Genomic DNA, 42,545 nt, shown 5'->3' on the forward strand with positions numbered 1-42,545 from the left:
CACCCTTTCCCCCCCCCCCCCCCCCCCCCCCCTCCCCCCCCCCCCCCCCCCCCCCCCCCCCCCCCCCCGCCCCCCCGGCACAAGTCCGCAATCCAGAAGATGCCCCACCGGGCGACCGGGACCACGATGAGGCGGGGGCGGCGAACCGCCTGCGTTCCGGAGACCATGTCCGTCGGAGGTCCCGGCACGGGACCCGAGAAAGGAAGACACGTCCAGACCATGAGTGACATCCAGAAGCTCGTTCAGGAGGCCATCGACCAGCTCGTCGAGTCCGGAGCCGAGACGGGTCTTCAGGCCGCCGTCTACCGCGACGGCGTCCTCGTGGCCGACGCCGTCGCCGGCGTCGCCGACCCGGCCACCGGCCGCAGGCTCGACTCCGGCACCCCGATCTTCAGCACCTCCATGGGCAAGGGGGTCGCCGCCACCGTCGTGCACGTGCTCGTCGAGCGCGGGGTGTTCGGGTACGACACCCGCGTCGCCGAGCTGTGGCCCGAGTTCGCCGCCCACGGCAAGGACTCCGTGACGGTGCGCCACGTGCTGACCCACTCGGCCGGCGTGCCCGGCGTGCCGGAGGACCTCAAGCCCGCGGACCTGTCCGACTGGCAGAAGATGGTCTCCTTCATCGAGAACGCCGAGCCGTGGTGGGAGCCGGGCACCAAGACCGGCTACCACACCCTGACGTTCGGCTACATCGTCGGGGAGATCATCCGCCGCGCCACCGGCAAGCCCATCTCGCAGGTGCTGCGCGAGGAGGTCGCCGCCCCGCTCGGCGTCGCCGAGGAGCTGTACTTCGCCGTTCCCGAGTCCCGCCTCGACGCCGTGGCCAGGCTGGAGGACATGCCGGGCGCCGCGGAGATGGCGGCCTCGATGCCCGCGGACCTGCCCATGTTCAAGACGGCGCCGCTGTCCGTGGCGCCCTCGGCCGAGCTGTACAACGACCCCGCCTTCCTCACCGCCGACGTCCCGGCGGGCGGCACCATGACCGCGCGGGCGGTGGCGCGCATGTACGCCGCCCTGCTGGGCGAGGTGGACGGCGTCCGCCTGATCTCGCCCGAGCGGCTCCGGGAGGTCACCGCCCCCGCGGAGACCGGCCAGGACCAGATCTTCGGCTTCCCGGCCTCGCGGACGCTGGGCTACGACTTCGGCCAGCCGATCAAGCAGGCGGGCGAGACCCCGACCGCGTTCGGCTTCGCCGGCACCAACGGCGCCGCGGTGTCCGCGGACACCGCCACCGGCACCGTGGTCGCCGTGACGAAGACCCGGATCGCGATGGGCCAGTTCGCCGCCTACGAGAAGGTCGCGGAGATCGTCGCCTCGTCGACGCGCTGACGGCCGGGGGCCGCGCCGCCCGTCGGCCGTGAGGGACGGGCGGCGCGGCCTTCGCCGCGTGAAGGATCAAGGAGGACGCGGTGTCGGACAAGGCCGACATGAGCGCCAGGCTGTGGTCGCTCGCGCACCTGGGAACCCCGATGGCGATCCGGGTGGCCGCCACGCTGCGCATCGCCGACCGGGTGGCCGCCGAGCCCCGGAGCGCGCGGGAACTCGCCGAGCAGACCGGCGCGCACGCCGACGCGCTGGAGCGCGTGCTGCGGCACCTGGCCGCCAAGGGCGTGCTGTCCCGGGACGACGCCGGGCGGTACGCGCTGACCCCGCTGGGCGAGCCGCTGCGCACCGGCCACCCCGCCCACCTGCGGGACATGCTGGACATCGACGGCGCGGTCGGCCGCGCCGAGCTCAGCCTCGTCCGGCTCCTGCACAGCGTGCGCACGGGCGAGGCCGCCTACCCCGTGCAGTTCGGCCGCCCCTTCTGGGACGACCTGGCCGCGGACCCGGCGCTGGCCGCCTCCTTCGACGCGCGGATGGGGGCCGACGCCGTCGAGCGGGCCGGTGAGATCGTGTCGGCCTGCGACTGGGGGGCGCTGGGCCACGTCGTCGACGTCGGCGGCGGCGACGGCACGCTCATGATCGCGCTGCTGACCCGTTTCCCCGCCCTGCGGGGGACCGTCGTGGACCTGCCCGGCACCGCGGAGACCGCGCGCAAGGCGCTGGCCGAGGCCGGGCTCGCCGACCGGGGCGACGTCGTCCCCGGAAGCTTCTTCGAGCCGCTGCCGCGCGGACGCGGGGGATACCTGCTCTCGTCGGTCGTCCACGACTGGGACGACGAGGCGGCACGGACGATCCTGCGCCGCTGCGCGGAGGCGGCCGGCGACGACGGCTCGGTCTTCGTCATCGAGCGGATCGGCCCGGACGGCGAGTCGCCGCACACCGCCATGGACCTGCGGATGCTCGCCTACTACGGCGGGAAGGAACGCCGCGCCGCCGAACTGGCCGCGCTGGCGGCGGACGCCGGGCTCGAGGCGGTGGCGGTGCACCCGGCCGGGCGGCTGTCGGTGATCGAGTTCACCGCCGCGCGGCGTCCCGCGCCCCGGCGGGAGGAGGACGCCGGCCGTACCGGGCGGGACGGCGCGGCCGCGGCAGAAGGACAGGAAGGACAGGAAGGACGAGCCGGAAGGACCGGCACCGAGGCGGCGGTCGCGGCCGGATGACGGCCGGGCGGCGGTCGCGCGGAACGACACGAAGGGCAGGGCAGCCGATGGCGGAGCAGGACGTTATCCGGATCACCGGGGCGCGGGTGCACAACCTCAAGGACGTCTCCCTGACGATCCCGAAGAACAAGATCACCGTGTTCACGGGGGTGTCGGGCTCGGGCAAGTCGTCGCTCGTCTTCGACACCGTGGGCGTCGAGGCGCAACGCCAGCTCAACGCGACGTTCCCCTGGTTCATCCGCAACCAGCTGCCGAAGTACGAACGGCCGCAGGCCGACGCCGTCGAGAACCTCACCCCTCCGGTGATCGTCGACCAGAAGCCGGTGGGCGGCGACGCCCGCTCCACCGTGGGGACGATGACCGACGTCTACTCCATGGTCCGTGCCCTGTTCGCCCGGCACGAGGGACCCGACGGCCGGGTCTCGTCGTACTCCTTCAACGATCCCGCCGGCATGTGCCCGGAGTGCGAGGGCCTGGGCCGCACCGTCCAGGTCGACCTGGAGCTGTTCTTCGACCGCTCCAAGTCCCTCCAGGACGGGGCGATCCAGTACCCCGAGTACAAGGTGGGCAGCCCCGACTGGCAGATCTGGGTCAACTCCGGCCGCTTCGACCCGGACAAGCCGCTGAAGGACTTCACCGACAAGGAGTGGAACGACCTGCTCCACGGCACGGGCGGGCCCAAGATCAAGGTCAAGACGAAGAACGTCTCCTTCCAGACCGACTACGAGGGCGTCATCGACCGCTTCACCCGGCTCAACCTCAAGCGCGACCTGTCCGCGCTGAGCGCGAAGCGGCGGGAGACCGTCGAACGGTTCATGAACAGCGGCGTCTGCCCGGCCTGCGAGGGCGCCCGGCTGAACGCCGCCGCGCTCGCCACCCGGATCAACGGCCGCAACATCGCCGAGTGGTGCTCCATGCAGATCACCGACCTGCGCAAGGAGCTGACCGGGATCGACGACCCGGTGGCCGTCCCGATCGCCGCGGCCCTGGAGCGCATCGTCGCGATCGGGCTCGGCTACCTCAGCCTGGACCGTCCCACGCCCACGCTCTCCGGCGGGGAGGGGCAGCGGCTGAAGATGGTCCGGCACCTGGGCAGCGAGCTGACCGGCCTGACGTACATCTTCGACGAGCCGAGCGTCGGCCTGCACCCGCGCGACGTGGAGCGGCTCACCGAGCAGCTCCGCGCGCTGCGCGACCAGGGCAACACGGTGCTGGTCGTCGAGCACGACCCCGACGTGATCGCCGTCGCCGACCACGTCGTCGACGTCGGCCCGGGCGCGGGCGCCCACGGAGGTGAGATCGTCTTCTCCGGGGACCTGAAGGGCCTGCGCGGGTCCGGCACCGCCACCGGCCGCGCGCTGGGCGTCAAGGCCGAGATCAAGAAGGACGTCCGCACGCCGCGCGGAGAGCTGCGGATCGAGGGCGCCGACCTGCACAACCTGAAGAACGTGACCGTGACCATCCCCGCCGGGGTGCTGACGGCCGTCACCGGCGTGGCCGGGGCGGGCAAGAGCACCCTGATCGGCGAGGTGTTCCGCGCCTGCCGGCCGGAGGCGGTCTTCGTCGACCAGTCACCGATCGCCGCGTCCTCCCGGTCCACGCCCGCCACCTACCTCGGCATGATGGACCCGATCCGCAAGCTGTTCGCCAAGGCCGGCGGTGTTGACGCGGGACTGTTCAGCTTCAACTCCAAGGGCGCCTGCGAGGAGTGCCAGGGGCGCGGCGTCATCATCACCGAGCTGGCCTTCGCCGACCCGGTCACGGTCCACTGCGAGACCTGCCGGGGCCGGCGGTTCAAGGAGGAGGTGCTGGCCCACCGGCTGCGCGACGCCTCCATCGCCGACGTGCTGGAGATGCCGGCCGAGACGGCCGCGGAGTTCTTCACCGAGAAGGCCCTGCGCGCCAAGGCCCAGGCCCTCATCGACGTCGGCCTGGGATACCTCACCCTCGGGCAGCCGCTCAGCTCGCTGTCCGGAGGTGAGCTGCAGCGCATCAAGCTCGCCGACCGGCTCGGCCGCACCGGGGAGATCTACGTCCTCGACGAGCCCACCACCGGGCTGCACCTGTCCGACGTCGACACCCTCATGGCCCTGCTGGACCGCATCGTCGACGAGGGGAACACGGTCGTCGTCGTCGAGCACCACCTCGACGTCGTCCGGCAGGCCGACTGGGTGATCGACCTGGGTCCCGAGGGCGGCCACGACGGGGGACGGGTCGTCTTCACCGGCACCCCCGGCGACCTCGTCGAGTCCACGGACTCGATCACGGCCGAGTACCTCCGGCGCCACGTGCGGTCCCGGGGCTCCCGGTCCGCCACGTCCACGAAGTCCGCGGGCTGAGCCCCGGCGGGGGCCGGCCCGGCAGGGCCCGGCCCCCGCCTCGGATCACCCCCGGCGGGGGCCGATCAGGCGGCCCGGCCGGTACGAACCGGCCGGGCGGCCCGATGAGCCTCCGGCGGGTGCCGGGACGGCGGCACGACCCGGCCGCTCCCGCACCGGGACGTTCGAGGAAGGCCCGGTCCCCGAGGAGTTCGGGGAAGGGCGAGACGACCGAGGCAAAGGATGATGATGACCGAGCGGGCGGCGGCCTCCCCCGAGGAGGCGATGGCGGCGTTGCTGTCCCCGGACGGACGCCGCGACCCCTATCCCCGTTACGAGGCACTGCGCGCCCACGGGGACCTGGTGACCGTCAGACCCGGCCTGATGGCCGCGGTCGGTTACGCGGTGTGCGCGCGAGCCCTGCGGGAACCGTGGCTCCAGGTCCAGGACGCCGGGAGCTACGACCGGGACCTGCCGGGATGGCGCTCCCACTCCTCCCTGCGGGGATGGACCGGCTCCATGCTGTACACCAACCCGCCCGACCACACGCGGCTGCGGCGCCTGGTCAGCGGCGCGTTCACGTTCCGCCGGGTGACGGCGCTGCGGCCGGCGATCGAGCGCATGACCGGCCGGCTGCTCGACCGCGTGGCCGAGCTCGGCGCGGGCGGGGCCCCGGTGGACTTCATGCGGGAGTTCGCCTTCCGCCTGCCCGTTGGGGTGATCGGCGCCCTGCTCGGCGTCCCCGAGGACGACCAGGGCTGGTTCCGCGCCGCCGCGGCCGACGTGACGCTCGCGCTGGAGGGCACCACCGACCCGTCCGTGCTCGGTACGGCGGACAAGGCCATGGACGAGCTGTCGGCGTACTTCACCACGCTGATCGCCCACCGGCGCCGGCACCCGGCCGACGACCTCGTCAGCGACCTGGTGCGGGTGCACGACACCGACGGGAGCAGGCTCGGCGAGCACGAGCTGACGGCCAACCTCGTCCTGCTGCTGTCGGCCGGCTTCGACACCACCACCCACCTGCTGGGACACGGCCTGAAGCTGGCGCTGGAGCACCCGGACGCGGCCGCGAGGCTCGCCGCGGAGCCCGGATTCGCCGAGGGCTACGTGGAGGAGTGCCTGCGCTTCGAGCCGCCCGTCCAGGCCACCACCCGCTGGGCCGTCACCGACGCCGACCTGCTGGGGACGCGCGTCCCCGAGGGCACCAAGGTGGTGGTCATGCTGGCCGCAGGGAACCGGGACCCGCGTCGTTTCGACCGGCCGGACGTCTTCGACCCGGCGAGACCGGACAACCAGCCGCTGAGCTTCGGCGGCGGTGCCCACTTCTGCCTGGGGGCGGCCCTGGCCCGCCTGGAGGCGCGGATCGCGCTGCCCATGCTGCTGCGCCGCTTCCCGGCCGTCACCGCCGCCGGGCCCGCCGACTACCGCGACCGCTGGCTGGTACGGGGCCACGACACCTTCCCCGTCACCGTCGGGTGACGTCCACGAGCCGAGGGACCGCCACCGGACGGGACCGACCACGTGGGAGACGACCGGGTGAGAGCCGGCCGCCCGGGAACGACCGCGTGAGAGACGACCGCGCGGGAGAGACGACCCGGGAGACGATCGGGTGAGGAGCGACGGACCGGGCGGGGGACGCGAGGAGAACGAGAAACGGCCGGGGCGCCCGCGGGCGCCCCGGCCGTGACCCGTGCGGCCGGCGAAGCCATCAGAAGTTCCACCTGGTCGCGCCGTACGGTGCCGCGGTGCCCAGGGCGAACACCTTGTCCGGGACCACCTCGTACACGTACCACGGGGGCGGCCCCGCGCTCGGGGCGCTGTACTCGGCGTACAGGGCGCCGTCGCGGACGGACGGTTCCCAGCCCTGTGCCGCGTACGCCTCGGCGATCCCCTGCAGCCGGTCCTCCGCGGTCACCCGCTCCGCCTGCCCCTCCACGACGAGGTCGAACTCCTTCAGGGCGACCGTGACGGCGCAGCGCGGGTCGTGCGCGAGGTTCCTGCCCTTGCGGGTGCCCGGACCGGTGGTGAAGTGGAAGGCACCCTTCCACCAGAGCGCTCCCAGCGGCATGACGTGCGGCCTGCCGTCCGGGCAGACCGTCGTCAGCCAGCAGGTGTACCGGCCGGGACCGCCCGAGCCCGGTACCTGCGAGAAGCCGTCGTCGAGGCCCTCCAGCACCTGCTTCCAGGGGATCGGCGGCGCGCCGTACCCGTCGAGGTTCCGTTCGGCCACGGGTTCCCTCATGAGCATCCTTTCTCTCTGTCCTCTCCGTCACCTGGGGCGGGACGCCTCCCGACTCCTATCACGCCGCGATCTCGACGCGCGTGTGGTCGCCGATGACGAGGCGGTGGCGGATCTCGTCGCGGCGGGGCGCGATGACGGCGGCCCGGCCGATCAGGGAGTCCTGCAGCCGGTCGATCCCCGAGATGGAGGCCTCGTCCATGACGATGGAGCCCGACAGTCCGGTGCCGCGGAGCACGCAGCCGGCACCGAGGGAGACGTCCGGCCCGATCCGGCTGTCCTCGACCAGGGTGCCCGGGCCGACGATCACCGGGCCGACGATCCGCGACCGCACCACGCGGGCTCCCGGCGCCACCACCACCGGGCCCGACAGGCTGCTCAGGGGGTCGACCTCCCCGGCGATCTCGGTACGGAGCCCGCCCAGCAGGTGGCGGTTGCACTCCAGCACGTCCTCGATCCGCCCCGTGTCCTTCCAGTAGCCGCCGTACACGCTGGCCCTGACCGTGGCGCCGCGGTCGATCAGCAGCTGGATCGCGTCGGTGATCTCCAGCTCGCCGCGGGCGCCGGGAGTGACGGCCTCGGCCGCCGCGTGGACGGCCGGGGTGAAGAAGTAGACGCCGACGAGGGCCAGGTCGCTACGCGGGTGGCGGGGCTTCTCGACCAGGCGCCGCACGGTGCCGTCCGGCTCCACCTCCGCGACGCCGAACGCCCGGGGGTCGGCCACCCTCTGCACCACCACCTGCGCGGCCGGGCGTTCGGCCCGGAAGGACGCGGCGATGTCGGCGACCCCGTCGGGCAGCATGTTGTCGCCCAGGTACATCACGAAGTCGTCGTCGCCGAGGAACGGCCGGCCCAGCCTGACGCAGTGCGCCAGGCCCAGCGGCCGCTCCTGCCGGATGTAGGTCACGCGCAGTCCCAGGCGGGAGCCGTCGCCGATCGCCCGCTCGATCTCCGGCGACCACGTGCCCACCACGATGCCGACCTCCCTCACCCCCAGTCCCCGGATGTCGTCCAGGACGTGCTCCAGGACCGGACGGCCGGCGATGGGGATGAGCTGCTTCGGCATGGAGTAACTGAAGGGGCGAAGGCGCGTTCCCGACCCGCCCGACAGAACAAGGGCTTTCATGAGCGACTCCGAAGATTTCCTGAGAGCGGCGTGCGCGGACCGCCACGCGGGCCGGTCGTGCCGGCCCGCGTGCCCGGTTCTCAGCGCACGGACATCTCGCCGGCGCCCTCGGGGGCCCGCGCCGGCCCTGACGCGCCGGCGCCTTCCGGCCTCCCGGCCCGGTCGTCCCGCGGCCTTCCGGCACCGGTCTCCCCGGGCGTCCCGGCACCGGTCTGCGCGGTCTGCGCGGCCTCTCCGGCCGGGGAGGTGCCCGCCTCCTGCGGGCCGCCGGCCTGTGCCGCGCCGGTGGGCGGGACCCGCCGCAGGCCGGCCAGCGCGACGGCGGCCAGACCGAGGAAGACGACCGCCGTGACGACCGCGGTGACGTGCAGCCCGGAGGTGAAGGCATCCCGGGCGGAGGCGAGCAGCTCGCCACCGGCCTGCCCGGGGAAGCGCTGCGCGGCGAGCACCGCCCCGCTGATGCTCTCCCGGGCGGCCTGGGCCGCCCCGTCGGGCACCCCGGCGGGCACGGTGACGCCGGTGCGGTAGACCGCGGTGGCCACCAGGCCCAGGACGGCCACCCCCATCGCGGTGCCGAACTCGCTCCCGGTGGACTGCAGCGACCCGGCCGAGCCGGCGCGCTCCGGCGGCGCGGACGTCATGACCAGCAGGGGGCTCAGCACGGTGATCGGGCTGCCGCCGGCGTAGACCATGACCAGGCCGGTCATCAGGAGCGGCATGTCGCCGGAGGCGCCCACCCGGGTGAGCACGACCATCCCGGCCGCCGCGAGCACGGCTCCGGCGGCGATCAGGTACGCCGGGCGCACGACCCGCGCGACCGCGCCGGCCACGTTGCCCATCACGATCATGACCACCGCCGGGAGCACCATCCACAGCGCCACGCCCGAGGGCGAGTATCCCTGGACGAGCTGCAGGAACAGCGTCACCACCAGGCCGGTCCCGCCCATGACGAACGCGAACATCAGCGACAGCACCATGGTGCCGGAGAGCACGCGGATGCCGAACAGGCGCAGGTCGAGGAGCGGGTCGGCCAGCGTGCGCTGCCGCCGTACGAAGACCAGCGCGCAGGCCGCGCCCAGCAGGATCGCGGCGGCCGCCTGCGGGGCCGGGCCACCGCGGGCCAGCTCCTTGAGCCCGTAGATGAGCGGCAGCACCGCGCCCAGGGAGAGCAGCACGCTCGGCACGTCCAGCCGTCCCGCGTCCGGGTTGCGGGACTCGGGCACCAGGAACGGCGCGGTCAGCAGCAGCAGGCCCATGACGGGCACGGCCATCAGGAAGATCGATCCCCACCAGAAGGCGCCCAGCAGCAGGCCGCCGACCACGGGGCCGAGGATCACGCCCGCCATGATGGACGAGCCCCACACGGCCATGGCCGTGCCCATCTGCCGGGGGTCGGGGAACATGTCCCGGATCAGCGCGAGGACGGAGGGGGCCACCGTCGCCCCGGCCACGCCGAGCAGCGCCCGGGCGCCGATCAGCATCGGCGTCGAGGTCGCGTAGGCGGCCAGCAGCGAGGCGGCGACGAACATCGCGGCCCCGGCCAGCAGCACTTTGCGCCGGCCGATCCGGTCGCCCAGCGTGCCCATCGTGACCAGGAAACCGGCGATCATGAAGCCGTAGATGTCCGAGATCCAGAGCTGTTCGACCCCGCCCGCGCCCAGGTCGGCGCTCACGTGCGGCAGCGCCAGGAACATCACGGTGATGTCCACGGTGGTGAGCATGGTCGGCAGGCACATCACGGCCAGGCCCGCCCACTGGCGCCATCCGGCCCTCGCGGGAGTGCCGGAGGCAACGTCCGCTGTAGTCACGCACCTGTCCTCTCGTCGTCGGGGCACGTTCGCACCGGCCCGGTTCCGGGCCGACACCTGTCCCGCCCACGATCACAGGTCGCGCCGGTCCGGCACATCTTCCGGCGTGCGCTTCCCGCGGTACGGCCCGGCCGGCGGGAGCGCACGCCGGAAGATGCCCCGCGCGGGCGGCGGTGGGATCGTCCGTCGTGGCGGCAGCGGGCGGACCGTCCCGGACACCCGTACCGGACGATCGACCCGGGACGCCCGTACCGGACGATCCGCCCCGGACCGCGGGAACGCGGTCCCGGCCCGACCCACACCGGCCCGACCTCACATCACAGGGGAAGCCCCATGCGCGTCCTGTTCACCTCGTATCCGTCGCACGCCCACCTGTGGCCTGTCGTACCGTGCGCGTGGGCACTGCAGAGCGCGGGACACGAGGTCCGCGTCGCCACCCACGCCTCCTTCGCCGGCTCCGTCACCGCGGCCGGACTCACCCCGGTGCCGCTGGGGGACCCGGACGGCGTCGAGCCGCGCATCAGGCCCGACGCCAAGCCGCCGGAGCACCCCGACGAGGTGCTCCGCCACGCCGACGTGCTCGGCCTGACCGGCCAGGAGCGCGAGCACTGGATCGTCTTCCACCAGTGGCTGCTCTGCGCGATCTCCGACTACGTGCGGACCGACCTGCCGGAGGCCGGGGAACTGGTCGACTTCGCCCGCGCCTGGCGCCCCGACCTGGTGATCTGGGACCCGACGTTCGCCTCGGGCCCGGTGGCCGCGCGCGCCTGCGGAGCCGCGCACGCCCGTTTCCTGCTGGGCCCCGACTTCCCGGGCTGGAGCTTCGACCGGGTCGCGGAGAAACGCGACGCGCTGCGGGCGGCCGGCCTGCCGGAGAACCTCCAGGCCGACCTGCTCAGGCCACTGGCGGAGCGGTACGGGATGGAGGTCGACGACGAGCTGCTGTACGGGCAGTGGTCCATCGACCCGATGCCGCCCGGCATGAGGCTACCGACCAGCGCGGTCACGGTCCCGATGCGCTACGTGCCCTACAACGGCGCCGTCCCCTTCCCCGAGTGGCTCCGCGAGCGGCCCCGGGTGCCCAGGATCGCCCTGACGCTGGGGGAGTCGACCCGCAGGTTCATCAAGGGCGACTGGGGCCGCTCACCGATGATCATCGAGGCCGTGAAGGACCTGGACGTCGAGCTGGTCGCCACCCTCAACTCCCTGCAGCTCGAGGGCATCCGGGACCTCCCCGCCAACGTGCGCGCGATCGAGTGGGTCTCGCTGAACCAGCTGCTGCCGACCTGCTCGGCGGTCATCCACCACGGAGGCATCGGCACGTTCGGCGCGGCGTGCGCGTTCAAGGTCCCGCAGATCGTCTGCGACACCGAGGAGACCGTCCTGGTACGCCCCTCCGAGGTGGACCCGCGCACCATCGAGGACGGCACCTTCCGCAACGGCTTCGAGTTCGGCGTCAGCGAGGAGGTCGTCCAGACCGTCACGACCTGGGAGCTGCCGGCCAAGAAGCTGGAGGCGACCCCCACGTCGGAGTACGTGATCGGCCGCGGCGCCGGCACCCGGCTCAACCACCGGGCGCAGTCGGTCGACGAGATCCGCAAGATGATCGAGCAGGTGGTGAGCGACGTCTCCTACGCGCGCGGCGCGCAGGCCGTCCTCGACGACTGGCTCTCCCTGCCGAGCCCGGCCGCCGTCGTCCCCGTGCTGGAGCGGCTGACCGCGGAGCACCGGCGCGGATGAGCGTCCCGGCTGACCGCGGAGCACCGGCGCGGACGAGCGGCCCGGCGCCGACGACCATGGAGGACCGATGCGCACGCTGACCACCGGCACGCTCGCGGTGCCCGGCGCGACCCTCTACCACGAGGTCCGCGGGAGCGGCCCGCCCCTGCTGCTCGTCCCCACCGGCAACGGCGACGCCGGGCCCTACGAGCCGATGGCCGAGGCACTGGCGGACCGCTACACGGTCATCACCTACGACCGGCGCGGCTTCTCCCGCAGCCGGGCGGACGAGCCGGTGGACGACGCGCGCCGGGTGGACACCGACGCCGACGACGCCCACCGGCTGCTCGCCCACCTGGCCGACGGGCCCGCCCACGTGATGGGCGGCAGCTCCGGCGCCATCACCGCGCTCCACCTGCTCGTCCGTCACCCGGCCGCCGTCCGGACGCTGGTCGCCCACGAGCCGCCGCTGGCCTCCGTCCTGCCGGACGCCGAACGGTGGCTGCGCTTCTACGCCGACCTGTACGAGATCTACCGGCGCGACGGCGCCCAGACGGCGATGCGGTTCTTCCGCGACCGGGCCGGCATGGCCGAGCCCACGCGGCCCCCGCGGGAGTTCCAGCCGTCACCGGAGCGGCTGGAGGCGATGCTGGCCCGCATCCGCCGCAACCAGGTCTTCTGGTTCGAGCACGAGATCCTGCCGTACCCGGCGTTCGACCTCGACGTCGCGGCGCTGGAGACGGTCTCGGACCGGCTGGTGCTGGCCGGCGGGAGCGCCTCGCGCGAGCACTTCCCCTACCGGCCCAACACCGTGCTGGCCGAACGGCTCGGCCTGCCGGTCGTCGACTTCCCGGGCGGGCACGTCGGGTACGTGACGCACCCGATCGAGTTCGCCGACATGCTCACCGGCGTCCTCGGCGACCGATGAAGCCCCCGGGGACGCCCCGGTGAGATCGTGTCGAGGAAGAGGGCGAGTACCCTGCCTGCGACGCCTCGAACCACGTGACCGGAGGAGCCGATGCCGGGATGACGCCAGGACGGCCGCTGCCCACGCAGGACGACGTGCTCGGATACTTCGACACGCTGTCGAACTGGGGACGGTGGGGCGACGACGACGAGCTCGGCACCCTGAACCACATCACCGACCATGTCCGGCTGGCGGCGACGCGAGCCGTGCGCCACGGCAGGAGCGTGTCGTGCGCGTGGGAGGTCGCCGTACCGGAGGACATGGAGCGGTCGACGACGACGTGCCCGTGCGCCGCCGACATGCCCGGCGCCGAGAACATGCCGGCGCCCGGATTCCGCAACGACCGCCGCTGGGGCTTCTCGTCCGAGCGGCTCGGCATCACGTTCCACGGCAACACGCTCACCCACCTCGACTCGCCGTGCCACATCTTCTGGGACGGCACCATGTACAACGGGCGGCCGCACTCGCTGGTCGACGCCTCGACGGGATCGGCGTGGGCGTCCGTCACGGCGGCGGCGAACGGGATCGTCACGCGTGGTGTCCTGCTCGACATCGCGAAGGTCCGCGATGTGCCGTGGCTGGAACCGGGGCAGGGCGTGTTCCCCGACGATCTCGAAGCGGCCGAGCGTCGCCAGGGTGTGCGGGTGCGATCCGGCGACGCGGTGCTCCTGCGGACCGGCCACGGCCGCGCTCGGCACGAGACCGGTGAGACCGGCGGTTTCACCCAGGCCGGCTGGCACGCCTCCTGCCTGCCGTGGCTGCACGAACGGGAGGTCGCGCTGATCGGCGCCGACACCCCCCAGGACGTTCAGCCGTCGGGGTACGAGGATGTGCTGATGCCGGTTCACGCCGTGAGCCTCGTCGCCATGGGCCTGTGGATGCTCGACAACTGCGACCTGGAGGCGTGCGCGACGACGGCCGCCGAGCTCGGCCAGTGGGACTTCCACCTCGCGGTCGCACCGGTCCGCTTCGCCGGTACGTCCGGCAGCCCGGTCAACCCGATCGCCACATTCTGACCGCGGTTCACGAGGGGGTGCGACGCCATGAAGCCCGGCCCGCACCTGGAACGCGGTTGTCTGCGATTGCCTTTCGTGCCGGACAATGGTGAAAACCCTGGCTTCGGTCAGGGGGCGGCGGGCACGCCGGGTCAAGACCTGGAAGCAATGAGCTCCTGCGTGTCCGCGAGGACGGGCGGACGGCTTCACGCCGCCTTACGAGAGAGGGGAAGGATGGAGAACCGGAGGAGTTTCTCACCGAACCCTGCGGGTCTTTCCAGGCCATGGAGCTTCTCGGAGGAAGTGGTCATCGAGGCCGCCCTCATGAGCAAAGCCTGCGAAGACATCCCCCGTGGGCAGTACATTCTGCACATGTTTTCCTCCAGATCGGATCACCCCTACTCTTTGGGCTGTCTGGCTGCAGAGATGGGAGTCGCGGAGGCCGACGTCCGGGAGACCATGCGTCGCATCGACCAGTTCTGTGATGCCTTCGGCCGTGCACCTCTCATTAAAAAATCGGGCGAGGGTTACATAATGGACAGAGAAACGGCGAAAGTTTTCCTGGCGGCCTGGGAGTCCTGGTCCTGACCCCCTGGTCTTCTCGCCCTCCGGAAGTGTGTCCTCCCCTTGCCTTGCGTGGGAAGGAAAGGAAGGCCCGCTCGTCAGGCCGGACAAGCCGCTTCGCTTCTTCCATAGGTGCTCAGGTGGTTCCGGTCTCTAGCCTTGCGACGTCGCTCCGGTACGTGCCGTGGAAGGCATGCGGGGTGGTCCGAGAACTCCATCTCCTCAGCCTGTCCTGACCGAGGAGATGGAGGCGGGCGGTGTACGGCCGGTCGCTACTCGGCGGGAGTGGGCCAGGGCATGTCGGGTTCACTCGGCGCGCTGTAGTTCACGCCGGGTACGTCGAAGCCGTACAGGCGGCGCACCTTGGAGGTGAACCAGTCGATGTCGGCCAGGTCTCCGACGGTGCCCGGGGCGACGGCCTCCCACCGCTCGGTCACCTGCTCCTGGACGAGGGGATTCAGCTCCCACCGGTCCAAGCGGATGCGCCCGTGATCGTCGAGATCGAGTGCCTGGACGCCGGTGAGCAGATCCCACAGCTCGACGGACTGCTGAAGCGGAGACCGCACGGCCTCGCCGAGGACGCCGCGCAGGAGGCTGACGTACAGGGCGATTCTGGGGATCGCGGTGGACGCCTGAGTGACGGCGGCGCCGTTCACCGACGTCATGGCCCTCCCGCCGATCCCGGACAGGTCGCGGTTCAGCGTGAGCGCGGTCTCCTCCAAGTGGGCCTTGGCCGCGCCGATCGTACCGTCCCGGTAGATCGGCGCGGTCAGGTGCGAGCCGATGTAGGACAGGGCCACGGTGGTGAACCCCGGGCGCAGCAGGCCACGGTCGGTCAAGGCGTCGACCCAGAGGGCCCAGTCCTCGCCGCCCATGACCTTGATGGTGTCGGCCCGCTCGGTGTCACTGCCCGGCTCGACCCAGATCTCCTTCAACGCCGGTTCGTCTCCGCCGACGTCGAGGGTCTTGGTGCGGTACCCCGCTCCGAGCGGCTGGATGACCGACTGGTGGGTCCGTCCGGTGGCAGGGTCGGTACGGCGTGGCGCGGCGACGCTGTAGATCAGATGGTCGATGCCGCCGAACCGTTCGGCGAGCAGGTCGAGCACCTGGGCCTTGGTGTCGTCGGCGAAGGCGTCACCGTTGACGAACGACCAGTCACGACCGGCCTTGGCGGCGAGTTCGGCGGTCGCGATGGTGCGGTACCAGCCCGCGGTGGCCGTGCGCCGCTCGGTGGACGGGCGCTCGAAACACAGACCGACACCGTCGATGCCGTAGCGGCGGACCCCCGCGATTACGGTCGCCATTCCGTAGCCCGCGCTGGAGCCGACGACCAGGGCCACCGGGCGGCGCTCGCCCTCCTTGTCGGGGACCGCAGGGGTGACGCGATCCCACATGTCGCGGACGATCTTCTCGCATCCGGCGGGGTGAGAGTCGAACAGCAGGAACCCGCGCCCTCGGGGTTCGATGAGGCGTTCCGTCATCGTGTGCCTGTGCCCGTCTGGTGGGGCCCGCGGGCGGGTCGGGGCCCGCGAGGCGCTGAACGGTCATGATGAGGCCATCGACCGTGTGGGTCTGACCGGTGCCCTCATCCGGGGTGGTCACCTGGAACCGCCCTTCAAGCTCTCGAACGGTTCCGGCAGCGAGAGGCTATCGACGTCAGGTCGTTCCACGGGTTCGGATCCGGATCGGCGTGGTCACATGGCGCACGTGCGGCGACTCCGGTCGTCGTTGTCCGCGCGATGAGGTTCCTCGGGCATGGCGCTTCCCTGCCGCGCGGGTGTGTGGCAGGGACAGCGGTCAGGCCACGATCACATCGGCCCGCCCGCTGACCAGGGCCGTGTGCAGGCGGGTCGCCCAATCGTCCCCGTCCCGGTCTCGCTCTCCGCTCCCGGGATGGTCGCCGGTGCCGTTCGTGTGCGGTGCCCATCCGTCCGGCGCGTCCAGCAGGACCGGCAGCCCGGTCTCGGTCCGGATCCGGTCGGCCCATCCCAGCAGGTGCTCCCAGCGCGTGCCGACGGAGCACGGGCCGGAGTGAGGGATTGAGCGGAGGGCGGGACGCGAGCCGGCCGGGGCGCCGTGCAGGTGCAGGCCGACGACGCCCAGCGCGCGCAGTCGGCGGCACCCGTCGAGCAGCCGCTCGGCCCCGGCGGACCAGGCGTCCTCGTCCGGGCAGCGCAGGCCCGCGCACACGGCCGTGGCCGGGCCTGCCTCGTCCAGCAACGCGGTGACCGGCGCGGGGCCGGGGAGGCCCTGGTCCGGCAGGATCTCGACGAGCCTGACGCCACCGGCGCGTGCGACCCGGCCGACCGCGCCGGGGTGTGTCTCCGGGGCCACGACGACGCCGAGCACCACACCCGTCGTCCCTGCTGCTCTCGTCGCTCTCGCCACCGCGTCGCGGATCGTGTCCTCGATGTCCTCTATTTCCTCGATGTTCCGGGCCTTTTCCGCGCCAGCGGTGCTTCCAGTGCTCGCGATGCCCCCGGTGACCCTCGCCATCGTGTCGCGCAGGTCGGCGAGGACCAGTGAGACGCCGGTCGGGCGGGCAGGGGAGTGGCGAGGGTCCTCCGCGTCGTCCGGCAATCGCGCGGCCACGCGGGCGGGCAACCGGAGCGGCCCCAGCGTGACCGGGAGGCTCAGCGCGCCCGTGACCGGGGCCGCGCCTTCCACCGAGGCGACGTCCCGGACCCGGGCGATGCCCCGGACCTGCGCGACGTCCCGAACCTGGGCCGTGCCCTGGGCCTGCGCGACGTCCCGGACCTGCGCCATGCCCTGGACCGGGGCGACGTCCCGGCCCTGGGCGACGTCCCGGACCACGGAGACGTTCTCGGCCGGGGCGGTGTCCGGAACCGGAGGCGACCCCCCGTCCAGGGGCGAAGACACCTTCCCGTCCGGCCCGTCGCGACCCTCCGGGCCCGTCCCCGCGACTTCTGCGGCGCTCGCCAGCGCGGTGAACTCGGCCTCGGCCTCGGCGATCCGGTCGCCGTGCCGGCGGCTCAGCCCGGCATAGGTGATCGCCCCGGTACGGGTGATGAAGTGCATGCCGAACCGGTGCGGAGGCATGTGCATCCGGCGGCCGAACGTCTCCCACCAGCGCATGCTCCGTCCGGCCAGGGTCTGGGTCCGGGCGACCGGCCCCCGGCGGACGGCCTCGTAGGCGGCGAACGCCTCGCCCGGCCGCCCGGCCCGGTGCAGGGCGTCGGCGAGCGCGATGGCGTCCTCCATGGCCAGCTTGGTACCGGAGCCGACCGAGAAGTGCGCGGTGTGCGCGGCGTCGCCCAGCAGCACGGCGTTCCCGGCCGACCAGCGGGCGTTGCGCACCACCCGGAAGGCGTGCCACCTGCTGCCGTTGCCGATCAGCGGCCGGCCGCCGAGGTGCTCGGCGAACACCTCGGCCAGCATCCGCCGCGAGCGGTCGTCGGTCAGCCCCGCCTCCACCGGCGCGTCCATCCCGGCGTTGCGCCACGTCCGCTCGTCGGCCTCGACGATGAAGGTGCTCACGCCCTCGCCGTACGGGTAGGCGTGCGCGGCGAAGACGCCGTACTCGGTGGGCACGAACGGGAAGGTCACCGCGTCGAACGGCGCCTCGGTCCCGAACCAGACGTACCTGGCCGCGCCGGTCTCGACGGTGGTGCCGAACCGCCCGGCCCACCGGCCGCGGTTGGCCGACCCGGCGCCGTCCGCCAGGACGGTCACCCGTCCGGGCCCGCCGTCCGGGTCGAGCCGCAGCTCCCGGTGGAAACGCACCTCGGCCCCGGCCCGGACGGCCTGACGCTGCAGGATGCGCAGCAGGGTGTGCCGGGACACGGCGGTGAAGCCGTACCCGCCGTAGCGCAGGGAAGCGCCGGGCAGCCGCAGTTCCATGTCGGACCACGAGACGCCGGCCCGCAGGATCAGCTCGTGGGTCTCGGGGTCGGCCGCCCGGATCGAGGACATCGTGCGGCCGGAGAAGACCACGCCGAACCCGAAGGTGTCGTCGGGGCCGTTGCGCTCGTGGACCCGTACCGAGGACGACGGGTCGGCCAGCATCAGCAGCCGGGCCAGGAACAGCCCGCCGGGCCCGCCGCCCGCCACGTCGACGTGGAGCCGGCGCATCTCACCTCCCGCGTGCCGCGAGCAGGCCGAGCAGCCGCTTCTTGTCGGGCTTGCCGATCGGGGTGTGCGGCAGCTCGTCCAGCACCTCCAGCCGTTCGGGAATCTTGAACGCGGCCACGCCCCGGGCCGTCAGCGACCCCGCCACGTCGTCGAGCGTCAGCGTGTGACCGGGACGGACGCGGACGAACAGGCACACCCGCTCGCCGACCTCCGGGTCGGGCATCGCGACCGCGGCGGCCTCGGCCACCTCCGGCATCTCCTGGACCAGGGTCTCGATCTCACCGGCGGAGACCTTCTCGCCCGCCCGGTTGATCAGGTCCTTGACCCGGCCGCAGACCACCACGTTCCCCTCGGGCGTGATCCGCACCAGGTCACCGGTGCGGTACCAGCCGTCCGGGGTGAACGAGACGGCGTTCTGCGCGGGCACCCCGAAGTAGCCGCGCGGCGTGTACGGGCCGCGGGTGAGCAGCTCGCCCGGCTCGCCGGGCGGCACCGGGCGCCCGTCCGGCCCGACCACCAGCAGCTCGTCGTACGGGCTGACCGGCGAGCCCTGGGTGGTGTGGGCCACCTCGTCGGGCGCGTCGGCCGGGGTGTAGCAGATGAGGCCCTCGGCCATGCCGTACACCTGCTGCAGCCGGCAGCCCAGCGCCGGGCCGATCCGCGCGGCGACCTCCGGAGAGAGCACGGACCCGCCGACGTGGACGTGGCGCAGGCTGGACAGGTCGTGACCGCTGTCCCCGGCCGCCTCCACCCACTTGAGCACCACGGCCGGGACCGCGGAGGTGGCGGTGACGCCCTCGGCCTCGACGGCCGCGAACACCGCCTCCGGCCGGGGCGACGGCAGCAGGACGACGCGGCCCCCGGCGTGCAGCGCCCCCAGGACGCCGGGACTGGCCAGCGCGAAGTTGTGGGCGGCCGGGAGCACCGCCAGGTACACGGTGCCCGCGTCGAACCCGCACACCTCGGCGCAGCGCCGGAAGTTGTACTCGTAGTCGTTGTGCGTGCGGCCGATCACCTTGGGCACGCCCGTGGTGCCCCCCGACAGCAGGAACACCGCGACGTCACCGGGGTCGGGCGCCCGATCGTCCAGCCACCGGCGCCGGCGCTCGACGTCGCCGTCCGGCCGCATCAGGGCGCGCACGTCCACGCCGCCCGGCCGTACCTTCTCGCCCACGACCAGCACCCGCGCCGGTCCGGGCAGCGTGTCCGCCACCCGGTGGGCCAGCTCCTGGTGGTCGTAGCCGCGCCAGTCGTCCGGTACGACCAGGGCCTTGGCCCCGACGTGCGCGCCGATCGAGGCCAGCTCGTGCTCGCGGTGCGCCGGAAGCATCATCACCGGCACCACGCCCAGCCGCAGGCAGGCCAGGGTGACCACGACGAACTCCCACCGGTTGGGGAGCTGCAGCAGGACCGTGTCACCGGCGGCGAACCCGAGCCCGGCGAGCCCCTCGGCCAGGGCGTCGGAACGCAGCGCCAGGTCCCGGTAGGTCAGGCGGTGCTCTCCGTCGACCACCGCGACCCTCTCGCCCCGTGATTCCGCCCATTCCCACGGCAGGGAGCCCAGCGGGCGGTCGCGCCAGCATCCCGCCTCGCGGTAGGCGCGGGCCAGGTCGTCGGGCCAGGGCACGGCACCCTCGGGCCTCATCGTGTGCTCCTCTCACTGATCGGTGCGCTCCCGTCGACCCGTTCGGCCAGCAGGGAGGCGATCGCGTCGATGGTGGGCCGGTCCCAGAACAGCGTCGCGGGCAGCGGGATGCGGAAGCGCCGCTCCAGCCCCCGGCGGATCCGGGCCGTCATGACCGACTCCAGGCCCATCTCCACCAGGGGGCGGCGCGGGTCCAGCTCGGCCGCGGCGAGCTTGGTCTCCGCGGCCACCTGAAGGCGGATCTCCTCGGCGAGGACCTCGTGCAGCTCGGTCCCCTTCAGGCCGGCCCAGCGCGGGGCCCCGGCGTCGGTCCCGGGCTCCTCGCCGGGCGTCTCCGGTGACAGCTCCGCCAGCACCGGCGGCCTGCGTCCGCCACCGTCCACCGGGACGGTCCGCAGCACGGCCGCGTAGCCCAGGCCGTACCGCTCGGCCAGCTCCCAGGCGTCGAACGCCTCCGCGGCGGTGATGTCGCCCGTGCCGCACGCGGCCAGCTCGGCGTCGGTCACCTCCGAGGAGGTGGACATGCCCAGCCCGCGCCAGGACGTCCAGCCGAAGCAGGTCGTCGCGGCGTCCCCTGCGGCCCGGCGGCGCGCGGCGAGCGCGTCCAGGAACGCGTTGCCCGCCGCGTAGGCGCCCTGGCCGGGCAGGCCGAGCAGCTGCCCGCAGGAGGAGAACAGCACGAAGAAGTCCACGCTCCCCGGGGGGAACAGGGCGTCCAGCACCAGCGCGCCGTCCACCTTGGGCCTCAGCACCGCGCGGATCGACGCCTCGTCGAGCGCCCGGACCACGCGGTCGTCGACGAGGCCCGCGGCGTGCACGACCCCCCGGATCGGCGGCAGCCCGAGCGCGGCGGGGGAGAGCGCCTCGGCCGCGGCCCGCGCGTCGGACACGTCCAGCGCGACCGTGACCACGGTGACGCCGCGCCGCTCCAGGGCACGCACGGCCGCGATCCTCGCCCGGAGTCCGGGATCGGCCTGGTCGTCCCAGCGGTCGCGGGGCGGCAGGGCCGTACGGCCGGCGAGCACGATGCGGCGCGCGCCCCGGTCCGACAGCCACCGCGCGACCTCCAGCCCGAGGGCGCCCAGGCCGCCGGTGACCAGGTAGGTGCCGTCCGGACGGCAGGCCGCGGCGGGCCCGCCGGGCTCGCCGTCCGGCAGGCGCAGCCGGGGCACCGAGAGCCCGCCGTCGCGCACCGCGACGACGTCCTCACCGCGCACGCCGCGCAGGACCTCCACCAGGGCGTCCGGATCGCGCGGGGAGCGGCCGAGGTCGACGACCCCGCCCCACAGGTCGGGATGCTCGCCGCCGACGATCCGTCCGAGTCCCCACAGCGCGCTCTGCGCGAGCGCGCCGGGGTCACGGCCCTCGCGCACGCCCTCGGTGACGCACCACAGCCGGGCGGGACGGGCGCTCCCGGAGCCGGCCAGCCGCCGCGCGGTCCGGGCCAGCAGCCAGGCGGCGCGGGCCGCCGCGTCGCCCACCTCGTCCGCCCCCCGCGGGGCGGCGTCCGGCGGGACCACGACGACGGCGCGGGGACCGGTCAGCTCGCCCTCGCGCAGCTCCTCCGGCGCGGCGGTGACGCGGTACGGGACCCCCGAGCCGTCGAGGCGGGCGGCCAGCCGGTCGCGCAGGGCGCCGTCCGGACCCACCAGGATCACCTCCGCGAGCTCCCCGGCGGTCCCGGTCTCCCCGGTCTCCCCGGTCTCCCCGGGGGCCGCGGGACCGGTGTGCTCCACCGGCCGCCAGACGAGCTCGTGGACCAGCCTGCGGGGACCGGTGACGGTCCGGGCGTCGCCGTCGGGCAGGCCGTAGCGCAGGCCGGTGAGCCGGCCGGTCACGGTGCCGCCGAGATCGGTGATCTCCACGTCGACGGTGTCGTCACCGGTCACGCGGACGACGACGCGCGCCCGCGCCGGAGGTCGTTCCGCCAGGGTGACGCGCCGGATGCGCGCGGGCATGCGCAGGACCGGCGGTCCGGAGAACGCCACCGAGGCGGCCGACAGTACGGCGTCCAGCAGCGGTGCCCACGTGGCGGGCGGCGTACCGGAACCGGAACCGGAGCCCGCGCTCACGCCCGCGTCGGTACCGGGGCCGGAGCCCGCGCCCGCGTCGGAACCGGAGCCCGCGCACGTGTCGGTGTCGGTGTCGGTGTCGGTGCGGACCGTGAACACCAGGCCGTCGTCGCCGCGCCGGAGTCGTTCGACCGCCCAGGGGAAGCCCATCTCGGCCACCTCCAGGGAGGCGAGCCGGTCGATCACGTGGCCGGGCGGCAGCTCCTCGTCGGCCGTCACGTCCAGGACGGGACCGTCCGGCAGCGCGGAGCGGGGTTCCACGACCGCGGTGGTGTGCGTCACCCAGCCGGCGTCGTCGTCGGCGCCGTCCACGATCCGGGAGGAGAGCCGGACGACGCCGTCCTGCAGGACGACCTGGAGGTCGCGCGGGTCGGTGAGGCTGACCGGCACCCGCAGGGCCACGTCGGCCAGGTCCGGCCGGGACCCCGCGGACGAGGCGGCGGTCAGGAACGTGTTCAGCAGCACGGCCGCGGGGACGATCTCCACCCCGCGCACCGGGTGCCGCCCGGGGTAGGGGCGGGACTCGCGGTCCAGGCGGGTCAGCCACGCCCACGCCGGGGTCGTGCCGTTCAGGCGGTTCCTGCCACCGAGCAGCGTGTGGCTCGACGGGTCGTGCCGCCCGAGCGTCTCGGCGCGGCCGGTCGGCTCCTCCGCCCAGTGGGGCCTGCGCTGCCAGGCCGGTCCCGGCAGGTCGGTGAGCGCGCCGTCCGGCCAGGCGCGCGACCAGTCGACGTCCGCGCCGTGGCAGTACAGCAGGCCCAGGTTGGTCAGCAGGGTCTCCAGCTCGGGCCTGCCGCGGCGCAGGGAGTGGGTCACGTAGGCGTCGTCGACGCCCAGCTCGTCGAGCGTCTCGCCGATCGAGTGCTCCACGACCGGGTGCGGGGAGACCTCGACGAACAGGCGGTACCCGTCCTCGACGGCGGCCGTCACCGCCCGGGCGAACCGTACCTGCCCGCGCAGGTTGGCCGCCCAGTAGGCGCCGTCGCGGGGCGCGGCCGAGCGCGGGTCCTCCAGCGCCGTGCTGTACAGGCGGACCGACGGCGGGCAGGGCGGCAGGTCCGCGGCGGCCTCGGCCAGCGGGGTGAGCAGCGGATCCATGTGCGGGCTGTGGAAGGCCACGTCGGAGTCGACGCGGCGTACGGCCAGCCCCTCGGCGCCCCACCGGGCGGCGAGCTCCTCGACGGTCCCGATGTCGCCGGAGACCACCGCCGAGCCCGTCGAGGCGGCCACGGCCACGGCCAGGTCGCGCCGGTCGCCGATGCGGGCCTCGGCCTTCTCGGGCGGCAGGTTCACCAGGGCCATGGCGCCGCGGCCCGCCACCCGGCGCAGCAGCAGCGAGCGCCGGCACACCAGCCTCGCGCCCTGCTCCAGGGTGAGCACCCCGGCGGTGACGGCCGCCGCGATCTCGCCGACCGAGTGGCCGATCACCGCGTCCGGACGCACCCCGCGGGCCCGCCAGACCGCGCCGAGCGCCACCTGCATCGCGAAGATCATCGGCTGAATGACGTGGACCGGCTGCGGGGCGTCGTCGGCGATCACCGCGCGGGGCGACAGGCCCATCTCCTCGGCGAAGATCGGTTCCAGGCGGTCGATCACCCCCGCGAACACCGGATCCTCGGACAGCAGCTCGCGGCCCATCCCGGTCCACTGGGAACCGTGCCCGGAGAACACCCAGACCAGCCCGTGCCCGGCGCCCGGCAGCACGGTCCCGGTCGCCGGTCCCGTGCCCTGCCCGGCCAGCTCCCGCAGCCGCGCGACCAGCTGTGCCCGGTCGGCGGCGACCACGGCGGCCCGGTGCGGCAGGTGCGTGCGCCGGCGCGCCAGGGTGTGTCCCACGTCGGCCGTGCCCGGCCTCACGCCGGTGGTGCCCGGCCCGCTGCCGGTCGTGCCCGGCTTCGCGTCGGTCGTGCCCGGCTTCGCGTCGGTCGTGCCGGCCTCCACGCCGGTCGTGCCCGGCCCGTCCTCGCGGGAGAGCAGGTCGGCGAGCCGGCCCGCGTACTCGGCGACGGCCGCGCGGCTCGCCCCGGACAGCGGGTACAGCGCCGGGCCGGCGTCCCGGCCCGTCTCCCGCAGGGGCGCGTCCCCCTCCTCCAGGACGACGTGCGCGAGCGTGCCGCCGTAGCCGTACCCGGAGACACCGGCGCGGCGCGGCCCCGCAGTGTCCGGCCAGGGGGTCGGCTCGGTCACCACCCGCAGCCCCGAGGTCTCCCACGGGACGGCCGGGTTGGGCGTGGTCACGTTCAGGCTCGGCGGGATCTCCCCGTGCCGGAGCGCCAGCACCGTCTTGATCACACCGGCCACGCCGGCACCGGCCTCCAGGTGACCGACGTTCGGTTTCACCGACCCGATCAGGCAGGGACGCTCCCGAGGCCGGTCGCGGCCGACGACCTCGGCCAGCGCGCCGGCCTCCAGCGGGTCGCCGACCCGCGTGCCGGTGCCGTGCGCCTCCACGTAGTCGACCGTGGCCGGGTCCACGCCGGCGGCCTCGTAGGCCCGGCGCATCAGGTGGGCCTGCGCCCGGCCGCTGGGCGCCATGATGCCGTTGGTACGGCCGTCCTGGTGCACGGCGCTGCCGCGGATCACCGCGAGCACCCGGTCACCGTCACGCCGGGCGTCGGCCAGCCGCTTCAGCACGACGACGCCCCCGCCCTCGCCACGGCCGTAGCCGTCCGCGGACGCGTCGAAGGACTTGCTGCGCCCGTCGGGCGCGGTGGCACCGGCCGCGTCCAGCACCAGCGAGAGCCCGGGGGCCGCCATCACCATCACCCCGCCGGCCAGCGCCACCGGGCATTCCCCGGCGCGCAGCGCCTGCGCGGCCAGGTGCAGGGCGACCAGCGACGACGAGCAGGCGGTGTCCACCGCCACGCTCGGGCCGCGCAGGTCGAGCGTGTAGGAGACGCGGTTGGCGACCCCGCAGTAGGCGCCGCCGATGCCGGTCCACGCCTCGACGCGGGGCAGGTCCTCCAGCAGCCTGCGGCCGTAGTCGTCCGCACCGACCCCCATGAACACCCCGGCGTCGGTCCCGGCGAGGTCGCGCGGCGGGATGCCCGCGTGCTCCAGCGCCTCCCAGGCCAGCTCCAGCACGATCCGCTGCTGCGGATCCATGAGCGCGGCCTCGCGCGGGGTGATGTCGAAGAACTCGGCGTCGAACCCGCGCACGTCGTCGAGGAAGGAGCCGCGCCGTGTCACGTCCCGGACGGCTGCGGCGTACTCGTGGCCCTGGGAGGCGTACCACTCCCAGCGGTCGGGGGGCACCTCCCCGGCGGTGTCGCGGCCCTCGCGCAACAGGTCCCAGAACGCCTCCGGCGAGTCGACGCCTCCGGCGAATCTGCAGGCCATCCCGATGATGGCGAGGGGTTCGGGGGATTCGGGGGGTTCGGGGGAGTTCATCGGCCCTCCTTCGTCCGTCATGGGCATCCCTGCGGGGCCTCCAGCGCAGCGTGCGGTCAGTGAAAGGGGGATCTCACCGGTGGCCGACGACGAGCGCGTGGCTGAAGCCCAGGTCCTGGTGGCGCTCCACCCGCGAGAAGCCGGCGGCGCGGACGGCACGCTCCATGTCGCCCGGTGAGTAGGCCATGCCCTCGCCCGAGGCGAGGGTGAGGAAGTACGGCGACACCAGCCCGGCCGTCATCGGCCCGGTGCCCTCGTCGTCGCAGGAGATGTTGTAGACCAGGCACACGCCCCCGTCGGGGAGCGCGTCGTGGCACCGGCGCAGCAGCTCGGTGTTGCGCTCTAGCGACCAGATCTCGAAGATGTGGAACAGCAGGACCGCGTCGGCGCCCTCGGGCAGCGGGTCGGTCAGCAGGTCCCCGGCGCGGAAGCGGACCCGCTTGCGCAGGTCGGGGTCGTCGATCCGCTCGGAGGCGAGCCGGACCACGCTCTCCTGGTCGAACACCGTCACCGTGAGGTGCGGGTAGCGCCGCGCCAGCTCGATGGCGTTGGTGCCGTCGCCGCCGCCGACGTCGACGGCGTGCCGGACCCCGCTGAAGTCGTAGTGGTCCAGGAGCTGCGCGAACGACTTGCGCGACGCGTCGCCCATGTTGGCGTAGAAGACCTCCTGCAGGTCCGGGTGGGCGGTGAGCCGCTCGTACAGCGTCGTGCCGGGGCCGTCGAGGTGCCGCAGCCCCACGTTGGTGCCGCGCCGTACCGCCTCGGCCAGGTCCGGCATGCTCGCGTTGATGACCCGGGCCTGGACGTCGACGAGCGGGCCCAGGAAGCGCGCGCCGCCGCGCAGGAGCTTGCGGCTCACCACCGGGCTGTTGACGTACCTGCCGTCGCGCCGCTCCAGCAACCGCAGGGAGGCCAGCCCCAGCAGCAGGACGCGGGCCGGTTGCTCGGCGACCCCCAGGGCCGACGCGGCCTCGGCCACGTCCATTCCGCCGGAGGACTCTAGGTGTTCGAAGAGGTCGAACTCCAGGGCGGTGCGGAGCAGCTCGAAGGCGGTCGTGCCGTGGATGATGAGCCGCAGGTAATCGGAGTCCGACAGGGTGACGTTACCGCTGGTGACCATCGATGTCCCCTACAGAAAAGCTGGCGTTCCCGATGTGACGACTACTCAGAATCATCGACACGCCATTCACGTCCGCATCTCCGTAAATGCGGTGAGGTCACCGGGAAAGCGGTCCCGGGGAAAAGAACCGCGTCCGGCCGGCGGACGGCGGCCACGGGGCGGAAAACGGCACTGGTGAAGAAGCGGCACAGGGACGGGCGCGTTTACGATCCGGCACATGTACAGAAGATGCCGTGTATGCGAAGGTGAACTGCGGGAGTTCGTCGACCTGGGACGGCAGCCGACGGCCAACGGTTTCCTGCGGCCGGAGGAGACCGACGGGGAGTACTTCTTCCGTCTGGCGGCCGGGATCTGCACGGACTGCGCGATGGCGCAGCTCCTCGACGAGGTCCCGCAGGAACGCAGGTACCACGGCGGATACCGCTACCACGCGTCCGGATCCGCCGGTCACCGCAAGCACTTCGAGGAGAACGCGCTCCGCCTCCTCGAGACCGAGCTCACCGGTCCCGACCCGTTCATCGTCGAGATCGGCTGCAACGACGGGGTGATGCTGTCGACGATCGCCAGGGCCGGGGTACGGCACCTGGGCGTCGAGCCCTCCACCAACGTGGCCGAACTGGCCCGCGCCAGGGGCGTCGACGTGCTGACCGAGTTCTTCGACGAGCGGACGGCGGCCGGCATCCGCTCCCGCCACGGCGCCGCGGACGTCGTCTTCGGCGCCAACACCATCTGTCACATCGCGCACGTCGCCTCGCTGCTGCGCGGGGTCGACGCGCTGCTCGCGCCGGGCGGCGTCTTCGTGTTCGAGGAGCCCTACCTGGGCACGATCACGGAGCGGACCGCGTTCGACCAGATCTACGACGAGCACGTCTTCTACTTCAGCGTGACCTCGGTACGGGCGATGGCCGAGCGCCACGGGTTCGAGCTGGTCGACGCCGAGCGCATCCCGCTGCACGGTGGCGAGATCCGCTACACGCTGGCCCGGCCCGGCGCGCGGGTGCCGAGCCACGCGGTGCAGGAGCTGCTCGCCGAGGAGCGCGAGCGGGGACTGTCGGACCCCGCGACGCTCGGCCGCTTCCGGGACAGGGTCGAGCGCGTCCGGAAGGACCTGGTCACCCTGCTGCGCGACCTGCGCGCGCAGGGGAAGCGGGTGGTCGGCTACGGCGCCCCGGGCAAGAGCACCACGGTGACCAACTACTGCGGGATCGGCCCGGACCTGGTCCCGTTCGTGTGCGACTCCACCCCGTCCAAGCAGGGCCACCTCGTGCCCGGCTCGCACCTGCCGGTGCTGCCGCCGGAGGCGTTCTCCGACCCCTACCCCGACTACGCCCTGCTGTTCGCCTGGAACCACGCCGACGAGATCATGGCCAAGGAGCGGGCGTTCCGCCAGGGCGGGGGCCGGTGGATCCTGTACGTTCCCGAGGTCCGGATCGTCTGAGCCGCCCCGCGAGCCGCGCCCCGTGACGGGCCCCGTGACGGGCCCGCCGGGGCCGCCCCGCGCCCGGACCGTCACGGGACGCGGGCGGCTCGGCCGTCCCGGCCCGTAACGACGCACGGGCGGCTCAGGCGTCCCGGCCGTCATCGGACGCGGATCGCCCCGGCGCCCCGGGCGCAGGCGGACACGGAACACCGGACGCCGGATCGTTCCGGCGTCCGGTCATGCGATCACGCGGCCGTACGCCCCGAGACCACACGGCCCGAGGGTCCTCAGACCCCCGCCAGGCTCCGGCCCCGGCTGCGCCCCAGGCGGGCGGGCACGCACTCGCGTACCGCCTCGACGACCCGGTCCACGTCGGCGTCGCTCAGCCCCTGGTGCATGGGCAGCAGGAGCGTCCTGGCCGCGGCCTCGTCCGCGCCCGGCAGCACGGCGTCGGAGCCGTAGGCCGCCACCCGGTGCAGCGGCGGGTAGCGGAAGGTCGTGTAGATCCCGCGCTCGTACAGGTCGCGCGCGAGCCGGTCCCTGATGCCGCCCTCGACCTGGATCCAGTACATGTAGTGGGACGACTCGTGGCCGGCCGGCAGCGGCGGCGGGCAGAGCAGCCCCTCGACGCCGGCGAGCCCCCGGTCGTACCGCTCGGCGATCCGGCGCCTGCGGGCCACGAAGTCCGGCAGGCGGCCCAGCTGCACCAGGCCCACGGCGGAGAGCACGTCGTTGGTGACCGAGCGCCTGGAGAACGACGACAGCTCGAACTCCCACCACCGGGTGTGCTCGCGCATCGCCTGGTCGTACCCGCTGGTCTGCTCCATCCCCAGATAGGCCAGCTTGGGGGCGCGCGCCGCGAGCCCGGGGTCGCGGACGTACAGCATGCCGCCGTCCACGGTGACCATGATCTTGCCGTGGTCGAAGCTCCAGACCCCCATGTCGCCGAACGTCCCGCAGGCGCGGCCGTCGACGCGTGAGGCGACCCCGATCGCCGCGTCCTCGATCAGCAGGACGCCGCGCTCCCGGCACAGCCGCGCGATCTCCACGATGTCGCCGGGGTGACCGCCGTAGTGCAGGACGACGACGGCCCTGGTCCGCGGCGTCAGCGCGGCCTCGACGTGGGCGGCGGTGGGGTTCAGCGTCCGCGGGTCGACGTCGCAGAAGACCGGCCTGGCCCCGCGCGAGGCCACGGCGTTGCCCGCGCCGACGAAGCTGATCGTCGGCATGACCACCTCCGAGCCCGGTCCGGCACCGGCCAGCTCCATCGCGATGAACGTCGCCTCGGTGCACGAGTTGGTGGAGGTCACGTGCCGCGGCCCGACGCCGAGGTGACGGGCGAACCCCTCCTCGAACGCCCTCGTCCGCGCGCCCCGGCCGATCCAGTTGCTCTCGAAGACCTCCCGTACGGCCGCCAGTTCCCTTTCCCCGAGCATGGGCTGGAAGACATTGATCATTTCTTTCATCGGTACCCCGTTCACATGACGGCGGTTTTCCTCTGACGTCCATAGTGATGGCGGGGAACGGCGCCGACAATGAACGGGCCCGATACGGCAATTTCCGATAAACGTTCCCGTGCGGGCATGCGGGCACGAAACTCCAGGGCGGCCAGGGAATCCCGCGGCAACGGGCGGAGAACGCGGTGAAAGGCGCGGGAATTCGGGGGACCGCCGCAACCGGGAAGGTGCGCGGTGATTCCGCGCCGACCAGCATTGGGGGGACGCCGTGCCCGGGGCGGGGAACGCCCGCTACCGGGGAGGGCGGGACCGCGTGCCGGATCGCCCCGTGCCCCGGCCGCGGCCGCCGACCGGCATGCCGTTGACGAGGAGACCGAGAGGTGGTTCATGGCCGTGCCAGTGGTGGACCTCCCGGAGCCGCCGGGGGTGGACGCACGCGAGAACCCGACCGTCGCCGTGGTCGGCCTGGGGTACGTCGGATCGTGCCTTGCGGCGGCGCTGGCCGACCGCGGGCTGGACGTCGTCGGGGTCGACACCGATCCGGTGCTGGTCGGTGAGCTGAGGAGCGGTCACTGCCGCTTCCGGGAGCACGAGTTGGAGGAGGTCCTGTCGCGCGTCACGACGGCCGGCAGGCTGCGGGTCACCGGCGAGCATCCGGCCGTCTCCGCGGCCGACGTCGTGGTGGTGGCGGTCGGCACGCCGATCCGGGACGACGGGTCGATGGCCGACGGCCAGCTCCGCGCCGCCTGCCTGGCACTGGGCGAGCACCTGCGGCCCGGCCAGCTCGTGCTGCTCAAGAGCACCCTGGCCGCGGGCACCACCCGCGAGCTCGTGGTCCCGCTGCTGGAGCGCGGCGGGCTGACCGCCGGCAGGGACTTCATGCTCGCCTGCACCCCCGAGCGGCTCGCCGAGGGCACCGCCCTGGAGGAGCTGCGCACGCTGCCGATCGTGGTCGGCGGCATCGACGCCCGCAGCACGCGGGCCGCCGCGGAGTTCTGGCGGCGGGCCCTGGGGGTCCGGGTGATCGAGCACGAGTCACCGGAGGCGGCCGAGATCACCAAGCTGGCCAGCAACTGGTGGATCGACCTGAACATCGCCCTCGCCAACGAGCTGGCCATGTTCTGCTCGCTGTACGACGTGGACGTCCTCGACGTGATCGAGGCGGCCAACTCCCTGCCCAAGGGGTCCGGCAACGTCAACATCCTGCTGCCCAGCGCCGGGGTGGGCGGGTCGTGCCTGACCAAGGACCCGTGGATGGTGTGGCGGTCGGCCCGGAGCCGGGGCGTGGAGCTCCGGACGCCACAGGCCGGCCGCGAGGTCAACGAGGCCATGCCCGCCCACACCGCGCAGCTCGTCGTCGACGAGCTGGTCGCGCGCGGCAAGGACCCGGCCAGGTCGAAGGTCGCCGTCCTGGGCCTGGCCTTCAAGAACAACACCGGCGACCTGCGGGCCACCCCGGCGCGCGGCGTCATCGAGGCGCTGGCCAAGGCCGGAGCGGAGGTCAGCGCCCACGACCCGCTGGTCGACCCCGACCAGGCCGAGGAACTGCTGGGCGTCCGGCCGACGGAGAGCCTGCACGAGGCAGTCAGGGACGCCGACTGCCTGGCGATCCTGGCCCTGCACCGGTGCTTCGAGGACCTCGACGTCGCCGCGCTGCCCGTCGCCGAGTCCTGCCTGATCCTGGACGGGCGGGCCTACTACCCCAAGGAGACGATCGCCCGCCTGCGCGCCCTGGGGCACGCCTACCGGGGGATCGGGCGATGAGCGCCGTCCGCGCCGTCGTCACGGGCGGTTCCGGTTTCGTCGGCGGCCACCTGACCGACCGCCTGCTCGCCAGGGGCGACGAGGTCACCGTCTTCGACGGCGCGCCGCCACCCGGCCTGCCCGGCGGGGAGCACGCCCGTTACGTCGAGGGCGACGTCCGCGACCTCGACCGCCTGGCCGAGGCGATCACCCCCGGCGTGGACGTGGTCTACCACCTGGCCGCGGTGGTGGGGGTGGACCGCTACCTGGCCCGGCCGCTGGACGTCATCGACGTCAACTTCACCGGCACCCGCAACATGCTGGAGCTGGCGGCCAGGGCCGGGGCGCGGGTCGTGGTGGCGAGCACCAGCGAGGTCTTCGGCAAGAACCCCTCGGTGCCCTGGCCCGAGGACGGCGACCGCGTCCTCGGGCCGACCACGGCCGACCGCTGGACCTACTCCTCCAGCAAGGCGCTCAGCGAGCACCTCACGTTCGCCTTCGGGCGCCAGCACGGGCTGGAGGCCACGGTCGTCCGCTACTTCAACGTCTACGGGCCGCGCCAGCGCCCCGCCTACATCGTCAGCCGCAGCGTGCACCGGGCGCTCAACGGCCTGCCCCCGGTGGTGTACGACCGGGGCCGGCAGACCCGCTGTTTCACCTACGTGGCCGACGCGGTCGAGGGGACCCTGCTGGCCGCGGCCCGTCCCGAGGCGGTCGGGCGGGCCTTCAACCTCGGCAGCACCCGGGAGACCTCGGTGGCCGAGGTCGTCGCCCTCATCGCCGAGCTCACCGGCGCCGGCCCGGCCGTGCCGGTGGACACGGCCGAGAGGCTCGGCCCGGCCTACGAGGACCTGCCCCGCAGGGTGCCCGACACCTCGCGGGCACGCGCGCTGCTGGGCTGGGAGTGCGTCACGCCGCTCAGGGACGGACTGCTGAGGACCATCGAGTGGGCCCGCGCCAACCCCTGGTGGCTCGGGATCCCCGACAGCGGCGCCGCCTGACGGCGAACGGCGACGAGCGGGCCCCGCCTCCGCGCGACGGAGGCGGGGCCCGCTCGCGTCCGTACCGTGCCGACGGGCGGGGCCCGGGGAGCGGGCAGGAAGGGCCACGGCACGGCCCGCCGGGACGGGCATTGAGGGAGGAACGGCGAAGGCCGGCGCGGGAGGGCCTTCGCCCGTCCCGCACCGGCCTTTCCGGTGGTTCCCGATCTCTCCCGCGTTCCCGGTCCTCTCCGGCGGCTCAGCGGAGCTCGACGCCACCGTGCCGCACGGCCTCCAGGAAGTGCCCCCGGGACAGCGCCGAGGCCACGGTCTCGATGTCGTCGCTCATGAACCGGTCACGGTCGAGCGTGGGCACCAGCGCGCGGACGGCGTCGTAGGTCGCCCGGCCGGCCGGGCTCAGCCCGTCGTGGCGTCCCGAGACGTCCACCGCCTGGGCCGCGGCCAGGAACTCCACCGCGAGGATCCGGTCGTTGTTGCCCAGGACCCGGCGCGCGTTGCGGGCGCCGATCAGGCCCATGCTGACGACGTCCTGGTTGTCGCCGTTGGACGGCACGCTCTGCGTGCTGGCCGGGCCGATCGTCCGGTTCTCGGCCACCAGCGCCGTGGCGGGGTACTGCGCCCCGGCGAACCCGCTGTTGAGCCCCGGGTCCCCGGAGACCAGGAACTCGGGCAGGCCGTAGCTGAGGTGCCGGTTCAGCAGCCGGTTGGTCTGGCGCTCGGAGAGCACGCCGAGCTGGGTCAGCGCGATCGTCACGAAGTCCATCGCGAACGCGATCGGCTGGCCGTGGAAGTTGGCCCCGTGGAAGACCTCCTGACCCGGGAAGAACAGGGGGTTGTCGTTGGCGGAGTTGAGCTCGATGCGGAGCTTGTCCCCGGCGTGGGACAGGGTGTCCCGTACCGCGCCGAGGATCTGCGGCACCGCCCGCAGCGAGTAGGCCTTCTGCAGGTAGATGTCGGTGCGCTGGACCTCCACCCCGTCCCGCCTGCCCTGCTGCACCTGCCGCCGCAGGTCGCGGTGGTCGACCGTCAGGCCGCTGCCGCCCATGAGCGTCCGCAGGTTGGCCGCGCTGTCGATCTGGCCGGGGTGCGGGCGGGCGATCTCGTGGCCCTCGGGCAGGAAGGGGCTGGTCGAGCCGCGGAGGGTCTCGATGATCAGGGCCGAGACGATCTCGGCCTGCCTCACCTGGTCCAGGGCCCGGCAGACGACGAGCGAGCCCAGCCCGGTCATCGCGGAGGTGCCGTTGATCAGCGCGAGGCCCTCCTTGAAGCGCAGCTCCAGCGGGACGATCCCGTGCTCGCGCAGGACCGTCGCGGTCTCGACCGGCCGCCCGTCCCGCAGGACGTACCCCTCGCCGATGACCGTCGAGGCGATGTGGGACAGCGGCGCCAGGTCGCCGCTGGCGCCGAGCGACCCGATCTCCGGGATGGCCGGGGTGATCCCCCGGTTGAGGTAGAGGGCCAGACGCTCCAGCACCTGCGGTCGTACGGCGGAGTGGCCCTTGGCCAGGGCGTTGAGCCGGGCGGCCAGGATCGCCCTGGCCTCCTCCTCGCCGAAGAGCGGGCCCACGCCGGCGCTGTGGCTGCGGACCAGGTTGGTCTGCAGCTCCACCTCCTTGGAGACGTCGACCAGCATGTAGATCATCTCGCCGTAGCCGGTGGTGACGCCGTAGATGGGGATGTTCTGGCGGGCGATGTCCTCGAACATGCGCCGGCTCTCCGCCGCCCGTGACAGGGCCTCGGGGGTGACGCTGCAGGACGCCCTGTCCACGGCCACCCGCCGGACGTCCCCGATGTCCAGGCTCTCACCGTCGAACCCGACCTCCACGCGGGTCTCTACCATGGTCACATTACTCACCTCTGACAATTCATGAGATCGCACGAATCACAGCGGAATGGAAATCACGACAGCGTTCACAGATTCTGTGCGAAGAGCGCCCCGGAGTCCAGCGCCGAGAGTGCGAATATGCTCTCGAAAGGGGTTCATGTTCCTGCCATATTCGCACGGCGGCCGCCGCAACACGGAAGATGCGCGGCCGGACGGCGACGGTGAGGATGCGGTGGACGGATTCATCGGAACCGCCGCCGGGTCGTTTTCCGCGTGCGGTCGCCGCGGCCTGGGCAGGCCGCCCGTTCGAGAGGAGTACCGGTGAGTTCACCGCAGGAATACGACGTGGTGGTGGTCGGAGGTGGACCGGCGGGATCCACCGTCTCCACTCTCGTGAGCAAACACGGGCACCGGGTCCTCCTGCTGGAGAAGGAGAGCTTCCCCCGTTACCAGATCGGCGAGTCGCTGCTTCCCGCGACCGTTCACGGAATCGCCCACCTGCTCGGCGTCGACGACGAGATCCGGCGCGCTGGTTTCACCGTGAAACGCGGTGGTACGTTCAAGTGGGGCAGCAATCCGAAGCCGTGGACATTCGAGTTCGCCGTCTCCCGTAGAATGGCCGGGCCCACCTCCCACGCGTACCAGGTGGAGCGGATGAAATTCGACACCATCCTGCTCGAGAACGCGCGCAAGAACGGCGTGGACGTACGGGAGAACAGCCCCGTCACGGGCGTCGTCGAGGAGGACGGGCGCGTCCGCGGCGTGCGCTACCGCGACCTGGACGGGAGGACCACCGAGGTCCGCGCCCGGTACGTCGTCGACGCCTCCGGCAACACCAGCCGCCTGTACGGCAAGGCGGGCTCGGAGCGGAAGTACTCGCCGTTCTTCCGGAACCTGGCGCTGTTCACGTACTACGAGGGCGGAGGGCGGCTGCCCGAGCCGTACTCGGGCAACATCCTGAGCGTCGCCTTCGACCACGGCTGGTTCTGGTACATCCCCCTCAGCCCCACCCTGACCAGCGTCGGAGCGGTGGTGGGCCAGGAGTCGGCGCAGCTCGTGCAGGGAGACCCCGAGGAGGCGATGCGGAGGTTCATCGACGCCTGCCCCCTCATCCGCGAGAAGCTGGCCGGCGCCACCCGCGTCACCGAGGGACCCTACGGACGCTTCCGGGTCCGCAAGGACTGGTCGTACTGCAACACGCGCTTCTGGGGCCCGGGAATGGTCCTGGTCGGCGACGCGGCCTGCTTCGTCGACCCGGTCTTCTCCTCGGGCGTGCACCTGGCCACCTACGGGGGGCTGCTGGCCGCCCGGTCCGTCAACTCCTGCCTGGCCGGCACGATCGACGAGGAGAGCGCCTTCGCCGAGTTCGAGCGCCGCTACCGCCGCGAGTACGGGCTCTTCCACGAGTTCCTCATCGGCTTCTACGACATGCACCGCTCCGAGGACTCCTACTTCTGGCAGGCGCGCAAGGTCTCCAACACCGCCCCCACGGACATCGAGGCGTTCGTCGAGCTGGTCGGCGGCGTGGCCTCGGACGAGATCGCCGACGGCGTCATGGCCCGCGCGCGGATGGCGGCCACCTCCCGGGAGCTGGCCAGGACGGTCGCCACGTTCGAGGAGCAGCCCGTGGAGTCCCTCGGCGCCGCGAGCGGACCGGTCCTGTCCAAGCTGCTGGAGCAGGGCGCGGCCCTGCAGGGGCGGGCCCTGCTCGGCGAGCGGGCCGGCGAGGGCGGGCCGCTGGAGCCCGGTGGCCTGCGCGCCTCCGCGGACGGCCTGATGTGGGTCCGGCACGAGACGGCCTGACGCGGGCCGGTGAACGGAGCGACCGATCATGCCGTCAGCGGGCTCGGCCTTCCTGCTCTTCCTGGTCCAGGTGGGCGTGCTGCTCTCCCTGGCCCTCCTGCTCGGGCGCGTCGCGGCCCGGCTGGGACTTCCCGTGCTGGTCGGCGAGCTGCTGGCCGGGGTGCTGCTGGGCCCGACGGTGCTGGGCCACGCCGCCCCGCAGCTCGCCGGACAGCTCTTCCCGGCCGGGCAGACCCAGCTCCTGGACGCCTTCGGCCAGATCGGGGTGCTGCTGCTGGTCGGCATCACCGGCGCCCAGCTCGACCCCGGACTGCTGCGCGAGCGCGGCGCGGTCGCGCTGCGGATCAGCCTCGCCGGGCTGCTGGTGCCGCTGGCACTGGGCGTGGCGACCGGGTACCTCCTGCCCGGCGAGGTCCTGGCCCCCGGCACCTCCCGGGACGTCTTCGCCCTGTTCATCGGCGTCACCATGTGCGTCACGGCACTGCCCGTGATCGCCAAGACGCTGAGCGACCTCGGCATCCTGCACCGCAGGATCAGCCAGTTCATCGTCACCGCCGCGCTCTTCGACGACGCCGTGGGGTGGCTGCTGCTCTCGTTCGTCTCGGCGATGGCGGCGGGCCGGGCCCACGCCGGCGGCGTGGCGGCGACCGTGGCGTACACGGTGGCCTTCGTCGCCGCCGCGGTCCTGCTCTGCCGCCCGCTCGCGCGCCGCGCGCTGCCCGTGGTGACCCGGGACGCGGGCTCGTCGATCGCGACCGCGGTCTCGATCGTGCTGTTCTCCGCCGCCGTCACCGGGGCGATGGGCATGGAGGCGCTGTTCGGCGCCTTCGTCGCCGGAGCGGCCGTCCTCACCCTGGTGGACCCGGTACGGCTGGCGCCGCTGCGCACGATCGTCATGTCGGTCTTCGCGCCCGTCTTCCTGGCCGGCATCGGCCTGCGCCTGGACCTGACGGCGCTGACCCGGCCCGAGATCCTGGCCGTCGGCGTCCTGCTGCTCCTGGTGGCGACCGCCGGCAAGTTCGCCGGCGCCTACCTGGGCGCGCGGACCGGCCGGCTGAACCACTGGGAGGCGCTGGCCCTGGGCGCGGGCATGAACTCCCGCGGCATGGTCGAGGTGATCATCGCCGCGACCGGCCTGGCACTCGGGGTGCTGACCACGGCGATGTTCACCGTCATCGTCTTCATCGCGGTCGTCACCTCGCTGACCGCGCCCCCGCTGCTGCGCGCGGCGGTGCGGCGCCTCCCGCCCGACGAGGAGGAGCTCGCGCGCCGGGAGCGGCAGGCCGCGTGGCACGCCGCGGGATGACGTCCCGGGACACCGCGAGAGGACGGCGCGGTCCCGGGGTCGCGCCTCCTGGGGGAACGCGATTCCCGGAGAGCGAGGAACGCAATTCCCGAGAAGCATCGACGAGAACAGAAATCTACGCTGGACGTGCGCGTTCCCGCCCGTACCGGGCCGCCGGGGAAAGGCCCCGCGAATGCCCGTACCGCCGGGGAGTCACTAGGGAAAGGTATCGGCAATGACCACCGTCGCACCGGTTGAGCAGATTCCGCTGAGTTTTCACCAGGAGTTCCTGTGCGCGTTCGACACGGGCACCACGGAGGGCCCGTTCGGCCCCCGCTACCACGTGGTCGGGGCATGGCGCCTGCGCGGCGAGCTCGACCTGACGGCGCTGGAGGCGGCCCTGAGCGACGTGGTGGCCAGGCACGAGGCGCTGCGTACCGTGATCGTCCGCGACGGCGAGCGGCCGTACCAGCGCGTCCTGGCCCCCTGCTCCCCGCGGCTGACCGTGCGGGACCTCGGCGGATGCCCCGCGGACGAGCGTGAGAGCCGCGCCGAGGAGCTGCTCAACGAGGTGGAGTCGGGGACCAACGACGCCTGCGAGGTCCCGCTGCTGCGGGCCGTCGTGGGCCGCTTCGACGACACCGACGCGGTGCTCGTGCTCAACGCCCACCACACCGCCGCCGACGCCTGGTCGATCGACGTGATCCTGCGCGACCTGCTCGCCTGCCACGCCGCCCGCGCCGCGGGCACGGAACCGGACCTGCCCGACGTGCCGCAGTACCAGGAGTACGCCCGCCACGAGCGGGAGAACGCCGACTCCCCGGCCGCGGTCGCGGCGCGCGCGTACTGGCGGGACACGCTGCGGGACGCGCACATCACCGCGCTGCGCTCCGACCGTCCCCGCTCCGCCGGAGCGCCCAAGGCGACCTCCTGGCACCGCTTCGCCGTCGACCCCGAGGTGGCCTCCGCGGCCGTGTCCCTGGCCGGTGAGCTGAAGAGCTCGCCGTTCATGGTCCTGTTCGCCGCCTACCAGGTGTTCCTGAGCCGGCTGACCGGCACCGACGACCTCGTGGTGCCGACGTTCACGCCCGGCCGCGGCAACGCGCGCTTCCACGAGACGGTCGGGTCGTTCATCAACTTCCTCCCGCTCAGGACGGACCTGTCGGGCTGCGGGACGTTCCGCGACGTGGTCCGCAGGACCCGCCAGGCCTGCCTGGGCGCCTACTCGCACGACGTCCCGTTCGTGCAGATCCTGGGGGAGGCCCCCACCCTGATGGCCCCGGTGGCCAGCGACGACCTCCAGGTCAGCGCCTTCCAGGCGATCAGCTCGCCGTACCTGGCGACCGACGAGCGGGCCGGAGGACTCACCTACTCCAAGCTGTGGCGGCGGACCGTCTCCCAGGAGGTCGGCTCCGACGTCCCCGACGGCATCCTGTGGACCCTGCACATCGGGCCCTCCAACGACATGGTCGGGAGCCTGGGATTCAACAGCAACCGCTTCGACGCCGACACGATGAGCCGGATGCTGGCCGACTTCCTGCGGGTGCTGCGCGCGGCGGTGACCGCACCGGACACCGACCCGAGGCGGCTCTGACCCGGTGCCCGCGCGGAACGCGGGCGCGCACGGCAGATGCGGCGACAGACGACGAGATCCGGAGACGCCATGGTCGACCACCCCACCGCCGGACCGGACGCTCCCCGGCCGGACGCGACCGGCCCGAACGCGGGCCTGCCGGACACGACCGCACGGAACGCGACCGGACGGGACGCGACCGGGCCGGACGCGGCCGGTCCCCGGCGAAGCACCCGTCCCCTGACCGGAGAGGAGTACATCGAGACCCTCCGGGACGGCCGTGAGATCTACATCTACGGGGAGCGCGTCAAGGACGTGCCGTCGCACCCCGCGTTCCACAACCCCGCGCGCATGGTCGCGCGGCTCTACGACGCGCTGCACGACCCGGCCCGGCGCGAGGTGCTCACGGCGCCGACCGACACCGGGAGCGACGGGTACACCCACCGGTTCTTCACCACCCCCCGCAGCGTCGACGACCTGGTCGCCGACCAGCGGGCCATCGCCGAGTGGGCCCGGATGACCTACGGCTGGATGGGACGCAGCCCCGACTTCAAGGCCTCCTTCCTCGGCACGCTCGGTGCCAACGCCGACTTCTACGCGCCCTTCGACGACAACGCGCGGCGCTGGTACCGGGAGTCGCAGGAGAAGGTGCTGTACTGGAACCACGCGTTCGTCCACCCGCCGGTGGACCGGGACCGGCCGCCGGACGAGGTCGCCGACGTCTTCGTGCACGTCGAGAAGGAGACCGACGCCGGCCTCGTGGTCAGCGGGGCCAAGGTGGTGGCCACCGGCTCGGCGCTGACGCACTACAACTTCATCGCGCACGCCGGCCTGCCGGTCAAGGACCGCAGGTTCGCGCTGGTCGCCACCGTCCCGATGTCCGCTCCCGGGATGAAGCTGGTCTGCCGCACCTCCTACACCGCGGCCTCGGCGGTCATGGGCACGCCCTTCGACTACCCGCTCTCCTCGCGGATGGACGAGAACGACACCCTGCTCATCCTGGACAAGGTGCTCATCCCCTGGGAGAACGTGTTCGTCTACGGCCACCTGGGCAAGGTCCGGGCCTTCTCCGGCCAGTCGGGCTTCATGGAGCGGGCGGCCTTCCACGGCTGCACGCGGCTGGCCGTGAAGCTCGACTTCATCGCGGGCCTGCTCGTCAAGGCGCTGGAGATGAACGGCACCGCCGACTTCCGGGGCGTGCAGACCCGCCTGGGCGAGGTGCTGGCCTGGCGGAACCTGTTCTGGGGCCTGTCGGACGCGGCGGCGCGCAACCCGGTGCCGTGGAAGAACTCCGCGCTGCTGCCCAACCCGCAGTACGTGATGGCCTACCGCTGGTTCATGCAGCTCGGCTACACCCGGATCAAGGAGATCATCGAGCAGGACGTCGCCAGCGGGCTGATCTACGTCAACTCCAGCACCGCCGACTTCAAGAACCCCGAGATCCGCCCGTACCTCGACAAGTACCTGCGCGGCTCGCACGGCGCGGACGCCGTGGACCGGGTCAAGCTGATGAAACTCCTCTGGGACGCGGTGGGCTCGGAGTTCGGCGGACGGCACGAGCTGTACGAGCGCAACTACTCCGGCAACCACGAGAACATCCGGCTGGAGCTCCTCTTCAGCCAGACCGCCGGCCGGCAGATCGACGAGTACAAGGCCCTGGTCGACCAGTGCCTCGGCGAGTACGACCTGGAGGGCTGGACCGTGCCGGACCTGTCCTCCTTCGAGGAGCTGCGGCACTTCACCTCCGACGCGTTCAACGGCTGAGCGGGCCCTACCGCTCCACCTGCCGGCCGGTACGAGAAGCGTCCTGACAAGCACGAAAGGGGTAACCGACGATGACAGCCCTCATCCGCGTGAAACCGGATGCCGCTCCCGAGGAGGTCGTCGAGGCGCTCGAGCGCGACGGCGTGGTGATCGTCGAAGGACTCGCCGACGAGGCGACGATGAAGGGCCTCTGGGCCGACCTCGGCCCGGACCTGGAGGCCTCCGACTACTGCGAGAGCGGCTACGACGGCCACCGGACCCGGCGGATCTCCTCGCTGTTCGCCCGCACGACCCACCTGACGCCGGTCGTCACCCACCCCCTCTACCTGGGACCGGCCCGGACGATCATGCAGCGGCCGGTGCCGATCTGGATCGGCCGCTCCCGCATCGAGATGACGCCGAACATCCACATCAGCGCCACCCAGGCGATCCAGATCGACCCCGGACAGGGCAAGCAGCCCCTGCACCGCGAGGACACGCTCTACCTGCGCCCGCACCCGGGCCCCACGATCCGGCTGCAGCTCATGCTCGCCATGACCGACTTCACCGCGGAGAACGGCGCCACGCTGGTGATCCCGGGAAGCCACCACTGGGACGACGAGCGCGCCCCGCGGTACGCCGAGAGCATCCCCGCCGAGATGCCCGCCGGGTCGGCGCTCATCTTCGCCGGAGGGGTGTACCACTGCGGCGGCAGGAACGACACCGACCGGCCGCGCGTCGGCCTGACCCTCTCGCTGGACGTGGCGAACCTGCGCCAGGAGGAGAACCAGTACATCGCGGTGCCGAAGGAGGCGGTGCTGGCCCACCCCGAGGAGGTCCGGCGCCTGCTCGGCTACGACCGCTGCCCGCCGGGAGTGGGCTGGTTCGAGCTCCAGGACCCGCACATGGTGCTGGAGCACGACGACATCGCCCAGGCGCGCGCGGCCGCGGACCTGATGGGACTCAACGCCTCCCGCGAGAACGCCGTTCGCGAGAGCGCCTCCGGCGAGAACGCCTCCCGTGAGGCGGCGGGCGCGCCCCGGGAGACGGTCGACGCCTGAGCCGACCCCGGCGACCGAAAAGCCCCTGGCCGATGGCCAGGGGCTTTTCGCATCCGCGTCCGTCCGCGTCATTCCGTGTTCGTCACACCGGACGACCGGGAGGCCCCGGACGACAGCGAAGCGGCCCTCCGCCCGGCGGTGGCGAACAGCATGTGCATGCCGGTGTCCGAGAGCCGGTCCTCCTGCTCGACGGCGACCCGGAAGCCGCGCTCGCGCAGCATCGACACGACCCGCGCCAGCCGGCCCCCGATGTCGTGCACCTCCAGCGCCAGATGGCCGATCCTGGCCCAGTCGGGCTCCTCGATACCGGCCAGCACGTCCAGTTCGCCCTTCTCCACGTCGATCTTCAGCAGGTCCACCCGGTCCACCCCGTGCTCCCGTATCAGGGAGGAGAGGGTGACGGTCCGGCACTCCACGTGGGACAGCCGGTGCCGCGACCGGGCCAGCCTCTCGGCGGCCGGCGCGGGCACCCCGCCGCGCACCAGGAGCCGCCTGGCGAGCTCGGTCTCCTCCGGCTCGTCGGCGTAGAAACCCGACTCCGCCGGCGCCTGCGGGTAGTAGCCGAAGCGCCGGGTGCCGTTCCGGTCGGACACGGCGACCTCGTGCGCCACTCCCGAGGGGACGTGCCGGTCGAAGTTCTCGCGCAGCGCCGCGTAGGTGTCCGGCCCGGGCTCCGCGGCGACGACGAGCGCGTCCGGGTGACGCTGCTTGAAGAAGATCGACGCGAGCCCGATGTTCGCGCCGATGTCGAAGATCACGTCGAGGCCGGTGGAAGGGAAGCCGTCCCTCAGGTACGACTCCTCGACGAATATCTCCCGATAGATCACAGCCGCTTCTCCGGGATCGACCTGCGTCACCTCCAGGCCGTTCGGCAGGCGCCTGCGCACGAGTCCCATCTCTCCTCCTCACGGCGCGGGGGGGGGGGGGAAGGGGGGGGGGGGGGGGGGGGGGCGGTCCAACTACGCTCTGCGCTTTTCTCTGCCGTCTTTCCTCTGTGTCTCTGGGGAAGCGGGGGGGGGGACAATGACCC

At 73.0% G+C, this 42,545-nt stretch carries 27 protein-coding genes; 16 read left to right on the forward strand and 11 right to left on the reverse strand.

Annotated elements, in window-relative coordinates; genetic code table 11:
• The first annotated feature begins 219 nt into the window (after nucleotides 1-219).
• The 4 genes from ACZ6RT_RS03385 to ACZ6RT_RS03400 all read left to right on the forward strand — a co-directional run bounded on the left by ACZ6RT_RS03385 (nucleotide 220) and on the right by ACZ6RT_RS03400 (nucleotide 6,346).
• On the forward strand, nucleotides 220-1,329 hold the full coding sequence (locus tag ACZ6RT_RS03385) for a serine hydrolase domain-containing protein (protein WP_399188861.1): 1,110 nt from the start codon (nucleotides 220-222) through the stop codon (nucleotides 1,327-1,329).
• A gap of 80 nt (nucleotides 1,330-1,409) precedes the next feature.
• Complete coding sequence (locus ACZ6RT_RS03390; RefSeq protein ID WP_470152101.1) at nucleotides 1,410-2,546, forward strand: methyltransferase; 1,137 nt, start codon at nucleotides 1,410-1,412, stop codon at nucleotides 2,544-2,546.
• A 47-nt stretch (nucleotides 2,547-2,593) separates the two neighbouring features.
• Entirely contained in the window at nucleotides 2,594-4,885 is a 2,292-nt protein-coding gene (locus ACZ6RT_RS03395) for an ATP-binding cassette domain-containing protein (RefSeq protein WP_399188865.1), read from the forward strand.
• Nucleotides 4,886-5,113: 228 nt separating this feature from the next.
• Nucleotides 5,114-6,346: a cytochrome P450 gene (locus ACZ6RT_RS03400; protein ID WP_470152102.1), complete on the forward strand. Its 1,233-nt coding sequence runs from the start codon at nucleotides 5,114-5,116 to the stop codon at nucleotides 6,344-6,346.
• Nucleotides 6,347-6,575: 229 nt separating this feature from the next.
• Here ACZ6RT_RS03400 and ACZ6RT_RS03405 read toward each other — a convergent pair whose 3' ends face one another.
• The 3 genes from ACZ6RT_RS03405 to ACZ6RT_RS03415 form a co-directional block, all read right to left on the reverse strand.
• Complete coding sequence (locus tag ACZ6RT_RS03405) at nucleotides 6,576-7,109, reverse strand: pyridoxamine 5'-phosphate oxidase family protein (RefSeq protein ID WP_470152103.1); 534 nt, start codon at nucleotides 7,107-7,109, stop codon at nucleotides 6,576-6,578.
• Between the two features lie 58 nt (nucleotides 7,110-7,167).
• Nucleotides 7,168-8,232 (reverse strand): glucose-1-phosphate thymidylyltransferase, encoded by a 1,065-nt coding sequence (locus tag ACZ6RT_RS03410; RefSeq protein WP_470152104.1) that lies wholly within the window; start codon nucleotides 8,230-8,232, stop codon nucleotides 7,168-7,170.
• 80 nt (nucleotides 8,233-8,312) lie between these two features.
• Nucleotides 8,313-10,040 (reverse strand): MFS transporter, encoded by a 1,728-nt coding sequence (locus ACZ6RT_RS03415; protein ID WP_470152105.1) that lies wholly within the window; start codon nucleotides 10,038-10,040, stop codon nucleotides 8,313-8,315.
• 333 nt (nucleotides 10,041-10,373) lie between these two features.
• On the opposite strand from ACZ6RT_RS03415, the gene ACZ6RT_RS03420 reads away from it, so the two are divergent.
• The 4 genes from ACZ6RT_RS03420 to ACZ6RT_RS03435 all read left to right on the forward strand — a co-directional run bounded on the left by ACZ6RT_RS03420 (nucleotide 10,374) and on the right by ACZ6RT_RS03435 (nucleotide 14,309).
• Entirely contained in the window at nucleotides 10,374-11,780 is a 1,407-nt protein-coding gene (locus tag ACZ6RT_RS03420) for a nucleotide disphospho-sugar-binding domain-containing protein (RefSeq protein ID WP_470152106.1), read from the forward strand.
• Between the two features lie 67 nt (nucleotides 11,781-11,847).
• Nucleotides 11,848-12,687: an alpha/beta fold hydrolase gene (locus ACZ6RT_RS03425; protein ID WP_470152107.1), complete on the forward strand. Its 840-nt coding sequence runs from the start codon at nucleotides 11,848-11,850 to the stop codon at nucleotides 12,685-12,687.
• Between the two features lie 98 nt (nucleotides 12,688-12,785).
• On the forward strand, nucleotides 12,786-13,742 hold the full coding sequence (locus ACZ6RT_RS03430) for a cyclase family protein (protein WP_470152108.1): 957 nt from the start codon (nucleotides 12,786-12,788) through the stop codon (nucleotides 13,740-13,742).
• 159 nt (nucleotides 13,743-13,901) lie between these two features.
• Nucleotides 13,902-14,309 carry a hypothetical protein gene (locus ACZ6RT_RS03435; RefSeq protein WP_470152109.1) on the forward strand — a complete coding sequence of 136 codons (408 nt, stop codon included), beginning with the start codon at nucleotides 13,902-13,904 and terminating at the stop codon, nucleotides 14,307-14,309.
• A gap of 248 nt (nucleotides 14,310-14,557) precedes the next feature.
• Here the strand turns inward: ACZ6RT_RS03435 and fabV are convergent, their stop codons facing one another.
• The 5 genes from fabV to ACZ6RT_RS03460 form a co-directional block, all read right to left on the reverse strand.
• Complete coding sequence (gene fabV, locus ACZ6RT_RS03440) at nucleotides 14,558-15,766, reverse strand: enoyl-[acyl-carrier-protein] reductase FabV (RefSeq protein WP_470152110.1); 1,209 nt, start codon at nucleotides 15,764-15,766, stop codon at nucleotides 14,558-14,560.
• Between the two features lie 316 nt (nucleotides 15,767-16,082).
• On the reverse strand, nucleotides 16,083-18,377 hold the full coding sequence (locus ACZ6RT_RS03445; protein ID WP_470152111.1) for an FAD-dependent monooxygenase: 2,295 nt from the start codon (nucleotides 18,375-18,377) through the stop codon (nucleotides 16,083-16,085).
• A gap of 1 nt (nucleotide 18,378) precedes the next feature.
• The gene (locus ACZ6RT_RS03450; protein ID WP_399188888.1) at nucleotides 18,379-20,022 is read right to left on the reverse strand and encodes a (2,3-dihydroxybenzoyl)adenylate synthase; all 1,644 of its coding nucleotides are present in this window, start codon (nucleotides 20,020-20,022) and stop codon (nucleotides 18,379-18,381) included.
• Nucleotides 20,019-25,484: a type I polyketide synthase gene (locus ACZ6RT_RS03455; RefSeq protein ID WP_470152112.1), complete on the reverse strand. Its 5,466-nt coding sequence runs from the start codon at nucleotides 25,482-25,484 to the stop codon at nucleotides 20,019-20,021. Before ACZ6RT_RS03455 ends, ACZ6RT_RS03450 begins: the two co-directional genes overlap by 4 nt.
• Nucleotides 25,485-25,557: 73 nt before the next feature.
• Nucleotides 25,558-26,604, reverse strand: coding sequence for a methyltransferase (locus ACZ6RT_RS03460; protein WP_470152113.1), 1,047 nt, complete (start codon nucleotides 26,602-26,604; stop codon nucleotides 25,558-25,560).
• A gap of 217 nt (nucleotides 26,605-26,821) precedes the next feature.
• Here ACZ6RT_RS03460 and ACZ6RT_RS03465 point away from each other — a divergent pair, with 217 nt between their 5' ends.
• Nucleotides 26,822-28,042, forward strand: coding sequence for a methyltransferase domain-containing protein (locus ACZ6RT_RS03465; protein WP_470152114.1), 1,221 nt, complete (start codon nucleotides 26,822-26,824; stop codon nucleotides 28,040-28,042).
• 269 nt (nucleotides 28,043-28,311) lie between these two features.
• On the opposite strand, the gene ACZ6RT_RS03470 is transcribed toward ACZ6RT_RS03465, so the two are convergent.
• Entirely contained in the window at nucleotides 28,312-29,481 is a 1,170-nt protein-coding gene (locus ACZ6RT_RS03470; RefSeq protein ID WP_470152115.1) for a DegT/DnrJ/EryC1/StrS family aminotransferase, read from the reverse strand.
• 387 nt (nucleotides 29,482-29,868) lie between these two features.
• Here ACZ6RT_RS03470 and ACZ6RT_RS03475 point away from each other — a divergent pair, with 387 nt between their 5' ends.
• Nucleotides 29,869-31,245, forward strand: coding sequence for a nucleotide sugar dehydrogenase (locus ACZ6RT_RS03475; protein WP_470152116.1), 1,377 nt, complete (start codon nucleotides 29,869-29,871; stop codon nucleotides 31,243-31,245).
• Nucleotides 31,242-32,225 carry an NAD-dependent epimerase/dehydratase family protein gene (locus ACZ6RT_RS03480; protein ID WP_470152117.1) on the forward strand — a complete coding sequence of 328 codons (984 nt, stop codon included), beginning with the start codon at nucleotides 31,242-31,244 and terminating at the stop codon, nucleotides 32,223-32,225. Before ACZ6RT_RS03475 ends, ACZ6RT_RS03480 begins: the two co-directional genes overlap by 4 nt.
• A gap of 238 nt (nucleotides 32,226-32,463) precedes the next feature.
• Here ACZ6RT_RS03480 and cmdF read toward each other — a convergent pair whose 3' ends face one another.
• Nucleotides 32,464-34,065, reverse strand: coding sequence for a tyrosine 2,3-aminomutase (cmdF, locus tag ACZ6RT_RS03485; RefSeq protein ID WP_399188937.1), 1,602 nt, complete (start codon nucleotides 34,063-34,065; stop codon nucleotides 32,464-32,466).
• 306 nt (nucleotides 34,066-34,371) lie between these two features.
• Here cmdF and ACZ6RT_RS03490 point away from each other — a divergent pair, with 306 nt between their 5' ends.
• The 5 genes from ACZ6RT_RS03490 to ACZ6RT_RS03510 all read left to right on the forward strand — a co-directional run bounded on the left by ACZ6RT_RS03490 (nucleotide 34,372) and on the right by ACZ6RT_RS03510 (nucleotide 41,515).
• Nucleotides 34,372-35,853, forward strand: a complete 1,482-nt coding sequence (locus tag ACZ6RT_RS03490; protein ID WP_399188901.1) for an FAD-dependent oxidoreductase — start codon at nucleotides 34,372-34,374, stop codon at nucleotides 35,851-35,853.
• Between the two features lie 28 nt (nucleotides 35,854-35,881).
• The gene (locus ACZ6RT_RS03495) at nucleotides 35,882-37,159 is read left to right on the forward strand and encodes a cation:proton antiporter (protein WP_399188903.1); all 1,278 of its coding nucleotides are present in this window, start codon (nucleotides 35,882-35,884) and stop codon (nucleotides 37,157-37,159) included.
• Between the two features lie 214 nt (nucleotides 37,160-37,373).
• Entirely contained in the window at nucleotides 37,374-38,732 is a 1,359-nt protein-coding gene (locus ACZ6RT_RS03500; protein WP_470152118.1) for a condensation domain-containing protein, read from the forward strand.
• Nucleotides 38,733-38,801: 69 nt separating this feature from the next.
• A complete protein-coding gene (locus tag ACZ6RT_RS03505; protein ID WP_470152119.1) occupies nucleotides 38,802-40,475 on the forward strand; it encodes a 4-hydroxyphenylacetate 3-hydroxylase family protein in 1,674 nt (557 codons plus the stop codon).
• Nucleotides 40,476-40,546: 71 nt separating this feature from the next.
• A complete protein-coding gene (locus ACZ6RT_RS03510) occupies nucleotides 40,547-41,515 on the forward strand; it encodes a phytanoyl-CoA dioxygenase family protein (protein WP_399188909.1) in 969 nt (322 codons plus the stop codon).
• Nucleotides 41,516-41,583: 68 nt separating this feature from the next.
• On the opposite strand, the gene ACZ6RT_RS03515 is transcribed toward ACZ6RT_RS03510, so the two are convergent.
• Complete coding sequence (locus ACZ6RT_RS03515) at nucleotides 41,584-42,411, reverse strand: FkbM family methyltransferase (RefSeq protein ID WP_470152120.1); 828 nt, start codon at nucleotides 42,409-42,411, stop codon at nucleotides 41,584-41,586.
• Nucleotides 42,412-42,545 lie beyond the last annotated feature (134 nt).

The organism is Streptosporangium sp. NPDC050148 (genome assembly GCF_055586505.1).

Coding starts and splice junctions, on each gene's coding strand:
- ACZ6RT_RS03385 (WP_399188861.1), top strand. CDS start 220: ATGAGTGACATCCAGAAGCTCGTTCAGGAGGCCATCGACCAGCTCGTC.
- ACZ6RT_RS03395 (WP_399188865.1), top strand. CDS start 2,594: ATGGCGGAGCAGGACGTTATCCGGATCACCGGGGCGCGGGTGCACAAC.
- ACZ6RT_RS03400 (WP_470152102.1), top strand. CDS start 5,114: ATGACCGAGCGGGCGGCGGCCTCCCCCGAGGAGGCGATGGCGGCGTTG.
- ACZ6RT_RS03405 (WP_470152103.1), bottom strand. CDS start 7,109: ATGAGGGAACCCGTGGCCGAACGGAACCTCGACGGGTACGGCGCGCCG.
- ACZ6RT_RS03410 (WP_470152104.1), bottom strand. CDS start 8,232: ATGAAAGCCCTTGTTCTGTCGGGCGGGTCGGGAACGCGCCTTCGCCCC.
- ACZ6RT_RS03420 (WP_470152106.1), top strand. CDS start 10,374: ATGCGCGTCCTGTTCACCTCGTATCCGTCGCACGCCCACCTGTGGCCT.
- ACZ6RT_RS03425 (WP_470152107.1), top strand. CDS start 11,848: ATGCGCACGCTGACCACCGGCACGCTCGCGGTGCCCGGCGCGACCCTC.
- ACZ6RT_RS03430 (WP_470152108.1), top strand. CDS start 12,786: ATGACGCCAGGACGGCCGCTGCCCACGCAGGACGACGTGCTCGGATAC.
- fabV (WP_470152110.1), bottom strand. CDS start 15,766: ATGACGGAACGCCTCATCGAACCCCGAGGGCGCGGGTTCCTGCTGTTC.
- ACZ6RT_RS03445 (WP_470152111.1), bottom strand. CDS start 18,377: ATGCGCCGGCTCCACGTCGACGTGGCGGGCGGCGGGCCCGGCGGGCTG.
- ACZ6RT_RS03450 (WP_399188888.1), bottom strand. CDS start 20,022: ATGAGGCCCGAGGGTGCCGTGCCCTGGCCCGACGACCTGGCCCGCGCC.
- ACZ6RT_RS03455 (WP_470152112.1), bottom strand. CDS start 25,484: ATGAACTCCCCCGAACCCCCCGAATCCCCCGAACCCCTCGCCATCATC.
- ACZ6RT_RS03460 (WP_470152113.1), bottom strand. CDS start 26,604: ATGGTCACCAGCGGTAACGTCACCCTGTCGGACTCCGATTACCTGCGG.
- ACZ6RT_RS03465 (WP_470152114.1), top strand. CDS start 26,822: ATGTACAGAAGATGCCGTGTATGCGAAGGTGAACTGCGGGAGTTCGTC.
- ACZ6RT_RS03470 (WP_470152115.1), bottom strand. CDS start 29,481: ATGATCAATGTCTTCCAGCCCATGCTCGGGGAAAGGGAACTGGCGGCC.
- ACZ6RT_RS03475 (WP_470152116.1), top strand. CDS start 29,869: ATGGCCGTGCCAGTGGTGGACCTCCCGGAGCCGCCGGGGGTGGACGCA.
- ACZ6RT_RS03480 (WP_470152117.1), top strand. CDS start 31,242: ATGAGCGCCGTCCGCGCCGTCGTCACGGGCGGTTCCGGTTTCGTCGGC.
- cmdF (WP_399188937.1), bottom strand. CDS start 34,065: ATGGTAGAGACCCGCGTGGAGGTCGGGTTCGACGGTGAGAGCCTGGAC.
- ACZ6RT_RS03495 (WP_399188903.1), top strand. CDS start 35,882: ATGCCGTCAGCGGGCTCGGCCTTCCTGCTCTTCCTGGTCCAGGTGGGC.
- ACZ6RT_RS03500 (WP_470152118.1), top strand. CDS start 37,374: ATGACCACCGTCGCACCGGTTGAGCAGATTCCGCTGAGTTTTCACCAG.
- ACZ6RT_RS03505 (WP_470152119.1), top strand. CDS start 38,802: ATGGTCGACCACCCCACCGCCGGACCGGACGCTCCCCGGCCGGACGCG.
- ACZ6RT_RS03510 (WP_399188909.1), top strand. CDS start 40,547: ATGACAGCCCTCATCCGCGTGAAACCGGATGCCGCTCCCGAGGAGGTC.
- ACZ6RT_RS03515 (WP_470152120.1), bottom strand. CDS start 42,411: ATGGGACTCGTGCGCAGGCGCCTGCCGAACGGCCTGGAGGTGACGCAG.